This is a genomic window from Terriglobia bacterium (genome assembly GCA_020072645.1).
Classification (GTDB): Bacteria; Acidobacteriota; Terriglobia; order Terriglobales; family Acidobacteriaceae; genus Angelobacter.
On record JAIQGK010000016.1, the window covers coordinates 1 to 57,671 of the forward strand.

Below are 57,671 nucleotides of genomic sequence, written 5' to 3' on the forward strand. Positions count from 1 at the left end.
GCCGCGCTCCAAGAGGCGGCGCTATCTGGCCTTGCTGGCCAGCAAGCTCGAACAGTTACAGGGGAATTGATAGGTAATGAGCCGGGAACCATCTTATTTCGAACATAACGGAATGCCGCTGCATACGTCGCCCAATGCAGGACGCGTGCGGCAGATGCAGGAGCCATGGCTTGGCTTGTTCACGGCGCATCGGGCGCACCCGGCGGAACAGCGGCCCTCGGGCACGCCCGGCGTGGTGGTGATGCCAGAGCCCGGCAATGAAGTGACTGGCATGAATGACGAAGTTGAAGGCAGTGTGCAATTGCCAGCCAAGGAAATGCCGGCAGCACCCAGCCTGCTGCAGAGGGCCGCGACGGGTACTACGGGAGTTCCGTCCACGTCCGTAAGTCAATCGACGAATCAACAGCAGCCGCAGCTTACTTCTGCAGCGCAAACCAATCAACCAAATGCTGCAGTCAGCTCGCCCATGGGACAGCCGTCGATTCCGGTGAATGCGCGGTACGCGGAACCTGCGGATAGGAAAGAAATCAAATCGGCGGGCGGACCCGAACTTGAGGGCGCGAATCTGTCAACCGGCAGCGACAGCTTGCGAAGTGATTTTTCTGATGCAGTGCCATTGCCGCCGCGTGTGCTCGTGCAGAAGCACCTTACGATCCAAACGGAAATCTCATCCATGTCCACCGCATCAGGGACCGGGGGAACATCATTGCCGGGCGAGCCAATCATGCCGTTGGCGGTGTCCGTGGGATCGGCGATCTCGGCGGCTGTTGAGGCAGGCACGGAACCAGGTGGAACCTTGACATCGAGTGAAAGTTTCTCTGCGTCCGCGGTTATCCCGGCTGCCATGCCGATAGCGTTTGCGCGGACGCCAATGGGTGCGGGTGCGGGCAATATTCCGATCGGAAACATACAGTCGGCGATGCCGGAATCTCAGCCGCGAAGTGACAGGAGCCAGCGAGCGCTGCTGGAGCGGTTGAATGATCGTGCGTCACCACAACAACAGGCTGGCGTAGGCCGGCGCGTCCATATAGGAAACCTGCGTATTACGGTGCAAAGACCGGCGATGGCCACCACACAGACGCCGTCTTCCGCACCGTCGGCCCAGCCGCAACAAGCTCCGGCGGCTGCCGGGCAACCGCTGTTCAACCCATGGGAGCGCCATTACATGGCGTTTGATTAAGCGATGCTGAGCGATTTATTCCAAGAAGAGGCAGCGCGCAGGGCCAGCCAGGCGTCCGCTACCCAGCAGAAGAGGGCGGATCGAGACGCATTCATCGTAGTGCAATGGCCGCTGCTTGATGCCGCCTTCGCTGCTCTGGTGGATTCCAGCGTTGGAACAGAAGGGCATCTTTCAATCACACATACACCGGCTACAGATAATTTCACCAACCATACGTTTGCTTCACTGAACAAGACGATTACAACGGTGCAGTCAACGCTGAACGGCGCAGCCGAAAAGATAACGTTTACCCCTTTCCTGGAATCGATTGCACCTGACCAGTTCGGAGTGATCAGGATTACCACGGATGGACTGCCGTACAGCATCACGTCCGATCCGGGCGAACAGATATTTGCCGACATGCTGACACGAGGAATCCTGATGCGTGGCAAAACCACCAACAGCCTGGTGGCGCCGGACGGAAACAACTTTCTGACCCTGACTGGAGATCTGCTGGAAGGACTGTTGGCAGCACTGTTTATCAGGGATTGATTTAGAGATCGTGACAACCGGTTTTGCGAGGATATTGTGAAAATTTCGATCAACAAGATGAACGTTCTGGTACAGAGGCAGGAACAGCAGACGTCGGCGGCGCAGACGGTCAGCGTGTTCCAGAAAGAGCTGGAGCGGGCCGCGGGATCGGTGAGTTCCGTTCGTCCGGGTAGGCCCAAGACGGTTTGACTGAGTGGCCGGATCATCAACTTCAACGATGTGCCGATATCAGTTGAGTGGAGATCTACATGAACGATGATGCAAATGAGGATGAAATTGAGATCGACGAACTCACGGTTGAACTGCCGGAAGGCGATGATCCGCTGGCAGGGCAGGCGATGGCCCAGCAGGTAATCCGGCGACTGGCGGAGTTGCTGGGTGAATGAGTCAGCGAAGTGAATTCGGCAGCCTTTGTGGCTGCCCTGGAGAACCATAGCGATGGGAAGTTTCCCGATACGTCCGAAGCTGTTGCGGGGCGCGTTTGTTGAATATGGGCTGAGCCTGCCGCCGCTGTTGTTTGCGTTTCAATTTAATCCTGAAACGCTCACCCGCGGGCGCACAGCGACATATCAGTCGCCCGGAGCAGGCGGCACCGGCAGCGATGGCAGCGGATGCCGCGACGGCAGCGAGGCCATGGCGCGTTCATGCCTGTCGCAGGTCTCCGTGACTGAAGAAAACATCAGCCTCACGCTGCAGCTTGACGCCACGGAAGATCTTGACAGTGGCGATGGGCTGACGCAGAACTTCGGCATCGGGCCGCAGCTTTCCGTGCTGGAGCTGATGATTTATCCCAAGACGGACCAGTTGTTCGGACTGCCCATCGGCAACTTGCTGGGCACCACAGATCAGTTTGGGGCGGCGCAGGCCAAGGTGATTCCGATTCTGCTTTTTATCTGGGGACGCAAGCGGGTGCTGCCGGTGGTGATGACCAGCTTACAGATTACTGAGCAGGAATATTTTCCTGATCTCAATCCCAAACGCGCAAGCGTGGCGGTGCAGTTGAAAGTGCTGGAAGGGTTCAACCCGCCATATCTGTACACTCACGCCGCCCGCATGCTGCTGGCCCTGAGCAACCTGGAGCACATAGGAGATTTCTCAAGTGTTCTTTTCTGAGTCGAGATACCTGAAGGTAAAGGAATACACGGTGATAGACGCCCAGGGACGAAGCGTGAAAGTGAAGCGCACGCGCGCCACGCTCGACCTAACGGGCAGCTTTCAATACACGGTGAAAGCGGGCGACCGGCTCGACCTGCTGGCCCAGCAGTTCTACCGCAGCCCGAGAAAGTGGTGGCTGATCTGCGACGCGAATCCGGACCTGATGTATCCGGACGATCTGCTGAAGCCGGGACAGGTTTTGACTATTCCGCCGAACCAGGGATAAGCGGAATCGGAACAGCGGAGAAGAGAGACAAGTATTAAGGCAAAAGAAAGCAGAGGCAGCAAGTTCACAGGGAATGAGTAAATGCCATCTTCAGCAGACAGACTATTCGGCGTGTCAGTACGGTTCAACGGAGTTGAAGATCCGCAACTGTACAACTGCGCGGAGCAGTTTGTGATTACGGAGCAGATTGGGGAAGGTTCACACTTCAATCTGGTGGTGTCGCTCTGCCGTAATGATGACGGAAGCTGGCCGCATCTGGAAGAAGCGGAGAAGGGACTGTGGAACCGGGTAACGGTAACGGTGACTGTGGGCAAGCACAAAGATGTCCTGATCGATGGATATATCTCACATATCCATGTGGCCACCACGCCATCCGACGGCACGCTGAAAGCCACATTCACGGTGGTGGATGTGTCCTACGTGATGGGATTGAAGCAACGGTGCAAGACGTGGCCGCCGGGCAAAACTTATGAAGACATCGCTACGGAGATCATCACAGGAGCGCCATACAGTCTGACCGCGGTCATTGAACCTAACCCGCCCAGCGCGGGTGGTTCCACGCCACGCAGCGTGGTGCAAAGGCACAGCGATTTGCAGTTTTTGCGGGAGTTGGCGCGCCGGCGGGGATACGAGTTTTATGTGATGGGAGCAACAGCGTACTTCCGCACTCCCAATCTGCAAGGCGCACCGCAGAAGGCCATCGCTTCTAATTTCGGCGACAAGACAAACTGCGATGACCTGCAGATTTTTGTGAACGGCACAACACCGGTGCGGGCCGCTGGAAGCAGACTTGATCCGCACACGGGCGAAAGAGTCTCGCCGCCGCCAGCAACGCCGGATGACACAGGGGAGCCGCCCATGGGCAGCACCGATGCTACGGCTGGTCGCAGCGACTCAAGCCCGGTACCGCCAACAACGGTGGTGGCACGGCGCCCTCCTGTGGGCAGCGCCTCTGAGATGCAGGCATATCTCAACGGCGTGATGAGGCGATCAAGCTGCCTGTTGAGAGCTACGGGCACCATGAACGGGCTGCGCTACGGGGCGATTCTGCGCACCCACAAGACTGTGACAATTTTCGGCTTCGGCAGCATGTTTACGGGTGATTACTACGTGCGCAAAGTTGTCCACACGTTTACACCCAAGACCTATCGCGTTCAGTTTGAAGCGTGCCGCAATCGCATGGGAGAGCTGGCGCCGGGAGATGCCTCAGCGATTGAAGATCCAAGCAGCGCGGCGTTGCCGCTGGCCGTAACGGCGGACCCGCCCGATACCGATGTGGTAACGGTGCGGGAAAGCGGCAGCCAGGTAGCACCCGGCTAACAATGCCCGCCGGGAAAGTGCGGGAGTAGAAAGACAAAGATCAGCAAAAGCAGCGGCAAAGCAGGAGGGAACAGGGATGCAGGAAGCAGTGGCACAAATGGCGGCTCGCGCGGAACAACAGTACTTTGGAAAGTATCGGGGCATCGTGATTGACAACAAAGATCCGGACAAAATGGGACGCCTGAGGATCTCAGTGCCGAGCGTTATGGTGGATGACCCGCTGACCAGCGACGATGAGTCGGTGACTGATTGGGCGACTCCCTGCGTACCTTGTGGAGGCATGAGCGAGCAGGGTTTCTTTGTTATTCCAGACGTGGGCGCGAACGTCTGGGTGGAATTTGAAGAAGGGAACCTCGACCAGCCGATCTGGGTGGGGACATTCTGGACCAGTCCCGGAGACACAACCCAGGTTCCCACAGAAGCGCAGGACATGGCCGGAACGACGAACGACTTGGAGCCAATGCGGCGTGTGTTCAAGACGACCAGCGGACACGTGATGGAGTTCTGCGACATCAGTGGCAAAGAAAGCATCACGATCCAGCACAAAGATGGCGCCATGGTCAACCTGGATGAAAAAGGCAGCGTGACTGTGGTGAACAAGAAAGGATCCTATCTCTACCTGAATGCGGATGCGGGCGAAGCCAGTCTTGTCGATGAGAAAGGCAACAACGTTTCCATGACCAGCACGGGCGTTACCGTCACCAGCAAAGACGGCTCGATTGTCGATCTGGCGAAAGACGCGGTGCAGGTGATCGCCAAGAACGTTCATATACGCAGCCAGACGGTTTCCCTGGGCGAAGGCGCATTGGAACCGGCGATTCTGGGCAAGACATTTGCGGCCATGTTCGATGCGCACATGCATCCGACGACTGCGCCGGGTGCGCCGACGGGCCCGCCGATTCCCGTACCCATGCCGCTGTCGTCACCCATGAACCCGGCAATTTCACAATGCGTGAAGGTGAAGTAATGAGCCTTTGTCAACTGCCATCGCTGCCGCTGCCGCAACTGGTGATACCGATTCCCATACCACCACTGCCGTCGCTGCCATCGTTGCCACAACTGCCGTCGCTGCCGTCGTTGAATATTGCGCTGCCGTCGTTGCCGCTGCCGCAACTGGTGATACCGATTCCCATTCCGCCGCTGCCGTCGCTGCCATCGCTGCCGCAACTGCCGGCGCTTCCGTCATTGAGCATCTCACTGCCATCGCTGCCGTTGCCGCAACTGGTGATACCGATTCCCATTCCGCCGTTGCCGTCGCTGCCATCGTTGCCGCAATTGCCGGCGCTTCCGTCACTGCCGGGGTGTCCCTAAATGATGTCGCCGGGAAGCATTGACGGCAGCAGCCAGTGGATCGAGGCGTCGAGCCTGGCGCGCGCCATTGAAGATGCTATGGTGGCCGCCAAGGTGATCAACCTCGATAAGGAGGACAGCGCCACGACCAAAGATCGGCGGAACAGTTTTGTGGCGATTGCCACGGGTTTGATCAATTACATGAAGACCAACATGGAACTCGACATTGCGGCTTCGGCGCTGGGACCGGGCGCGGGTAATGTGCCGGCAACGGCCAAGACGCTGACGGGAGTAGTGAAATGAGCATCGACAGCACATATCTGGACTTTCCCTTTGGCCTTGCGCCTGATGGCTCGGTGGCGGCGGTCGATGAAGACCAGCACATCCGTGAGCGGCTTGAACAAATTCTGTTTACCTCTCCGGGCGAACGAGTGATGCTTCCCGATTTCGGCTGCGGAGCCCGTGACTTGGTATTTGCCGGAAACAATGCGGTGCTGGCGGCGGCCACGGAATTCAAAGTGGCGAAAGCCCTGCAGACATACATGGGCAACCAGGTGCTGATCAATGCGGTTGATGTCGTGAATGACGAAGAGAAGCTGATCGTCACCATTGTGTACACCAAGACAAAAGATACGCAGCAGCAGCGGGCGACGTTCGAACTGCTGCCATCGGAGGTGCTGGGTGGCGCCTAGTCTGATCTTTGATGGCAAGCCGCAGTGCGATCTCGTCGATTGCCGGCCTCCTGCTGCGCCTCCTCTCCAGGATGCGATTCCTCAGCAGGCGCTAAGCATCGACTACCTGGCAAAGGACTATGACAGTTTTCTTCGCGGCATGCTCGACATGCTGCCCACGCGGTTGCCGGGCTGGCAAACGCGCACTGAAGCCGACCTGGGTATGGCGCTGCTTGAGTTGTTCGCATTCCTTGGCGACCAGCTCAGTTATTACCAGGATCGCGTTGCTAACGAAGGCTATCTGCGCACTGCGGGACAGTATGAATCGGTGCGGCGCTTGCTCGCCTTGATTGACCACCAGCTATTTCCGGGGTTGGCGGCCAAAGCACTGATTAAGGTCAACACAACCGCCACGCGCGCCATCAGCCTGGGTTTCCCGGTGTCAACCAAAAGCACCGCAACACAGGCCGCGGTGGTTTTTGAAGTTATTGAAGAGCGTGTGATCTATCCGCAACTGAATGATGTTCTGCTGCATTCCAATGTGGCCTCAGGCAGCACGCAGGCGGAGCTGGAAGGGGAGTTTGATCTGTTCCTGACGCCTGGACTCTGGATCTGGCTGCAATCCGCCAGCGATGGTGAGTGGGCGCAATTGGTGGACCCGGTGAGCGTCAACCACATTACCCACGTCACGACGATCAATTTCAGTGCGCCGCTCAAGGGCCAGTATGACAAACCGTCCACGCACATCAATGGCAACGGGCTGATGACCAGCCATGGCGAGAGTCATGAGCAGAGCAGCACCGGCTCTGGCCAGCCCAACCAGCAGATTGAGTTCGACTTTGGCCCGCTGACCTACGTGGCTGATGCCAGTGGAACGCCGCAGACCACGCTGCAAGTCACAGTGTCAGGCAAAGTGTGGCAACTGGTGGAAGATTTTATCGGCAGCGGTCCCACTGATTTCCATTACACCAAGACCCAAGATAATCAGGGCTTTCTCACCATCCACTTTGGCGACGGCCTGAACGGGCGCCGTCCGGAAGCTGGTGCACCCATCGTCGCGCGCTATCGCAGCGGCATCGGTTCCGCGGGCATGGTGGCGCCAGGCGCGCTTACGGAATTCAACAAGCTTGATGTCGTGAATGACAAGAACGCCAACCCGCTGGCGAGTTTTGGTGCCGCCGAACCTGAAGATCTTGCGGAAGCCCGGCTCACTGGACCACGAACCCTGAACCAGCAGAACCGCGCCGTCACGCCGCAGGATTATGCTGACGCGTTGTTGCGCGGAGTTCCGTGGGGAGCGAGCATCGTGCAGCCACTTCACGCAAAAGCGCAGTTCGTCTGGACTGGAAGCTGGAACACCGTGGTCGTGAGCGTGGATTTTGCCGACCGCCATTCGCTAGCTGATGTCCCTACGCGCCGCCAGGCGTTGGAGGCTGCGCTCGAACAGAAACGGCTCACGGGCTACGACGTTCAGGTGGAAGACGCGCGTTATGCGCCCATCAACATTTCACTTGTGGTGCATGTGAAGCCGGAATATTTCGTGAGGCAGGTGCGCGCTGAAGTACAGCAGGCCACCGGGCCGCAGGGCTTCTTCGCGCCCGCGCGCTTTGATTTCGGGCAACCGGTGCGGTTGAGCGATCTCTACTCCACCGTACTGGCTGTGCAGGGCGTGCTTTACATCACTGTAGCTCGTTTCAAGAGGCTGGGCGACCGTTATCCCGACGAGAAGGCAACTGGAGTGATCGATGTGGGAACGCTGGAAATCGCGCGTTGTGACAATGATCCTGCGCATCCTGAAAACGGAGTTCTGTTTCTGCACATGTGCGGAGGGAAGGAAGGCTGATGCTCAATCTCCCCAGTATCGATAAGCATGATGCGGAGCCGGTGACCGCTCAGAATCCCGCCTACCAGAAATCTCTGCTCTACCGGGCCGATGACTACAGCAGCCTGCGTTTCAAGCTGTTGCAGCATCTGGAAGAAGCGTTTCCCAACTGGAACCGCATGCTCGCCGATAAGACGGGTCCGCAGGATTTTGGCGTCGCCTTCATTGAGATGTTCTCGTACATGGCCGACGTGCTGGGCTTCTACCAGAACTGCAAGGCCAACGAATCGTTTCTGCGCACCGCCACGCTGCAGGCCTCGCTCATTGAATTGTGCGAGCTCATTGACTACCGCATTCCGCCGGGCGCGAGCGCCAGCGCGCTGCAGGCATTTTTTCTAAAACCCGGCAAGTCAGGCACCATCCCCGCGGGCTTCAAAATCAAGAACAAACCGGCGCCTGGTGCTCAGGCCCTGACGTTTGAAACGTCTGAAGACCTCGACGCCAGTGCCGACCTGAATCAGCTTTTCTTGAAAGGCTATAACGTTTCAGACTTGGTACTGAGTGAATTCGGCGCACCCGCGGAATCGACTGTGCTGCTTGATCAGCCGTACTCAGGGTTGAAATCCGGTCAGTTTGTAGTGGTGACTTGTCCGGGCAGAAACTCTGAGGCCTTGCGGCTGCTGGCGGTGGAAGACGAAAGCGGCAAGCGGCGTATTCGCTGGAAACCAGGGGAACTGCCAGCCAACCGAAATCTGCCGCTGGCCCGTGTGGTAATCCTGGGCAAGCCTAAGCAACAAATGAAGCTGGCCGCCAGCGCGCGCGCCGATGAGATCTCTTCCGGACAGAATTCAGTTGCGGTCGAAACGCCACACGTTTTTCACCATCATCATCACCACCATCATCCGGCGGTCTTCATCAGCGAGGGGTTCAGGCAGGCTACTAACATTCTGCATTTGAATAACAATGTTGTTTTCTGGGCCCCTACGTTCAATCTGCAATTACGGCGCTCGCAAACCACCATCTATTCTGCCAGGGAACTGATGCTGCACTCGGGGCAGCTGCACCCAGGGGACACGGTTATAAATCACCACCCCTCAGGGTTGGCGGTGGGCGACTCCATCATCCTACGTGACAACGCCAACGCTTTTCTTACACAAGTGTCGAGCGTCAGCTGGTCTCAATTCACCATCACTGACCCGCTGCTGCAGGGCTTTCCCAATGGTGCGCAGGTGTTCCGCGTGATTCTGCCTGACGCGGAAACGGGAAGCCATGGGCAGCATTTCACGACTGTTTCGCCGGTGCGGCTTAAGCCAACCGTCCACACGCTGGTGCTCGACAAGACCTATGACGATCTGGCTGTGGGGCAGCAGGTAGTGATCAGCGATGGCGAGTTCACGATCGTGCGCAAACTGTCTGCAGTTGAGGTCGATGCTCAACAAAGGACCGTTCTCACCCTGGCCGCCAAGGTCAATCACCATTTCAATGTGGCGAACACCGTGGTTCACGGGCCGTTCGAATTGCAGATGCATGTTGATGGCTATAACAAATCCACGGCCAGCATGGCCGCGGGGGTTTCCAGCATTTCACTCGATGGCCAGGTGAAGGGGCTTGCTCCGGGACGGCGGCTGATTCTAGAGTACAGCGGGATCAGCGAAGGCGCGCGCATTTCCAATGTGCAACTGCATCCGCATTACACCCATGTCGATCTTGAAGAGCCGTTGCAGAACAGTTTTCCGCTTTCGGGTACCGCGGTGCTGGGCAACGTCGCCCTGGTAACACAGGGTGCAACGGTCATTGAAAGCCCACTGGGCAGCGGCGACCAGTCACAGCCCAACCAGACGTTCACACTGCACCAGAAACCAACAACATATGTGCATGACGCGCAGGGCGCGACCGGAGTGAGTGACACGCTGCAGGTGTTCGTGGGTGATGAGGAGTGGCTGGAAGTGCCGAGCCTGGCTGAAAGCGGTCCGGGCGACCATCACGTGATGGTGCAGATCGACGAAGACCAGAAGATGTCATTCATGGGCGGCGACGGCAAACACGGCGCGGCTTTTCCTACGGGCACGAATAACATCAGCGTTCGTTATCGCACGGGATTGGGCGCGGCGGGCAATCTGCCGGCCAACGCTCTCTCAGTCTTGGCGGCGCCCCTGCCATTTGTGCAATCGAGCCGTAATCCGGTTGCCGGCAATGGCGGCGCGGATGCGCAGACCATTGAGGTCACGCGGCAGATGGCTCCGGTAACGGTGCGCACACTCGACCGCGCTGTGACTGTGCAGGATTTCAAAGAACTCGCACTCGCTTACCCGGGCATTGATAAGGCAAACGCGCGGCATGTGCGCAAAGACGGAAGACCACTGATCGATCTGGTAGTGGCCACAACGGGGGGCCTGCCTCTGAATTTGGAGATGCGCGACTCATTGACAGCCTATCTGCAGGCGCGCAGCTCTCCTGACCAACTCGTGATAATTCGGGATTACACGCCGGTCGCGGTGAGGCTGGCGCTGGAAGCGCATATACGGCCGACCTTCCTCCGAGCGGAGACCGGCGTGAGCATTCAGAAGGCGCTGAGTACCGGGCTCGCCGAAGACGGGAGCATGGGCTATTTCAACTTCGATAAGCGCGGCCTGGGCGAAGACCTTTACTTGAGCGACGTGTACGCGCTGGTGGAATCGCTGGCTGGCGTGGATTTTCTGATCGTGACGGAGTTCCGGAAGCAAGGGAGCAGGGGCAGTGCAAATCTGGTGAACGACGTCCTCAGGATGCCGCCGGACGGAGTCGCGACCGGCGGTGACGCCACCGATATCAGCATCGGTACGCTGGCTATCACGTTGGTGGGAGGTTTGGCATGAGCAACCTGAGCCAGCTTGAATCGCACTACGAAGAGCTGATCTATCAACTATTGCCGCAGCTTTACCGCAGCCGAGACAGCCAGGGAGAGTTGAAGAAGTTCGTGGAAATGTTTGGCCATGAACTGGCGCGGCTCCGCGCCAACATCGATCAGTTGCAGCAGGATTTCTTCATCGACTCCTGTCAGGAATGGGTGATTCCATATATCGGCGACCTTGTGGGCACTACTGTGCTCTTCAATGAGGGCGCTCGCAACCGCGCTGACGTGAAGAACACTATCCGCTGGCGGCGTGAAAAGGGAACGCTGGCAGGGCTTGAAGACATTGCGGCGCAGATCGGCGACTGGGGCGCGCTGGCCGCGGAAATGTTCCAGGAACTGATCTGGAGCCAGAATCTGAATCATCTCCGCCCGCGCGCGCATTGGACGGTCAACCTGAGCGATGCATCGAGCGTGGCGAAAATCGGCACGCCCATGGATCCAAGCTGCCGCGTGGTTGATATCCGTCCGATCGATGGCGTGGTGGGAGCATATCAAATTTCCAACGTGGGTTTCTGGCTGTGGATGATGGCCTCACAGCCGGTGGCGGGAATTGACCCTTCGCGTGAAGACGCGCGCCGTTATTATTTCTCGCCCCTCAAGCGCAATCAGATTCTTTACGCCGGTGGAGACAAACCGGCCAGTTGCGCAGGCGGGATTGACCTCTCCAATCCGGCGGACATCTGCCTGGCCCACGCCAATGATCTGCCCATCCGTGGGCGTGACTTTCACGATCACCCTGAGCCTTACTGGGGTACGGACGCGGGCTTCGGAATTTATGAAGATGGCATCCTGTTGTGCGAGCCCGCGCCGGATGTGATCAACGCTTCAGTGGAACCAAGCAGCGATTTTGCAGAACTGGCGCAGGTGAGCGGCATAGTGGTGGCCGATCCCGGCTTGTTCGCGGCCAAGCCGTTCCGCATCAATGCCATCCGGCTGCGGCAGATGTCTGTCGACAGGATCGACGCGCAAGGGAACCATTTCCAGGATCCCATTCCCATCGTGCCCGCGGGACCATTCATCAACAACTACGTGCAGCCGCCCGCGCTGGGCGCATTTCCGGTGCAGGCAAGTATTGATACGCCGGGCATGGCGTATACCAAAGGCTTTCTGTATGACCCTTCGCTGCCGGAACTCGACCAGAGCACCATGCTGCTGCGCATCGAGCGAACCGGGGCAGACCCGAACTTCCCTGAATGTGAAGTGATTCTGCGCAACTCCACCGGAGAAGCGTTGCTGGTGTTCCTGCCGGCGGTGGCGGGAATCGGCGTGGGCCAGTCGATGCATCTCTACGTGGCGAACGATGGCAGTACATATTTTGCGCGCAACACGCATGATCCGGGCGACATTGATCTGAATCCCAATTCGGCTTTCTTCGGAGCCTATCTGCCGCGCCACCTCGCGCGCAAAGCGCTGGCGCAAGTGAGGCCGCGAGCAGGCGTTCGCCCGGTGGCTCATCGCAAGATTGTTGAGCGGCAGCTCTGCTGCTGGGACCATGCGCTGCAAAAACCTTTGGCACCCGGAGAAGTGGCGGTTGATCCAGAGCGCGGGCGCTTTGTTTTTCCAGCGGGCGAAGAGCCTACGGGTCGTGTCACCGTGAATTATCGCTATGCGCTCACGGGACAAGTGGGCGCCGGGCCATATTTCCGCGACCCGCTGCTCGCGCCTACGTTGCAGGTATCGCAGACCAATGATGCTCCGTTCCGCACCATTCAAGCTGCGCTCAACGCCGCTCCCGGCAATTCGCCGTCGCCGGTGGTGATTGAGATTCAGGATAGCCACACTTACAACGAATCGCTGGTGGTTAAAAACAATTTTCCCGGCGGTCTAGTGATCCAGGCACGCGCCCTGGAAACCCCGGTCGTGATTTCGCCGGGCGGCGACGTGCTGCAGATAGGGAATGCCATTAGCGGCGCCAGCTTCATCCTTGATGGCCTGACGCTGGCCGGCGGCAAGGTCACGGTGCGGGGCGATGTGCCGAAAGTGAAGCTGCGTTTCTGCTCGCTCGATCCCGCTTCGACCAGTATTGATTGCCAGCCGAAGAACCCGGGCGGCACGCTGGAAATCGATCAGGTCATCACCGGACCGGTGAAGACTTCCGCCAATGTGGCTTCATCTGCATTGACCGATACCGCGATCCAGAACACCATCGGCGCAACTGCGCTCGATATGGCGACGACCGCGCTTTCGGTGGAGCACGTAACGGTGGTGGGCGATACGCTGGCGCCGGCGCTGATGGCCTCGAACTCCATTCTGTTCGGGCAGGTCACGCTCGGCGACGCTGCCAATAGTTGTTTCCGCTATACGCGATATCCCCGGGAAGTCACCGGGGTGCGGTTGTTCCATTGCACCACCCTGCTGCCGATTTTCTCCTCGTTTCAGTTTGGGCATCCGGCTTATCTGGGCCTGAGCGTGAACACTCCGGCAGCCTTGCGGCGCGGCGGCGAAGAAGGCGGAGAGATGGGCGTATGGTACGCCGCGGGCATTCCATGGCGTGAACAGAACGTGATGTTGAAATTACGCGAATACCTGCCGGCGGGGCTCAAGCCCGTTCCGATGCGGGCCATGCCGCGAACTCGTTTCGTGGGAGTGAAAGGGATATGAAAACAGATATATCGAAACTACCGCTGAAGGAATGGAAGCACTCCCTGGGAGTGTTTCTGCAAATGGGCCGGGTGCAGCTCGATTCCGACTGGAATGAGCAGGCAGAGCTCTCGTTGCGCCTCTTGCAGAGACAAACCGAAGACGTGGTGCGCACCGGCAGTCCCAATCACGGGTTCCGCGTGGATGACCGTATTTTGCTTGACGCCATGGATGTCCGCGAGCGCTGGCTTGCGGAAAAGGCCAACGTAGGCGACCCCGATCCCGATGTTCACGTAAATTACTTCGACTTCAAGACTGGTACCGGAAGTTTGGCTTTGAGCGGGGCGTCCGCACTGGTGCACAAACTCAAGGCTCCGCGCGACCTTTCGCAATGGAAAGAAGTGATATTCGCCGCCAAGGGTTCATTCGCAGATAACGAATGCACGTTCTTTCTGGGGCAGGGCGCAACGCGCGGCCTGCTTACCATCACCCGCGATCCTGGCGATATCGACGGCTGGCGCATCTTCCGCGGTGATATGACTGGAGCCAATCCAACGGCTCCGGTAGTCGATCTTACCAAGATCGATTCCTACGGATTCATTACTGTCTCGGCCAAAAGCTATCAGATTGATTTCATCAAGATTGATAGTCCTATTCGTCAGGCACTAGTGCAGGTAGTTTCCACCGCGCCCTTCACGCCGACGGTGAATCCGGGCGATACAGCGCAGTTGACCATCAATGATAGCGATCGTCATTACCACAACGTAGTGCTGCAGGTGACCAAGGTTACGGCCATCAGCTATGAGTTGCCGGTGGTGAAAGATCTGAGTCACGCGCGCCAATTGATTGTGGCCGTGGGCAAACCGGCTGCGCCAGCGCCTTCGTTCAACGTCACACTCACTGACGCCAGTAATACAAAAGTAGTGCTGGCGGGCGGCGCGAACAATGATGTTGGCGCGTGGCGCACCACAACGTTCCCTATTTCGTCGGTGATTGGAATCGACAAGACAAAGGTAAAGTCAATCCAGTGGGGAGGGCTTACACCTGCGACCGAGTATCATATTGCGCCGGTCCTGCTGGAATCAGATCTTAAAGACAACCTGGTGATCATGGGCGGCGATGGAACCGCCGAAGGCGCAGGGCGCTTTTACGGCGACGGTCTGGCCGCGATCAAGGAAAGCAACGAAACCTATTTCACCCAGGTGGACCTGCCGGAAGCCACCCCCTTGCCAATGGCCCCTCCGGCCGCAGGCAAACAACGGGTCGATTTGGCCTATCTCGACCTTTGGGAACGCCCAATCACATATATAGAAGATGCGGACATACGGGAAATCGCCCTGGAAGGCCCGGATACATGCACCCGTACCCGGCTGATTGCCCAGGTCAGGATACTGAAAGGCGCCGAAGTGGCCGCAGGTCCCACCCCGGCCCAGGCGCCGTTAGCTGACTTTGACGCATTGCCGCAGTTCGGCAAGGGAGTACTAACCACCAAGGACAAAGCGGACGCGGTGGTTGATGCCTGCGCCGACCCTTGTGAGCCGGCCATAGCTGGTACGTTTCTGGGTGAAGAGAACCGGCTGTTCCGGATCGAGATACAGAAATTCGGCGGCATCGGGCCGGATAGCGATCCTAATACGGCGTTGTTTAAATGGTCGCGCGAAAACGGATCGGTGGCTACCGCACTGATTGCCAACGCGGCTGCCGGCGATTTTTCGGTGATCGTGGAAAAGCCGGAACTCTACAGCGTCGGCGATCTAATTGAGATTTCCAACGATCTCTCTGATCTTGCCACTGGGCCGTATGAAGATACGGCCACGCACAAGAAGCACGAGCGCGGCGAACTGCGCAAAATTTCTTCTATCAGCCTGCCCGACCGCAGAATCTCATGGCAGGATGCGGGCTCGCCCGAGCCGCAGTTCCATGCCGGACTGGCGAGAGCGCATCGTCTGGCGTATCACGCAAGCATCCGCCGCTGGAATGGTGTGTTGTCTGCCATTGCCGGCGATATCGTGCTGGCGGACGGAGTCGTGATTGAATTTGGCGGGCAGGACATGATGCCCGGCGACTATTGGGTATTTGCCACGCGCGTGGTCGACCGCAGCGTGGAAAGGCTGGTGGAACAGCCGCCACATGGCATTCTGCACCGCTATTTTCCGCTGGCGCAGATATCCCGCAACATGGGTGGCGCGAACCAGATTGTGGTAGTCAGTGACGTGCGTCCGCGTTTTGATACGCTCACCAAGCTCAAAGCCACTGACGTGGCGTATGATCCCGGTACATGCAACATCATGAGCGGGGCCACCAACGTGCAGCAGGCGCTGGATGCGATCTGCAACACCGATTTAGGCGGCATTGCCGATCACAATAAATATCTGCATGGCTCCGGCGTGGTGTGTGGCTTGCAGGTGCATTGCAATCCTGACCGTACCATGGTCACCGTGGAAAGCGGCTATGCGCTGGAATGCGAAGGGAATGTCATCCGCGTAACCAGCCCCATTTTTTACAATCTGATTGACGAAGCCAAAAAGATTGGCGCCATTGATAATGCCGGCAATGGCGAGGTATGGCTGAGCATGACGCGCGGCGCGGGGGAATCTGCGAACCTGCACCTTGAGATCGCCACCGCGCAGAGCTTCTGGCAAAAGGTGCTGCAAGGCACACTGCTGGAAGATTTCTTTAACGACTGCATCAAGAGCATCATCACGTTGTTCAAGACAAGTTTCTTGCCATTCGGATCCACGACCATCCCCGTGATCCAGCAGCAGAAGTTGCTTATCAGCTTTCTGAATCTGCTATGGCAGTTAGTCCAGCCGCTTACCGGGCAGTATGTTTTTCTATCGCCAACAGAAGACAAGCTGCTGCACGACTTTTACATTAAGCTGCATGACCTGCTGGCCAGCAAGACGATGTGCGCAGAGTTCGACAAACTCACCACGTTTCCGGCGTATCCGTACGTAGCGCCCGCACCGGGAATTGATACGGCCTTCGGGTTCTTTTATTTTCATCGGCGCATGCGGCTGCATCCGGCGGGCAAGCTGGTCTATACCTGCGGATACGGATCCAAGATCAACGTATACGACATCACGACGAAACAGCTTGTGGCTTCACTGGATTTCCCCGGCGGAACTAATACGGAAGTGAAGGATGTGGCGTTTTCCAACGACGGTCTCACGCTCTACGCGGTCGCCGTCATTAGCGGGCAGGATTCGATCTTTGCCAACGCCGCTATCAACCTGACTACCAACGCGCACACCTGGGGCACAACCAATGTGGTCTGCGATATGCAGTTCGTGACACTGGGCACCAGCACAGTGGCGGCGCATGCGGGCAAGCTGTATGCCATCGCTCTGGGGCACGGTCTCTGCATTCTCAATCCAGGCGCGATTCCCGCTGTGCCGCCGATCGACGTGGGCTTTTACGCTACAGGCATGATGGAGATTTCAAATGATAATGACGCGGCAATCGTGGCCGAAAACAGTGTGGCCGCCCTTCCCACGGTGACCTCGCTGTTCAATCGATGCAGGCTGATCAAGCTTTCAGCAGTAGGCACGCCACCCCTCATCACTTACACCTGCTCCGGCGATGACAGCGCAAACGATATCGCAGTGGTGGGCACAACGGTCAACATCACGGCAAACAACGGCGTGAACAAAGGGATGTTCCGGTTCGCAATCGCCAATGCCGCGCCCCTTTCGACTGTGGACCTGAAAACCAATTCGATCGTCAGGATCGCGCCGACCAACGACAAGCATTGGATGCTGCTCTCGGTGGCCAGCGACCACAAGGTGCAACGGATCGACATAACCCAGAATGCCCCGGTGATCGACGCGACGTTCCGCATTCCGGTGCAGATCATTCCTATTGATATTGTGGGCAATTCGGCGCGCAACGAGATGTATGTGCTCAACATTTTGAGTTCCACCGTGAGCACCATTGACCTGACCGCTGTATTTGCGGGGCCGCCGGCTTACACGGTAGAGCCGCCAATCACGCTCAGCCAGTACCGCACGCAGATGATCCATGCGTTTACCGACCTGACCAAGGTGTTCGGCCAGTACCTGAAGGACTGCTTCTGCGAGCACTTCCTGGTAGATTGCCCGGATTGCCACCGCGACGACAAACTTTACCTGGGCAGCATTGAAATCAGGATAGATCCCAAAACCGGCAATCCGGAAGTTTACAAGATCTGTAATTTCACCAAGCGGCGTTATGTGCAATCAGAACGGCTGATGGAATATTGGCTGTCGGCGATACCCATTATTCCCATCCTGAAACAAGTGGTTGCGGATTTCTGCTGCAAGGTTGTGATTCCTTAAGGAGAGAGTAACGTGCCAACACGTACATTCAGAGTCTTTGGATCGGTCTCCGATACGCAGACCAAGAAAGGCATCGCGGGCCTGCGCGTGGAGGTATGGAACTCTGCGGCGGCTGCTCATCTGATACTGGGCTCCGGCCTGACTGATGCCCAGGGGCAGTTCGATGTTGCCGCCGTGGCGGATGTGCCGCAGGGCCCGGTGACTGCCGTGGGTGCGCCTGCCGGTGGTTCTACCGGTGTGGTGCCGGCGACGCTTCGGGTTTTTCAGGGCCAGCAATCGCTGGCCATCAGTGGCCAGCCTGACATCCCTGACCTGTTCAAATACAAGGGACCCACGGCGCTGCAGGTGCATCCTGATCAGCCGCAGGCTGCGCTTACAGACCACCTCACGGTGGCGCAAGTCTTTCAGGGCATCGATTTTCTACACCAGTCGGATTTTCGCGGCGTGTTTCAGGAAGGACGCTCTCGCGTCAGTTCGGTAGGCTCTCTGCTGAAGGCCTCGCTGACGTCGGCGGCCAAGAATGCCGTGCTGAAGCCGCTGAAGCCTGCGCCGGTGCGAAACACCGACGTGGTAAATCAAGATTCGCAAACCGCGCAACGCCGGCTTGACCAGCAGCAGATTAGATCCACGGTGCAGCCTTATCAACCCGGGCTGGGAACATTGGGCAACGTGACTTCGCTCAGCCGGACGCTCAAGCCCGGAGATAACGTCGTTCTGTATCAGCAGGACGGCATTGTGAAGTCCTACCAGATACAGAGGGCTGCGGCGCCGGCGGCCGTGGATACCATTAAGTTGTCCGCGGATTTGACTTCTCTGCAAGGCGAGGTGCTCACTCTGGAAGGACGCACCAAGGATATTGATGCGCTCCAGGTTGCGCAGAAGCAGCAGACTGATACGCTCACGGCGCTACAGCAGAAAGCCGCGTTGGTCGATACGTTGCAGGCGCAGTTGGCAAAAGTCCAGAGCGACTCAGCAGCCAAAGATGCGACGATCACCAAGCTGCAGAATGACGTAGCCACCGTCACCAAGGCGCATTCAGACCTCGTTGCGCAGATTTCACCACAACGCCTTTCAGCACTGGAGGACGCGGTGAAGAAATTGCAGAGGCCGAATGGGTAGAGAAATCGGCAGCGCATTTAAAGACCGAATGATTGGGTGATCTGAAGATCGTGCCCATCGGGTGGACGATTCAGGCTTTCAATATGCGGCGATTTGGGTTGACTGTGTTTCAGCGCTGCGATGGCGGAGATGTGAAAGAACAGACTGATCTTTCACTGGTGAGAGAGAACCGACAATGAAAGACACCCAACAGGGTGCTCCAGAGAGAAGCGAGCCCGCACAGCGCGTGGCTCCGCAGCCGCAATCCGCCGTGCCTGCCTGGCAGAGTGCATTGTTGCGCCTGCAACGCTCGGTCGGAAATCAGAATACGCTGCGGTTACTTGCATCTTCGAAACCCCCGGGCACGCTGCGGCGCAAGTGCGCTTGTGAAGATGAGCAGACGCCGTGCGCAGAGTGCGCGAAGAAAAAACTGCAGCGCGCTGAAGCTTCGCCAGGGATTTCCGGCGCGGGCGAAGCTCCGCCTATCGTCCACAATGTTCTGCGATCAGCGGGAAATACGCTCGATGGAGAAACGCGCAATTTCATGGAGTCGCGATTCGGGCACGACTTCAGTGCGGTACGTATTCATACAGACAGCCGTGCGGCAGAATCGGCGCGGGCTGTGAACGCGCTGGCCTACACAGTCGGCAACAATGTGGTGTTCGGCGCAGGGCAGTATGGTCCCCGGCGAGAAGGTGGGCAGAGACTTCTGGCGCACGAACTGGCCCATGTGGTGCAGCAGAGCGCAGGAGGCACGGCTCTGCAAAGCAAAGTTGCGGTGGGTTCAACCGACGATGCGGCAGAGCACGAAGCCGACGCGGCTGCCGCAGCGGTAATGCAAGGTATGGCGGGATCCGGTCCGCTGATGCGCCTGACGCCGGGCGCTCCGGTGCTTCGTCGCGTTTACACAACGCCGCAGGGCATCCGCGAAGCTCGCCCGGCGACCGAGAGCCTGCCGGACGGAGGGAGCAGGACAATCACTCGGCGAATTGCGATCTGCCCATGCCGGCGCGTGGATGAGACGCGCGACGCGTTTTATTACAACCCTGATATTGATGAACTGGCCCTCGCGTACCGGCGATGCACCGGAAGCCGCACGTGGACTTTCTTTGGACGATACGATTCCAACGCAAGCCAGTCGCTGCAGATACCTGAGCTCCCGCAAGGCACAGGACGCGCCGGCGGTTCGCTGAGCATGCGTGGTGACCGGACTTCAGGCCGCGTTGATCTTTACGGACTGGGCGCGAACGACCAGCCGGGCGGGGCGGCCGGAGGCGGAGCAACAGTGACGATCGAGACCCGGGGCTGGGCCTTCACGGCGAGTGGCGAATACCGCCGGTTGCTTGATCCGGCACCGGGCACGGCGCGCGATCAGGCGCAGATGAGCGGCAGAATCTGTCCGCCGGGTTGGCCTTTCTGCATCGGAGCGCAAGGGACGATCGGCGATCCCCGGCTTGGCAATTCAGTCCAGGGCACGATCAGCAGTCGCGACGACGTTCCAACCATTCACCAGACATGCTCGCAGTGCGTCTGCCCCAGGCGGCTTACTTACGATTGCCAGGAAGATCATCCACACCGGGACCCGCGCACCCGGGAGCTTCGCTACTACTATGCTCTCGACCGGTCTGATCGTCCCACGGAAGAGCCTTATTTGCAGTCCGCGAACCAGAGGAATTTTGAAGAGATTGCCGCGCTGATCCGGAGGGGATATCGCATCACCTCCATCGAAGGCTATGCTTCGCCGGAAGCTGCAGTGCAGCACAACCAGCCGCTTTCGGAACATCGCGCGGGCGCCACCGCGCAGCTTCTGCGGACCTATCTTGACAGCCAGGGCCTGCAGAGCGCTGTGATTCCCGCGGAGACGCCAGGCAGGGGTGAATTGCTGGGCAGCCGGCCCAGACCCGTGCGCTCAAGCCAGCTTGACGAGATTGTCACGGATGCAGGAATCATGCCCGCGGAATTGGAAACGCTGCTGCTCTCCGGAGCAGAGATCAGAAATCCCGATCTCGAAAGGCAGTTCCGCGGGCTCTTCTCCGATCGGCGCATGACACCAGATCTCAGGATGGAGTTGTTCGGGCTCGATGCCAACGATCCAGCGCGTCCGGAAGTACAGGCGGCGGTCGATGATTTTCTTGCTCATCGCGCGGGGACCCGCGCCCGTCCGTGGGAGAGGATTTTCCGGCTGTTCCGCTATGGGGCGATCTTTTTGGAGGGCAGCGAGGTTACGGGAACCGATCATAGTACGCTGAGCGAGTCTGACTGCAACCGATTTGCGCGGGCCGCTGAGCATCGGAATGATTTTGGGCCTGTGGACCACGCGGCAATACAAAGCGAGACAAGGTCCATGGACAACACGGCGGAGTGCGATACCGAATCCGGAACGGCGCATGGCGACTGCCATTACGTGGCTGCGCCTTCAACGCTGTCGCCGGAAACGCCTGAGGGAACACCGAGGCAGATACCGTAACCATGGAGGTATGGTGCAAGGCAACAACCAAAAAGCCTTTTCCACCGCAGAGGACGCTAAGAAAGCAATTGATGTCAATGGAAAGAAAATTTGTTCCTGAAGTGCATTTCACCCGTTTCCAGAAGTCGGCGTGGATTTATTACACCCAGCGGGAAGAATGCGTTGGAGATGTTTTAGCGCTAGTGGTTGCAGTGGCTATGGTCCGGCGAGTACCTGCTGATTGTGAAACGTGAAGACTAAAGATCAAATCCGAACTGAAGAACCACGGCAGCCGCTGATTGAACCTGCGACGCGCTCGACCGCGGTGCCGCAAACCTCAGGTTGGCAAGAGGCGATGCTGCATCTTCAGCGCACGGCTGGCAACCAGGCGACGCAACGCGCGGTACAGCGCATGATCAGTGCTGGTCCCGCTTCGAAGCGGGCGCCGGCAGGGGCAAACCAAGAGAATGAAGTGTCCAGCCATGGCGCGGTTGTCGCAAAGCCGGCGACCATGGCAAAGCCACAAATTCCCACCCGAAATGCTCCCGCTGTCCATCCCGCAGGCTCGCAAAACGGAGCGCCTGCTTCCATCGAGTCCCCCGGCATGGGTGGCGTCGGTGAAGCTGGGGACAACGGGAGCGCTGCGCCGTCTCCAGGAAATAACAATGTGCATTCACAATTGCCGCCTTCATTGCGGCGCTTCTTTGACTCCCGGCAGGACCATGACCTGGGTGGAGCAAGAGTTTATCAGGATAAGCCCGCGGTGGGGCCCACTGCGAATTACGCACCGCTTGCGGTCAACAGGCCAGGGGACCGATTCGAGCGCGAAGCGGACGCGGTTGCGGAATACGTAATGCGGACGCCGGCTGCCGTTTTCAACGGATCTGGCAAGAGCGTGTCTTCAACCGACAACGAGAACAAGCTGCAATGTCAGCCATCGGAACGTGCGCTTCAGGTTTCCATGCAGCGCAAGTGTTCGCACTGCGAAGAAGAAGAACAGAAGACCCTGCAGCGTCAAAAATCCGAAACCGCGCCGGGGCTTTCCGGGCTTCAGCGCAAATGTGCGCAGTGCGAGGAAGAAGAGGAAGAACGTAGACGTAAACTGCAGAGGCTGGACACGGGCGCCGGGCCGGGAGCAGCGCCGCCGATTGTCCATCAAGTGCTGGGTGCGCTGGGTAGGCCGCTGGATGGCACGACGCGCAGCTTCATGGAGCCGCGATTCGGCCACGATTTCAGCAGTGTGCGCATTCATGCCGATGAGCGGGCCGCCGAGTCGGCCCGATCGGTGAATGCGCTGGCTTACACCGTGGGCCGCGATATTGTGTTTGGCGCGGGCCAGTATGTGCCCAATCTTCCGGCAGGGCAGAAGCTGTTGGCGCATGAGTTGACGCACGTGGTGCAGCAGGGTGCGGTTCCGCCAGCCATGAAGCAGGAGACTCCGCTGCCGCAGAGAAAGGAGAGTCCCGCAGAAAAGACAGAACAAAGCCCGATGATGCAGAACGAGGAAAATCCCCCTGCGCAGAAACAGAGAGCCCCGGTGTTACAGCGGCAGATCGAAGGTGGTGCGGTGGCGATCTCTGCGCTTCCACAACCTTTGCTACAGAGAGAGACTTCGACGACGGGAGCGTCCACCACATTGTTTACGCCCGGATCGATGCACAATCACCAGCCGAGCGGGAGATGGAGCGACGTTCAGCACCATCCGAACAGTGGGTGGAAGGAGAACTGGGCTTGCCGCACATCTTCGCCGCGCGAAGTAGTGGATGCCGCGATCCAGTGGAAATTCGGAGACAAGCCGACCGCTCTGCGGCATCTCCGTTGGTATCTGACCGGGCACGGGCAGGACTTTCCGGAGAACGACAACCTGCGCAGGTTTGTGCGGACGAGCGAGCATTTCCGCAGGAACTTCGCGGTGGCGCGCCACGGCATCAAGCGCGGCTTCCTGAGGGTCCCTCAGGAGTTTTACGGGCCCGAGGACGAAGATTTCCGGTTCTCGTTCGGGGCAATTGACCGCATGGATTTTGAACTCGATGAGATCGAGGGAACGATCCATCTCTGGTTTAAGGACAGATACGATTTCCATCCGGTCTATCCGTTTTATACGCATTTTGCCGACGATGTGGTACGAGACACCAACTGCGTACATGCCGCGCTGGTGGAACTTAAAGCGCACGGGGCGGCCGAGTTCTGGATGATCGGCGAGACGACAGTGCCGTGGCGGTTGTTTACGTTCTCGGATTCAGACATATTGCACGAAGAGGGGGCTGAGTCGGTGCGGGGTGCCGTGCACTTCCTCGATTTGATGCGCGAGAACTTGCGTCTCGACCGGATTCGGGCGCGCTTCGAAGTTTCCGCGGCGGGCGGCGGCATCGCGGATGGCAGCCGGCGCGCCCATCGAATTCTAAACCAGGCGGCCGTTCGGAGAGTGCTCCAGAATGGGCAGCGGCTCTATCAGGCCCAAAGCAATGTGCTGGAATGGGGCCATCCTTTGCGGGGGCGGCTCCGGGATACCTACTTCCATTTTCTGAGCGAAGTGAGGCAATCGTTCGACGAGGCGCTGGCGGTCAGCCGGAACGACCAGGCAGCGGAACACGAAGAGCAGGTCGCTTACGGCGAGAGCTTGGTGCTTTGGATGGAGGCGAGCCCGATGCGAGAAACCGTGATGACGGGCCAGCCGGCTTACACTGCCGCGTTGCAGAGCCAGGAGGCCGACCTGACAGCTGTGCTGACAAACGTGGTGCCGAGCCTGAATCTGGCGCAGCCGGGCATGCCGGCACGGGCGCGCGCGGCCATCAACAATGCTGTGGGGCGCAATCCGTCGTTTGTGACCGATCCGGCGCGCACATGGGCGACCGGCCCAGTGCCCGCGCTGGCCGATGCCGCGCTGGCCCAGATCGACCAGGCCGAGCAGACGATGACTCGCGGAGCTACGCAGCTGCGCGCCGCACTCGCCCGCATGGACGTGTGGCTTCAGGCGCCGGCTCAGCCGATCGACGTCGCGGACCGCGTGAATGAGCTGTTCCATACGCGCGACGCTGGATATGGGCAGCTTCTGCGCGGGCGAATGCAGCTGATGCTCGACAACATCGAAGGCCGCGGACAACTTTTTGCCCATATCCACAGTCCCGGCGATCATTCCATTTGTACCACCACAAGCACGCTGGGGCAGATGCCGCATCTTTATGAATTTGCGTTCTGCCGTTTTTCGCCGGACGTGGACAGCAATGCGGCGACAATGCTGCATGAGGTGGCGCATGCGGTGATTCCGGGGCTGGGAACACGGCATCCGGCCGGGGCAGGAGCTCCGATCGACCGCGCGTATTCCGGCGAGCGGCTGATGTTGCGTATGACCACCGAAGAGGCGCTCAACAACGCAGAGAGTTACGCGCAGCTCGTCGAGGCGCTGGCCGGGATCCCGAGAGCAAGTATTCCGAGCGACACAGTGACGGGATGCGCGGACAGCGCTCCGTGGCTCGATGCCATGGCGCTCGCGCAATCGGCGCACAGACGCGCGTGGAGTTATCTGGAGGACGCACAGAATTCGCTCGATGCAGGACAGGCGATCGATCCGTGGCTGCGGACGCTCATCGATACACATCTCGGCCCACCTTCGGATGCGGACTTGCGGACGATGCTGACGGATTTCGGAAACCTCCAATCGGAAGGCACCCTATGGTATATCGGGCATACGTTCACGTGTCCGGCGGCGCGACTGTGTCCTGCCAATGCGCTGGCGTTTGACAACCAGCGCATTTACCGCAGCGGCTCGGTGACGGCGCGGAGACTGGGGGGATCGAGCAATCCGCGCATCTGCCCGGCTTTCTTCAGCATCGCGTCCGGGGACGATCGAGCGAAGGCGGCCCACGTGATCGTCACTCTATCGTTCGGCGCTTCAATTCTGCGTCACCCGGAAAAAGCGTGGGGGTATGCGGAACTGGCCCTGGCGATCTACCGGCGCGACATTGGAGCAGCGCCGGCGGCGAGCCTGGCGGAGCATACGGCGGCAGACGCTGCTCCTTAGACACACCGCTGAGATGAAATCTTTGAAGCAACGTGACCAATCGACGAAGAAAGACAGCCAGCCGCATGGGCAGATGCTGCCGCCCAGACCCGCGCCCAAAGAGCAAGGATTTGTTCCGCATCTTCAGCGGGCTTTAGGCAACCAGGCCATGATGCGCCTGCTCGATCAGAAAGCCCCGTCGCACAACGCGGAACCACTCGCCATCAATGAACCCGGCGACCGTTTTGAGCGCGAGGCTGACAGCGTTGCCGACCAGGTAATGCGCGCTCCGGAAACTCCGGTCAGCAAAAGCTTTTCCACGGGCACGCGGCTTCAACGCAAATGTGCGGCGTGTGAAGAGGAGGAAAATCAGAAAAAGCTTCAGCGCCACGTGTCTCAAGACGGTTCGCTTGCGGTACAGCGCAAGTGTTCGCAATGTGAAGAAGAGGAAGAGCAGAAGAAAGTGCAGAGAAGCGAAACCGGCGCCGGTCCGGTGACCGCGCCAGATAGCGTGCATGAAGTTCTGCGCTCACCGGGACGGCCAATGGATTCTTCCGCGCGCAGCTTCATGGAGCCGCGCTTTGGGCACGACTTCAGTGGTGTGCGCATCCATACGGGTGCTGCGGCTGACCGGGCGGTGCGCGATGTTTCGGCGGCGGCATTTACAGTTGGTTCTGATATCGCATTTGCCTCAGGACGCTATGCGCCGGAAACCGAAGCGGGACGCCATCTGCTCGCGCACGAACTCACGCATACCGTGCAGCAAGGGAACGCGGCGGAAACAAACGCGAAGGCACTTGAAGTAGGGCGTGCCGATGACCCCGCAGAGCGCGAAGCGGGCGCCGCAGCCAATTATGCAATCTCTCCGGGAGCGCGAACCATGGGCGGCTTTTCTCATGGCGGGCCTGCGTTGAGGCGTGGGTTTCCTGCCCCTCCGAAGCTGCGCGCCACCGGGCTGACCGAAGCCGAGTGGGTGAAGATCAAGGCGACACGCAAGTTCTTCAATCTTCCTGAACGGCCCACGACCGGAAAGCCGAGCATCGTCGGCATTCTGATCGACGAAAAAACGGGCAAGGAATACCCACTCAAAAGCGGTGAAGAGGGGGGACCGTACGGAGGAACACAGCGTGGGAATGTGCCTCGGGGTCCAGGCGAGGCTTTCACACAGGGTGGGCCGCATCAGGGCAATATCGCGATGCATGTGGAAGGCCACGCCGCTGCCGTGATGCACGAACAGAACATTACCGATGCAACGCTGCTGATTGAAGAGATGCCATGCGAAGGCGCATGCGATGCCACGCGCGCCTGGGACCCGATCAAGGGCGACTGGAGCGGACTGGGTAAGGCGCGTCCGGCGACGCCCAATATCAGCACGGCGCTGCCGCCGGGGTCGAAGCTGACAGTGGTTGATCCGGAAGCGGCAGGCACATACCGTAGTTCGCAGATTCCTTCCACCATCGGACGTCCGCCGACCGGACCTGCGGATGTGGGTAAGCCTCCCGGTTCGCCGCCCGAGACTCTGAAATCTTCCGGAGTCCCGAAGCCGCTGGCGACGGATATCGAAAGTTTCGGTGATCTGGGCAAATCCAAGGGCACGGGCTCGATCAACACGCCGCCGCCGCCCGCGCCGAAGTTACCGGAAGGCACGGGTGCAAATCCTCTGCTGGAAGGACTTGGGGAAGGCAAGCTGACGCCGAAAGTGGAGTTGCCCGAAGGCAAGCTATCACCCAAATCGAGTGTTGGTCTGGCTGCTGCCGAAGAAGGCGCAGTCAGCTCGCGCGTGCTTGCCGGCCTGGGCAACATCGCCGTGGATATAGCTATGCTGGTGTCGGTGGTGGTTTGGGAATTGGTCGTCGTGCCCAAGCTCAATAAATTACAGGCCCAGCTCAATCAGATGATTCTTGATCTGGAAAACTCGCGCCGCAAGCGCATGGAAGAACAGATCAGGAAAAAGTTCGATGCTTACAAAGCCAAGCAGATCGGGCGCATCGTGAAATCCTGCTGGCTGGGCAAGCTGCGCCAGATGGAAAAGGCAGGCAAGACTGCCTATGTGAATGTCAGTATCAACGTCACCTTTGAAGACACATCGGGGCGCTTCCAGCTTTTTACGGAGACTCCGCCGGAATCGCTCTTTGATCTGGAATTCTATGACGTTGATCTGGCGAGCGTCTCGGTTAGTGACAAGCCGCAGAAGGATTCGGTGGGTGCGCTCACCCGTTGTGAATCATGCGGCGCCGGTGGACGAGACAAATCTTTTATCGGCAACAATCCTTTATGGCAGCAACTGGTGTCATTTTCATTCGAGGCGCCCCGGGCGTCGGAAATCGCCAAAGAGTATGAAAAGGAACCCGACCTGGGAGCATGCTTAAGCGACTCGGCGTGTTTCATCGCCACGGCCTGTTACGGAACATCGCGCGCCCCGGAACTCGATGTCCTTCGCAAATTCCGCGATCAGGTGCTGATGAAGAGCGGCGCAGGACGCTGGTTCGTGCGGAGTTATTACACAGTCTCCCCGGCGATTGCGATATGGCTCTGGGGGCACCAGCGCGGGCGGACCATAGTGCGGGAAGGATTGATTGCTCCTTTGGTCAGGATGTTGAAGGGGTGGAAGTTTTGAGATCAGCAGATCATGTGATTTGGAAGATTGAGAATCATAAGAAGTCCCCGTGATTATGAAACGTGAAGATTAAAGATCAAACCCGTACCGAAGAACCGCAGGTTGCGCCGGTTGTTGCACCGCAGGCCGCGCCACAGCCGCCGTTGTTGCGCATGCAGCGCGCTGCCGGCAATCAGGCTGTGTTGCGTTACCTTCAACGCAAATGTTCCTGCGGGGGGACCTGTGATGCCTGCAAGAGCCGATCCCTGCCCATCGGCCAAACCCATGACCCTCACGAACGCGAGGCTGATCAAGCGGCAGAACGGTTAATGTCAGGAGCAGTGCTGCAACGCAAATGCGCACAGTGCAAAGAAGAAGATGAAGAAGAGCGGGTACGCAACCTGCAAAGGCAGGAAGCCGGCGCTGGACCGGCAACTGCGCCGCCTGTTGTCCATGAAGTGTTGAATTCTCCCGGACGTCCTCTGGATCATGCGACCCGTGGTTTCATGGAGCCGCGTTTAGGAAGCGACTTTAGCGGTGTGCGCATCCATACCGATTCCCGCGCTGCGGAGTCGGCGCGCTCCGTGAGTGCGCTGGCCTACACCGTGGGCCGCGATATTGTTTTCGCTTCAGGACAGTACTCGCCCGAAAGTGCAGCCGGCAAACAGCTGCTGGCCCACGAACTGACGCACGTAGTGCAGCAACAACAGTGGGGCGGCCCGGGCACGCTTGCCGCGAGTTCTTCTGCTCCCGTGATTGCCAGCGAGCATTCAGCGGCGGAGCGGGAAGCCGATGCGCTGGCCCATCGTGTGATGGCTGGGCAATGGGTAGCGGGACGCAGACTGGCTGCTCCGGCCGGGCATATGCACCGGAGTGTGAGCATTAGTCCCACAGATCCGGCGGCGGCGTTGCTTCTGAATGCGTTGACGCGGCTGACGGGACGCCCCGCAACGGCCACAGGCGGAACTCTGGCGCTCGGAAATCCTACTCCGGGAACCGCGGCTTCATCCGCCACGGTGACCGATTATGTGCAGCGCGCCATCTCGGCGACGCGCACTTACACGCTGCAATCCGGTGCGACTACTCCTGGCGGAACCGTAGTGCGGGGCGTTCGCGTGGAAACCGCCGCATCCGGCGGCGGTGTCACCATCACGATCAATACCGGCGATATCGGATCATTTACATGGACGGCCGATGAACTGGTTTCAGAAGGCATCGTGAATGCCGTATCAGCGAACGACAGAACGACTGCGACCTTTCCCGCAGCCGTGGCGCCGGTCACTCCGGGAGCGCCCACTGCGCCCGCGCCTACCAACCTCGATGATCTGCTGGCTACACCGCTGCCATTTGCCAATGACGTGCTGCGACGCAGAGCGATGGATCTGATCAAGCAGCGTGTGCCTCGGGTGGCGGCTGATCCTTTTCTTGAAGTAGATGTTGATGTCGCGCTACAGAGCGGTTCAGGCGTTACGCTCGCGGAAATGCTGCGCGGGCTGGAGACGAACACGCCGTTCCGCATCAACCAGACGATCACCGGAAACCGAGTGGATGCCACCTACTTTGATCCGCGCATGACGCCGGGCGCTTCTGAGCAGCAAAGAATCCCGCGCCGGGAAGTAACATTTCCGGTAGGGCCAGGAACTGCGACCCCCGGCGGCGGTCCGGTGCCTGCTGCCGGCACTCCGTGTTCGGCATCGGCCATCGCAGAAATTACGGCGCATCTGACGAACGTGCGAAGGCTGGTTGGTAACGCCATCATGCTGCTGGGTTCCAATGCGAACCTGGATCCTCCCTTGATCGCCAATTTCGGCCCGGCAGGACCGGCAAACCGGGCACGGATCGCGGCCAACTATCGCCTGATTCTGAGCGAGCTCACACTGGAGCGTCATGGATGGATATGTACACCGCGCGGCGGTCCGGGATGCCCTCCAAATATTACCGGGACGAGTTCGCCAGGGCAGACACTGGTGAATTTGTGTATCGAGGGCAGTGCGCCGCTGGTCCCCAACGAGAAGACTGTATTGCACGAAGTTGTACACTGCACGGGCATTGGTTCACTACGCGTTGGATCAGAGAAGTATTGGTGGCAGCCGGGCTATCCGGGAAGCGATCCTTTGCACAATGCAGATTCGTATGCGCAATTTCCCATGGCTGCTGCGACATTTATCCAGCTCAACCCACCCGCCGCGCCATCCCCGACCGGAGCGCCCTCGACTAAAGGCGTGCCACAGGGCGTGCCAAATCCCAGTTCAAGTTCCACGGTAACTCCAACCGTGCCGCCAGTGCTGCAGAAGACGCCCTTGCACGGCACCGAGGAAATGCATCACGAGATTGCCGAGTCATACCGCAGCAGGCGCGGCCTGCCCGCTGGGGGCCGGGATCAATTTGATCGGCAAGCCGGACCGACGGACGCGGAGATTGTTTATGGTGGTCTGGCGTTTCCAGTATCTCTCTCGCAGTTGGCGACCATGACGCCGTGGAATCTCGCTCATGAGGATCCATTGCGGCTCGTGGCTCCTGCTGGTTCCACGCCGCCAGCAACCGATCCCACTTACGACGATTACGCGCGCGCCCGCCAGGTAATTCGCTTCCTGCACAACTTAAAAAACCTGACCTACGATTATGAGACTGATCACAGGCCTGCAGGCAGAGACGCAACCGCGGCTGAATTGCAGATTCTTGATAGAAACCTGAGCCAGTTGCTTTCAACATTCAATGTCCGCTCGCTGGTGACCGGAACTGCCGCTGGCGGGCGCGGATTGCCAACCGCACCCGGCGGTACCACCGCCACACTGGCCGGTCGCGCGCGCATTGTTGACTCTATTGGAGACTTTGCCGGAAAGCGTTATCAGCTGGAACGCTGGGCGGGTGCGGACCGCTTTCTGAATACCCCGCCGGCCCGGCTCAATACCGATGTGCGGGCAATCTGGGCAGATCCTGCAGTGGGGATAACGGCAGCGCCAGGAGCGCGCGTGACCAACGCAGAAATGGTCGCTGCCGTATGGTTTCAGGGGGCAATGCTCTCAACGCTGGAACCGGCGTTCTATTTTCCGGATGAAGACAAATTCTATCTTTCGTCCCATGTGGACCTTACCACGCCTGAAGGCCAGGATACGGCGCGCCATGAAACCGTGCACCTGCTGGCCGGAAGAGAGACAACGCGACAGGCCTTCATCACACAATTCGGCACGGACTGGATGCAGTACTGGAAACCGTTCGAAGAAGGCATGGCGGAGTTCGTCAACATCTCCAGCCGCACCCCAGCCCAGATTCCGCCTTCAGCGGCCGGGTCCGGCGGCATCATGTCAGGCTACGCGCAATACTACCGGAAGGTGCAGAGATTGATGGCGCTGCCAGGCGTGGGCCGTGACGCAGTAATGCAGGCTTATTTCACTGGACGCATCTCGCAAACCATGTTCCAGCAGTGGAAAAATGTAGTGGACACGCCGCCTTAGAACTCGAAATGTGAGTTTCGGGAATCTATGGGAAACATAAAAGAAGATAATCTCGAAGTAAGGACGCATGGAATTTGCGTCCATTGGAGGTCAGGTGGAGGATCAACAAGGCGGCGGAACTCCGGGGGCGCAGGAGATTTTTGGACTTCCGCAGGGCAGCCGGACGGTGCTGCAGAGGACCATGTCGGATTATCATTTTCAGGTTGTGGCGTCGAAGCGGCCGGAAGTTGCCGCCGCGTTGGAGAGTATCAATGGACAAACCGCGATGCTCATAACGGCCAATGACGACCTAGTGGAGCTGCGGCTTGATCATTCGATAACATTGGGCTCCGCGGGTGAGTATGAGAATGTGGGCGTGCTGCTAGAGCGCAGGGCCGATCAACTGTTTAACTTTTCCGTTTCAGGCAGTGCCAAAGCTGAAGGTATGCCGCCTCTGGCATATTCGGTGTCAGGGCTGGGCGTGGAAAGGGAAGGATCGCGCTTTGTGCTCACCAGTGGGGAGCCCCGGTTGCGATTTGCTCCGAGCACCGGCAGGGTTGAGGTTGAAGTGTTTACCGCGCCATTTCTTGTCGGAGTACCGGCAATATTGAGAGCGTTTGCGCCGCAGCTAGTGGGGCTGGTAAGCGTTACAGTACAAGAGTGAATTTGGCCAGATAAGCAAATATCATCACGTATGACACAATTCCTCCGTCCTGAACGAGAGAAGCTGGATCTGGACTTCTTGTTAACTCAATAGGGACCAGTAGATACGGATTCCGGAAAACCGGAATTATTCAGAAATGTTTATATTTATTTAGTCCTAAAAGAGATAATCTTGCCCGATATAAGGTTCCCGCGGTATGGGGGCAGCGATTTTTGCGCCAAAAGAGCAATTCTCGTTGCAGCTTGCTGGCTCAAGCGAGGGGATAGGGAGCTTTTCCAGGGGACTAAACCTTTTCTCTCAAAACGGATTGTTCAAGAAATAGCACGGAGGCGGAAGTGCCTACAGTCGTCTCATTTCAGCCAAGTCCTCAACAGTATCTGGTTGTCAGTCCTGACGGAAATAAGATTGAGATTCCCAAGGAGTTGTTCATTCTCTTGTGGGATTTCAGTAAAGGGGACAAGCAGACCGGTTCCGTGATCATGCAGTTTCGGAATGGGGGAGTTGCTGGACTGGAAGCGGTGATCAAGAAAACATATAAGTGATCAATCAAAAAAAGGAGCATTGCATACTCTTTTACTGCTTTTACTAGGAAGTTAATGCGCCAAAGAAGTGGACGAGCCCCGATTTTTGTTTCCCGGATTTTCCGGAGCAGACGAGAAATTTGGCTCAGAGATAAAACCTCTCTGAGCCTTTGTTTTTTGCGACGCTTTTTCGGAGAACTGAAAAGGGTTTTATCCAAACCAATCATTCCGCACAGGGCATAAAGCCCAGGAGTAAACGAAAATGAGACGGAACCCCCTTGCCGCCTGCATTTTGCAACTACCACGTATGTTGACACGCCGCCCGCCTGGAGTAATCTCGCAAAGAAAGCCGCACGCCTTTGCCTTGGATCTTCCATGTTGTCGCCGCCAATCTCATCGCCATGCACTCCGCTGTTACTGAGCACCCGCCCTTTGCGCGGAGGATTCGGTTGCTTCGTTTCGGTGAAACCAGAGGTTCAGACAGACTTCGAGAACGAGGAGTGCAGGTTTATATGTCCGATTCCAGAATCTACTTTGCAGGCAGTGCTGCCCGATTCTCCACAAACGGTGACTCCGCGCACAATGAAAATTCTCTGGATACTACAAGACGATTGAAGGAGGAAGAGGAGCAGGAACCTGGTCCCGAGCCGGCCTACCTTGCGACGTCACCCAGCGGAACAACATTACATATACCCCAGGAATTGTTCGTCGCGCTGTCTGATTTCATGCAGACGCGAAAATGTCCTGGTTCAATCACTATCCAGTTTCGCAAAGGCGAAATTGTCTGCGTTGAGGCGGTAGCAAAGAAGACATACCGCCGTCCGTAAACCTGCTTGGCGGTTCGGCGCTATCGAACTGCTTAAGGCCCTGATTTTCGTTTGCCGAAGATCGTTCTTCGGCATCGACGGAAGATTCGGCCCAGAGATGGAAATATTCTCTGGGTCGTTTTGTTTTTATGGAAGCCTGGTGAAATGGCGCTGAAATCGCCTTTTCACCGGTATCGAAACCATGGATTGCTTATTCAACAGTATCTATTTGATCGAGGAGAAAGAAAATGGCGATGTCAAGACCTGCGTCAATCAACGTGTTCTCTGTGGCCTTAGTTTCCGGCGCGCTCCACGGAGGCGCGGCAATGCTGTTTGTTCCAATCTTTTCATTCCTGTTGCTGTGCTGGAGCAATGCCCCGGCGCAGATCATACCTTCCACAAGCGTCGATAAGGGTATGGTTCTTGCGGTTATCGCGCCAGTTCTTTGCGCCGCCTTCGGCTTCGTTGTCGGGGCGCTTGGGGCGCTTGCGCACAATGCGTTGGCGCAGAACCAGCGCCAGGATACCATTGAGGTCAGTGAGCCCGATCAGGTGCGCACGGCCTCGCTCAGCAACGTGGCATAAACGGCGATCTGGCCACAAGCCAAGGTTCAGCTATTCTCGGGCGAGCGCTTGCGTGCTCGCCGTTTGTTTTATGCCACGTGTGCGCGCACGTTTGCTGGAAGCAGCCAAAGTATTTCCGCGGATCGTGGGCACCGTAAAGCCCGTGGGAATACTGGTATCGCCTGTTCCCTGGCCTGCGTCCTTGGTGACTGAGAACTGCCAGACCGTATCCCGGGTCGTGCAATCATGCGCAAGACCGCAGACTCCTGCTTTCAACCGAGCAGTATAACTTTCGCCGGCTTTCAGCATTACTGAGTTGGGGAAAAGCCCCCAGGCTCCATCGCCAATCTGGTCAACCCACGCTGGCACTTGCATTCCGTGAGAATCGGTAAGAATGAAGCTGCGGTTGTCCACGCCCCGAACTGGCTGGGAGAAGAAAACTTTGACCACGGTATCTTGATAGGCATTGCGCTCGCCCGAATTAGGATAAGTAGCCACACGCAATGCCTCATCGGCCGGCGCGCCGTCCACTGAGATTACCCAGTTGCGCACCACCATAGGAACTGGGGGCGCACCTTCAACCACGGGAGGCTCGGTGGCAGGCTTGCGTCCATCACACAGGGCGCCAAGCACACAGGGCTCCAGCACAAAATTGCCATTGCTGTCCGCCAGATTACCCAGGAAGTGCAGGGCAACTACCGCTTCTACCGATTGGTAGTAGACGGTCGCGCTCACGGCAACAGGGCCCTTGGTACCGGGCGGGATCACGACTGCGTAACGATCAATCTTCTTCTCGAATTCAGGACGCCCTCTGGGCTTGAAGCGCGTATCGCGCAGGAAGGAATCGTCGAACAGGTCGCCATTGCCATCGACATCCTTGAATTGCGGCAGAGCTCGTGAATTGTTCTGGTCAATGACGTGGCCGTCCTGGTCAATGGGCAGGCCTTTATTGTTGGTTACCAGGTTCAGCGGTGTCGCGTATGGCAAATCCAGCGTGGGGCAGCCGTCGCCCAGCGAAGCTACTGCCTTGAACTGCATGGAATAGGGATCAGCGGAGCCGGCGGGTATCTTCCAATTGCAGCCGGGAAAGTTGGGATCGATAATCTCCTCGGTTGTGAGGTTCCCAACACCGATAGAGACGCGCTTCCACACATTATCCTGAATTGGCAGTTCTTTGCCGCTGGCCAGATCATAAGCATGGAGTGCCAGCCAGGCCGTGCGCCCTTCAGGAAATCCGGTAGGAAAGTCATGGCCGCTTCCAGTATTGGCAACAGTGATTGAAAGTGGTACAGAAGTGTTGGCCGGGGCTGATGCGGGCCCGCGCAAATCCATACTGAGCACGTGCCGCAAACGGTCCCAGGCAAGCCGGGCCTGCTGTGAGTACGCGCCCTTGCGCTCCACGTGTGTCCAAAAGCCGCGCGAATAGGGGCTTTTCTCGTCTGCAGAAGAGAAGCTGAACGCAGATAGCTCTGGATAGGGAGCGACGTTTCCGCTCTGGTCCACGTCTTTTCCAATCAATCCCGGAACGTAAGCGTTGCCGCCCACAAAATGATGTGTAAAGAAAGGATGCGGCGTGCCGCCTTCATTCACCACGCGGTCCACTGGCGGAGGCAGCGGCGATCCGTCTTTATATAAGGTCTGCGCCGTACCGGGCTGGCCATAGTCCTGCTGCATGTGGCAGCTCTGGCAATCGCGCTTGAATTTGGGATCGAAATTGGCATTGCCGGGACGGTCAGCATAAGCGCTGTTGGCCCACTCAGTATAGGTGCGCTCAATGGGGAATCCTCCTACCCATTTGCCGATGGGATTCTTGATGGGCAGGGCGTTGGTAACGTCATGGCATGCGGCGCACATCTCGGCGCGCACAAACATTGCCTGGTGGTATCCCTTGTGCTTTGCGGGATTGCTGGCCATTTTCTGGTAAGCAATGTCTCGGCCAAAGATCTCGCTGGTGTAGGTGTCTTTTTCCGTGGGCGGCTGAGTGGCGGCGAGAGGCCCAAAGCGTTCAGCCGTACCGATGGCATGGGGCGAGAGCCGGTAAGAGCCCGCGCCGATGCTGTATCCAAGGTTCTGCTTCGCGGGATCGGGAACGTTGAAGGTATCCTGCTGCGCGCCGGCCAGCAGTTCGTTTCGCGGCTTCACGCCTGTGGCGGGGGAATAGGCGCTCGCGCTTTGAACATAATTATGGAAAGGCGTATCGCGCGTCTCGGCGTTGGAATGGCAGACCGCACAGATGATCCCGCTTTTGCCGGAATCGGTGTTGCGATACTGAGCTGCCAGCATGGCAAAAGCTATGCCAGTACCATTGTCAGAAGTGGGATTGAAATTGGGATCGACGGGAGCGCTCTCCAGGTGTGTGAGCGGGTCCAGGGCCACGGTCCTCAGCGGAACGTTATCGACATAGTCGGTGGGCATGTGGCAGCGTGAGCAGAAAGCATCCAGCAGCGAGCCTGAACGCGAGACCGTGTACTTGCCCGTTCCAATATCAAAGGTAGAGGAGCACTCGCCCTTGTTGGCAAAAGGATTGTGAGCGGCCTTGGCCGTGCCATCCGGCGGTTCCGGCGTATCGCATTCGCCATGCGCTGAGGTGGCTTTGGCAAGTGCAAAAAAGGCGGCGCGCCAGACTGGATCGCGCCAGGAGTTCGACATCATGGAGCCGTTCCATTCATCGAAGATTTTTTGATGACAAGTCTGGCATTGCCCCGGGCTGTCTTCCTGCTCCCAGTGATCGTGGTAGGGTGGCGGAAACGCCTGCGCCTCAGCAAGCACGTAAGGCGCCGCTTCAGGAAGACGGTTGGGAATATCGTTCAGCTTGCGCTGGTCCGGTTGGTAGTAGATCAGCGCGCTCGTGGCCACTGTGGTGGCAAAGAGCGCTGCTAGTTTCAGCGACTTCCCGTTTCCGTTCATCATTGCTCGACTCCACGAAGTTTGCGCTGCTCCGGTTTCTGATGGATCGTGCCATGCAACCGCTCAAACGCCAGAATCGGGTCGTTCAACGGCACGAACGATGCTTGGTTGAGGGTCCGCACAAATACAAGAAAGAGAAGCGCGATGCATCCCCCAGCGATGGCAATCTCAGTGAACCCGATTCTTGGGGATTGCCAGACCGATGGCATGACTAGCAAATAAAGATCCAGCCAGTGACCGCACAGAAGCAGTACAGCGATTGGCTTAAGCACTTTGCCGGTGCACTTTGCCCGAACTGAAATCAATGCAAGAAAAGGAATAACCCAATTCACCAGCAGGTTGAGCGCAAACAGGTATAGCCAGGGACCGGACGTGCGCGTGATGTAGTGGCTCACTTCTTCCGGAATGTTTCCGTACCAGATCAAAAGGTATTGGCACACCCATATATAGGCCCAGAAGGTGCTGAAGGCGAAAAGCATTTTGCCGAGATCATGAAGCTGATGATCGCTTACTGAGTTCTTCATGAAACCGTGTTCTTTTAAAAGAACAACTGCCAGCGTAATGGCGGCGATTCCCTGGACAAATGTCCCCGCAAAGATATAGACGGCATACATGGTGCTGAACCATCTCGGGTCCATGGAGATGAGCCAGTCATAAGCGGCCAGTGTAAGAGTCAAAGCGAATACAGGGACGAATGCCACCGCGTAGCGCGTCATCTTCTCATGCAAAACCAGTCCAAGTTCAGGGTGCGCGTCCTGGTGAAGCGATGCGCGGCGAAAGAGCCGGGCAAAGACCATCCAGGTAACAACAACGACTACCATGCGCGTGAAGACCCATGACGGCTGCAGGTAGCGCAGCTTGCCCGCGATTGCCGGCTCAGCGGCCATTGCTCCCGGGTTACTCCATGAATAGAGAACATGACGGCCAAAGAACAGTGCCAACATCAGCGCGGCACCGAGCGGCAGGATGCGCAGAAATGCCTCGGGAACCCTGCGCAGGCTGGCCGACCAGCGCGCGCCCGTGGCCCGTTGCGTGGCCAGAAAAAACATGGCTGATACACCAGCAGACGTAATGTAGAACCCGCAGAGCAGGAGATTGGGCCATGTGCGTTGCGGCGCGATGATCACACCGTAGATCGCAGTGACTACTCCAACCGCGAGCAGTGAGAGAGCCAAATTGCGGATGCGCGTGGGAACTTGAATCGATGCTGTCTCTGTCATCGGCCTCCTCCATTGCTCATGGCCTGTGGCTGGCCTCCATGCCCCTGCAGCACCACGTGCACATAAGTGACGACCTTCCAGCGCTCATCCGCACTGAGTTGGGATGCATACGTAGGCATCTTTCCTGTCCCAAGAGTGATCACGTGAAAAATCCGACCTGGAGGAAACTGCATCAGACGATCAGAAAGATACGAAGGCGGAGGCGGGATCTTACCAGAGATCGGTCCATCGCCCTTGCCCTGCTCACCGTGACAGACGAGGCAGTAGGTCTGAAACAACTCTTTGCCCTCCTGCAATGTCTGCGGCGTTGCGCGATATGGGTTTTCCAATTCGCGTCCGGCGCGGGCCGCTTCCTCTTCCCCGGGACCGTAGTGGAAAGGATGGAATCCGCGCGGGATGGTTCCAGCAACCGGTCGCTGGAGCGTGAGTCCATCCCGCGTTATGGAGTTTGGAGCGTAAGCCTTGTAGGCCGGGCCGCGCGCCATGTCCGGCATATACTCAAAAGCGCGGCGATCTGATTTAGCGCCACAACCAGCAAGCCCGAAAGCGACGGTCAGCACAGCCGTGATATGAAATGAAAGCTTCACGATTGCACCTCTTTTTCCCGGATGCGATCGGCGCCGCTTTCCTCCAGAACCTGCCATGCGCGACGGACGTCGAATCCATCTCCACGATGGCGCAGCACGAGCGCGAATGTATCGTTGGTCACGCCTTCGGCGAAAAGCAGCTCCTTTTTGCCGGGATAAAGCTGGGCGCGCAGAAAGAGCGCGGCGACGGTCGCCAATCCGGAAAGCAGCACGGTGATCTCAAAGCAGATCGGCACGAAGGCCAGGGTGGAGTTGTCCGGCTTGCCGCCCACGTTCAGCGGCCAATCAAGCACGGTGGTGTAAAACTGGAACGTGAGCGCCAGCGCGAGAGCACAACATCCCACAACAAATGTGACCCACGGTATCCGTGAGCGTCGCACTCCCATGGCGTGATCGAGATCGTGAATGGGATACGGAGCAAAGACATCGTAGATGCGAAAGTTCTCAGCGGTTGCCGCGCGGACCGCGCCGAGAAGAGTGTCAGCGTCAGAGAAAGTCGCTATCAGGAACCCGCTAGACATTGACCGCCACCTCCTCCTGGTCATCGCTGCTAAGGGCTATTTTGTGCGCTCCGTGGCCGACAACGCCTTTGATCTCCCACATGGCGATCATCGGGAGCAGCCGGATAAACAGAAGAAAGCAGGTGAAGAACAGACCGAAACTGCCCACGAGAATACCAATGTCGAAGATGGTGGGATAAAACATGCCCCAGGCTGAAGGCAGGAATGCGCGATGGAGCGAGACCACGATGATCACGAAGCGCTCAAACCACATGCCCACGTTGACCATGATCGATACGACAAAAAGGAAGGCCACGCTCGTTCGCGCTTTCTTGATCCACAGCAACTGCGGAGTAATCACGTTGCAGAGGACCATCATGTAGAAGCACCAGGCATAAGGGCCGGTCGCACGATTGATGAAGTGATATCGCTCATACAGATTTCCGCCGTACCATGCGGCGAAAAATTCCGTGAGGTACGCATAGCTCACGATCATTCCCGTCAGCATGGTTACCTTGGCCATCTTGTCGAGGTGGCGGAGAGTGATATAACGCTGAAGGTTCATGGTAGAGCGCGTGATGATCAACAGGGTCAGAACCATGCCGAACCCGGAATAGATTGCGCCCGCTACGAAGTACGGGGGGAAAATTGTCGTGTGCCAGCCCGGCAGGACAGAAGTGGCGAAGTCCATGCTGACGATGGAATGGACGGACAGCACCAGCGGCGTGGCCAGGCCAGCCAGCACCAGGCTCACAATTTCGTATCGCGACCAGGTGCGGTGCGAGCCGTTCCAGCCGAGGCTCAACAGCCGGAAAATAAATTTCTTGATTCCTCCCGTTGCGCGATCACGCAGGGTAGCAAGGTCCGGAATCATTCCCAAATACCAGAAAACCAGGGAGATTGTGAAGTAGGTGCTGATCGCTACCACGTCCCAGACAAGCGGAGACCGGAAATTCACCCAAAGCGGTCCTCGCTGGTTAGGGAAATAGGGAAAAATGAAGTACACCAGCCAGGGACGGCCGACATGGATGCCAGGAAATATGCCGGCGCACATCACGGCGAAGATCGTCATTGCTTCGGCTGACCTGCTGATGGAGGTTCGCCATTGCTGCCGGAAGAGGAGCAGGATGGCCGAGATCAGCGTGCCGGCGTGTCCAATGCCGATCCAAAAAACAAAATTGGTAATGGCAAAACCCCATCCGACGCTGTTGTTCAGCCCCCAGATGCCGATGCCTTTAGCAATCAGATAGGCGATCATGCCGCCAAGGTTGAGCACCGCGGCAAAGGCAATTCCAAAGCAAATCCACCAACCCTTGCCTGGGCGCGCCTCCATTGCTCCTGCGATGTCATCCGTTATCTGCCGTAAAGGCGGATTACCATCCACCCAGACGGGAGGCGCAAGCACCTGGGCGGTCGGCTCGGCCGCGGTCGCCTTTCCGTTAGCTGTAATTATGCTTGTGCTCATCGGGACTCCTTACGTGGTCTCCAGGGGGTTACGGACTTTTTTCAAGTACCCTACATTTGGCCGCGCTCCCACATCGTCAAGCACGCGGTAACTGCGCGGGCTTCGTTGCAGTTGAGAGACCCGGCTGTTGGGGTCTTTGAGGTCGCCAAACACGATTGCCTGCGTCGGGCAGGCCTGTTGGCACGCGGTCTGGATCTCGCCATCGACCAGTTCGCGTTTTCCCTGCAGCGCGACGTTTTTGGCCAACTGGATCCGCTGCACGCACATGCTGCATTTTTCCATGACGCCGCGCGAGCGCACCGCGACGTCAGGGTTCAGAACCATACGCCCGAGCGGGCTCTCCATGTTGAAGTCGAATTGCGGATTTTCCGTGTAGTTGTACCAATTGAAGCGGCGCACTTTGTATGGGCAATTGTTTGCGCAATAGCGCGTGCCGATGCAGCGGTTATAAACCTGCTGGTTGAGTCCCTCAGAGCTGGTGCTGGTGGCCAGCACCGGACAGACCGTTTCACACGGAGCGTTCTGGCAATGCTGGCACATCATCGGCTGATGAACGCTTACGGGATCGTCTTCCGTCCCGCTGTAATAGCGGTCAATACGGATCCAGTGCATGATGCGTATGCGCTCGATCTGGTCTTTGCCCACCACGGGAACGTTGTTTTCCGCCTGGCACGCAACCACGCACGCCGAACAGCCTGTGCATGAATTCATGTCAATGGCCATGCCCCAGGAATGCTCTCCCTGGAGACGTTCCGCCCAGAGCGTGGGTTGCGCCTGCGCCTCGCCGGCGGCTTCGGTGTCTTTGTGCAGCTCCTCCAGCGATGTCTCCAGCACGATGGGGCGGCCTTCCATGGAAAAGTGCGTCTGTGTGCTGGCTAGTTTTTCCGTGCGTCCAGTTTTTTCTATCTGAACATTTATTGCGCTATAGAGGCGGTGGCCGTTCTGGGCGCTGACCATGTGATAGGCATTCACGCCAACGTCCTGTCCTGCTCGTCCAACCTGCCACCGCCCGTAGCCCATTGCCACGGAAATTGTGCGTGGCTCCTGGCCCGGCTGGATGAATACCGGAAGTTCTATTTGTCCAGTTTCAGTCTTCAACCGCACAACGTCACCATCTTTTAGATTGAGCTTCGTTGCCATTGCGGGCGCAACAGCAGCATAGTTGCCCCATGTTGTTTTGGTGATGGGATCGGGAAGTTCCTGGAGCCAGGGATTATTGGCATGGCGGCCATCGCGCAAGGCCACACTTTCATACAAGTGAAGTTCGTAGCGGTCGTCAGGAATCGCCGCCTGGGTTCGCTTTGCCAGAATCGATTCAAGCGCAGCCTTCGTATCGCCGTGGAACTTGAGCGCCACAGCGGGGGGCGTGGCGGGAATAGCTACAACACCATCCTGAAGTGAGCGCTCCCAGAAACTTTGGAAGTCCTGTAAGTTTCTTTGCCGGGGGAAGATGCTTTTTTGCCAGAACTCGCGAAGATATGCGTAATAATCGGGTTGTTCATGCCCAAGCCACTTCAGCAAACTTTCCTGTGCTGCGCGCGTTCCAAAGAGCGGCGCAATCAGCGGCTGGGCCAGACTGATATGCGACTCCACTGGCTCGGCATCTCCCCAGGCCTCAAGGAAATGGTGGTCCGGACACACAGCGTGCGCATGTGAACTGGTTTCGTCACGGCGATCAGAGAAGGAAACTGAGAGAGCAACTTTTTCCAGGCCGCTGAGGAAGCGTTCAGGCTGGTGATAGTCATAGGCCGGATTCACGCCGAGCATGAACAAAGCGTGAACGTCCCCGCGATTCATCTTCTCGACTAACGCCGCCATTGCCGCGTCGTCCCCCTGGCGCTGCAAAGAGGGGCGCGACAGATCAATGGTCTTACCAACATTGCCCAGGGCGCTATTGAGCGCATTCACTGCAAATTGCGCCGCCAGGTCGTTCGTACCGGAGACCACCAGAGATTCACCGCGATGCTTCCAGAGCTCTTCGGCAACAGCGTCCAGTTTTCTGGAATCGATGGGATCTCGTTCCTGTTTAAGCTCGGGGAGCGCGGCCTTGCGCGCAATGCGCCGCAGCAGCGAGACGGCTACGGCGCCGACTTGCGAAGGCGCAACGGCGACCCGCAGATCGGCATTGCTGCCGGTCACTGACATACCGGATTCAAACTGAATATGAAGAGACGGTGCGCCTTCAGGCTTGCGATTCGCGGCATACTGACGAGCAAACTCAACTGGAGAGAGCCACGTGCCCAGAAAATCGGCCTCCAGACCAATGATGACACGGGCTTTGTCGAATGCGTAATGCGGCACAACCGCCCGGCCGAACGATTGCTCGTTGGCGGCGCGCATTGCGCTTAAGGAGATGGCGTCGTACTCAACGTGACGGAAGTTGGGATAACGCGCTCGCCACTCGTCGATGATCGCGCGCGTTGAGGGGCTTGTGATGGTCCCTGAGAGCAGCACGATTTCGCGCTTTGCGGCTTCCGCGTCTCGTAAGGATTCCGTGACGCGTGAGTCGATTTCTTCCCATTTGGCCGGCGCGCCGTGCCACAGCGGTCCACGTAAGCGCTCATCATCATAGAGGGAGAGCACCGTGGCTTGACCGGTAGCGCAAGTTCCTCCGCCAAAGATCTGCGACTCAGCATTGCCCTCAATCTTGATCGGGCGTCCGTCGCGCTGCTTCACCAGCAAGCTACATGAAGAAGCGCAGCCGCGGCATGTTGTGGCATACCAGTTGGAAACGCCAGGAACAATCTGGTCCGACCCTACGAGCAGCGGAATGGCATTTTGCACTGGAGCGCGGCATCCAGAGAGTCCTGCCGCGGCAAGCGTGAAACCCATTAGCGCAAGGAAATCACGCCGCGTAGTTCCCGGCGGCTGGCCAGAGGCGGACGGCAATCCGCCGGGAAACTCGCCGGTAAGGCGCGGACCCTGGTGAAGCTCTTCCACGCTCTTCCAGTAATCGGTGAGCCTGGGCTCGCCGATCTGCACAAGTCCAGCTTTCGGGCCCTTGCAGGGGGGGCGGTCTCCGTTCGTTTGTTCTGAGTGACTCATGAATTCTCCCGGCTTCCCTTGCTCTAGTAGTGACAGCTTGCGCAGTCCAACCCTGCCACCGGCTTCTGCCTTTTTGTAAGACTGAGTGCAGCGCGTGCAAAATCCCCGGTGGGCATCTTGGCGTGTTCGCGATGGCACTGGAGACACCATCCCATGGTCAGCGGCTTAACCTGTTCGATCCGCTGCATTGTTTCCACCGGCCCGTGACAGCTCTGGCACGCCACCCCGGAAACGACATGCTGGCTGTGATTGAAATAGACAAAGTCGGGTAGGTTGTGGACCTTTACCCATCGAATGGGCCGTTGCTGCTGCACCGCTTCTTTCAGCTTTTCAATCTCGACGGTCTGCTTCTCCAGGATCGTGTGGCAATTCATGCACACACTTGCTGGTGGAATACCCGCATGACGGCTCGTCCGTGCGGCGGAGTGGCAATAGAGACAGGGGATCTTGTTGTCACCGGCATGCACTTTGTGGGGAAAAGCGATCGGCTGCTCCGGCGAGTACCCCTGATGAATGCCGATGCGCGAGAGCTGATATGCTCCGGCGCCGCCCGCAACGACCATAGCCACGATCCCCATCAGCACCAATTGCAATCGCATGGATCTCTAATCCTCCTCCGGCCACAGCCAGGGCGCGGGATTGTGCCTGCGCAGCCAGCGCTCTGCGGAATGACCTGCGGCGGAAACAGGACGGGTCAGAAGCGCCAGGACAGAGTGCAGAGCAAAAACGAAGAATGCTGCCAGGCGAGTGAGCGGTAGGACCGCAAGCATGGCGAACGCGGAGAACACATGCAACCGCACAAAAAATGGCATCTGCGTTGCCAGTCCCGGCGCCGGTCTGCCCCGCAAAATGGAAGCTATATACGGCGTAAGAACGAGTGCGCCCCACGACGATCCCCAGCGATACAGGACCGCCATGAGCACACCGGAAGCGATTGCAACAAACAACAGGGCAAGAAAGACCGTGTCTGACAATTCAGTGATAACGGATCGATTGCCGTGGGAAACTTGTCTCCAGGTCACTTTAGCCCACCCGGCCAGCGCCGCCAACCCGGCGCCGAAAGCGATAGCTTCGAACAGGTAAAGCCGCGCGGGATTGTTGTTCCACGCAAGTACAGAATGCGGAAGCAGCAGAACGGCCGCGTGCACCACGAGCAGCAAAGCCACGCCGGCGCGCCAGATATTTGCACCACCAAACAGGCTCCAGCCCTCGGCCATCTCAGTTTTGACAGCGTCCATGCGCTTCCGCTCCAATAGGTAGCGGACCGCCAGTCCCACCGCAAGCAGCGAAAGAGCGATATAAGGCCATCCAGCAAAAAGAAAATTCAATCTCACGGGGCTTTTCCTTTCTGCGTATCGCCCAACCCGGCTTGAACGCTATGGTCCGAGCTTCCATCCGCCTTTGCGGAGCGAGAGCGTTCTTCTCTCTTGTCCGTCTCGGATCTCTGCTGCAATGCCACTTGCCGCAGGAAAACCTTCAGCGAGAAAGATTCTTTCGCTGTCAGGTAATGTGTACCCGGCGTTCCAGCGCTCCACTGAAAACACGGATGGCGGAGGAACTCAGTGAGCGCGCGGTCCTGATACTTGAAGTATGTTTTACCCAGGTCAGGTCCCAGGCTTCCGCCCCAGACCGCGCCCTGAACGGAGTGACACACCGCGCAGGCCTGTGCGCCGTATTTCAAACCTTTGCGGCCGGAAAATAAGTCGTGGCCGTTTTCAGCATCTGCCGTGGTGCCAAGTTCTGCGCTGCGCTCATCGGCCGGCTTGATGTCGGGGCCGCCAATGGCAACGTAATCGAGAATGTCATTGATTTGCTTTTCTGAAAGGTCGGTCCAATCCGGCATGCGCTGCTGTTTGAACTGCGCGAATAGATCCGTGGCCGTGCGATCTCCCGATTTGATCACCACGGATGAGGCGTGGATGAATTTGACCAGCCAGTCGCGCTTGCGCCGCTCCGTCACGCCCTTCAGGTCGGGCCCAACCTTGATTCCCTTGCCATAGGTGTGGCACGCAGTGCAACGCTTGTTAAAAGTCGCGGCAGCTTCGGGAGAGAATTTCGACGCGGTGTTTTCCGGATTATCCTCAGCCCAGGACGCCTGTACTCCGAGTGCTATGAGAAGGGCAAGAACAAGAAACCGACGCAGATTCTCAATAGAACGACAAGCTACCAATCCCATGATCACTGCGCCTCCTTATTCTCAAGTCTTGCTTGCCGCTTCTCGATCTCTGCAATGCTCGAGGCTGCGTTGTCACTTTCAAAAGAAAAAGGCCTGAAGAGATGAAACTCTTCAGGCCAAATATCCTGCCCGCTCCGGGTTTTCCGGGAGACAAAAATCGGGGCCTGCGCTTTTTATCTAGCCGTTCTAATCCATCCATCAGGCCAGCTTTTAAAATTCTAAAAAGCGCCTTCAAGGAAGTGGTATCGAACTCGCTGCCGCAACCGCTTTACACCTACAAATGAAAATGGCTCAGAGACGAAAACGCCTCTGAGCCAAATCTTTGGTCGACCGATAAATCCTCGGAACGAAAAATCAGGGCTCCACTAAAACGAACAAAAAGTTTATATCTAAAAATCCGAGGTATGTCAATTACTCGTTATTTTAAAGCGCGAGAGCACTTCGTACGCCAAGGAATCAATCCCTCGTCACATTTGGAATATAGGCCTATATCCGAAAATGATAAGGGATAATGCATGCCTAAAACTATGGAAATCTACTAGGTTTCTTTATCAACTATTAACAAAGCCCAGAATGGAACAACCGGATTGTGAAAGATAAGGCCGCAGGGGCAACTTTAGCGCAATTTAAGGTTACAATAAATTTCATTTACGGAGGCCATCATATGGCGCTTTCCCCCAGCCAGCGCGCTAAGCGCATTGTCCAGTCGGAAATTCGTGTAATGTCCGTGGAGTGCGAGAGGATTAAAGGCATTAACCTGGCCCAGGGCATCTGTGATACGCCGGTGCCGGAGGTTGTGCGGGAAGGCGCGTGCAGAGCCATGGAGCGCGGTATCAACAGCTATACCCGGGCCGAAGGGCTGGCGGATCTCCGTCGGGCTGTGGCTGAAAAGATGCGCCGATTCAACGGATTGGATTGTGATCCGGAGACTGAAGTCATCATCCATTCTGGATCCACGGGCGCATTCTATGCCAGCTGCCTTGCCTTGTTGAATCCAGGCGATGAAGTCATTCTGTTCGAACCTTTTTATGGCTACCACCTGAACACATTGACCGCTGTAGAAGTGAAGCCGGTCTTTGTCACGCTACAGGCCCCGGATTGGAATTTTCGTCCTCAGGACCTTGAGGCGGTAGTCACTCCGCGCACCCGCGCCATCATGATCAACTCGCCGGCAAACCCTTCAGGAAAGGTCTTTACCCGCCAGGAATTGGAATGGCTGGCTGACTTTGCGCGGCGGCATGATCTATTCGTCTTTACTGACGAAATTTACGAGTATTTTATCTATGAGGGCAGCCACATCAGCCCGGCTACCCTCCCCGGAATGCGCGAGCGCACCATCACTATCTCCGGCTATTCAAAGACCTTCAGCATCACCGGCTGGCGCATCGGCTATATCATCTGCGACCGCAAATGGGCCCAGTCCATTGCCTATTTTCATGACCTGATTTACGTGTGCGCCCCAGCGCCGCTCCAGATCGGCGTGGCGGAAGGAATCGTAAAGCTGCCAGACAGTTTTTACCAGGGAATCACGGAGGAATACCTGCGCAAGCGTGACCTGTTGTGTAACACCTTGAGCGAGATTGGCCTCACGCCCTCAGTCCCGGCAGGCGCGTACTATGTGCTTGCCGATGCCAGTATCCTCGCCGGCAAGACGAGCAAGGAAAAGTCCATGACTTTGCTGCGCGAAACCGGCGTGGCCACTGTCGCGGGTAGCGCCTTCTACCAGGCTGGAGGCGGTGAGCGACTGATCCGGTTCTGCTTCGCCAAATCTGACGAAGAGTTGCGGGAAGCATGCCGCAGGCTTCAGATGCTACCGGAAAAACTGGGGAAGGTCGCGATGTCGCATCGCGGGTAATAAGCTGAAGGTGGTCTTGTCTTGCCAAACACTACTTAGGGTTTTAGCTTGTAGATCGCGCTACTAAGGTCCCGTGTATTCCCATTATGAAACATTAGTTCCAATTTGGAACTTGCTTCTAAACTTAGCTCTTAGACTAATTTTGATGTTCTAATTTTTCCCAACTAAAATGTCACAGAATATGCATTCAAAATCGTTCCATTAGTATGATGTAATGAATGCTCCTTGCAGCCAGCCGCAGGGTTTCTTCGCATTGCGATTCATCAATCAAGCAATAAATATCGAGTCAAAAAAGAGAGCTTATGGCGGACCGCGAAATTGTTGACATTTTGGGAATAGGTATCGGCCCTTCGAATCTCAGCATGGCCGCCCTGCTTTATCCCATCAAAGATGTAACTTGCCGCTTTTTGGAAAAAAGAGTGCGTTTTGAATGGCATCCTGGCCTCATGTTTCCTGAAGCCAACATCCAGGTTTCTTTTTTAAAGGACCTGGTGACGCTCGCGGACCCTACCAGCGCATTTTCTTTTGTCTCGTTCCTGCACGCACAAAAAAGACTATATCGCTTTATCACTGCCAATTTTCCCCGGATCAGCAGGCTGGAATATAACCAGTACTTGCAGTGGATTTGCGCCTCCCTGCCTAATCTCCATTTCGGATGCGATGTAGAAGAAGTTACGCATGATGGCGATTCGTTTGTGGTCTATGGGAGCCAGGGACCGCACTATGCCAGGAATCTGGTGCTCGGAACCGGACTAGCTCCGTCTGTCCCGAGCTGCGCCAAGAAGCACCTTGGCCATCCCAGCGTGTTTTTCGCTTTGGAATTCCTCGACCACGAAATTGATGCCACTGGTATGCGGGTGGCGATTGTCGGCGGCGGACAGACCGGCGCGGAGATCGTTTCGCGCCTTCTGCTGGAAACGGATAAGTTGCCGAAGGAAATCCTCTGGGTGTCGCGGCGTCATAATTTTCTGCCGCTCGATGAGTCTCCCTTCGCCAATGAGCTCTTTACGCCGGCGTACAGCGAATATTTCTACAAGCTCACTCCGGCGGAGAAAGCAAGATTGCTGCTGGAGCAGAAACTTGCCAGCGACGGCATCGCCACCGACTTGCTGGAGAGGATTTATCGCCGTCTCTATAACCTTGAATTTCTGCATCACCGTGGACGCATCTGCTCGTTGCGGCCCGGCAGCCGGATTGAGGAGATCGAAAGGGTCGATGGGGAGTGGCTGCTTACCGTCACCAGTTCGGTCGGGAACAGGACTGAATCGCTTCCCGCCGACATTATCATCTTGTGCACAGGCTTTGAGTACCGGATGCCGGCTTTTCTTTCTGGCTTAAAGCACCGCATTCACTGGACCGAGGATGGCTACAATGTAGGCCGTGATTTCTCCGTCGAATGGGATGGCCCCGCGGACCAAAAGATCTACGTGCAGAATGCAGCCCAGAAGCAGCGGGGCGTGGCCGATCCCAACCTGAGTCTCATAGCATGGCGGAGCGCCACCATCATCAACAGTCTCATGAAGAGAAAAGTTTATGATGCGGACCAGACAAGTTCATTGTTCGACTGGGAGCAGGAACAGAAAACCAGGCAGGCAGTTGGAGGGGTGCTGTGAAGGCGGAGAGCGATCTGTTGTTGGCTTATATGGAGCCGGAGTGCAGTGAGTCCGGCATGAAGCTGCAGGAATTGGACGTCTCCCGTCATCAGTTTCCCTTCAAATCCTCGAGATTCACCGTGGAACCGGGCGGCAACTCTCCTCTGGACAAGCACAGCGTGGCTGAAATGTGGATCATCGTGGAAGGAACCGGCGAGCTCCTCTATAACGAAAAATCCCACCAGGTAAAAGCGGGCGATGCGGTGTATTTTGAGCCCTTTCAAACCCACCTCATCCGCAACCATTCCTCTCAGGCGCTGAAAGTGCTTTCCTTCTGGTGGCAGCAGCCATGTTCGACCTAACTATCGTAGGAGGCGGCATAATTGGCGCAACCGCCTTCTATCTGGCCCGCCGCCAGAGGCCGGATTGGCGCATACTTCTGTTGGACCGATCGCTAGTTGGAAAGGGCGCCAGCGCGTACTCTGCCGGTCTCGATTTTCCTTACGGACGCACCCCGTGGCAGAAGCAGCTATCGGATGCAAGCGTAAGAATGTATGCGGACTTCAAACAAGATCTTCCGCATCTGGCGCTCAGGTCTCTGCCATTTGTAGGCGTTGTAAAAAAACAAAACCTGGAGCAGGTGCTTGAACGCTTTACCTGCAAAGCGGTGCACTGCGCGGACAAGACAGAGCGGGACCTGCTGTTCTCTATTTTCCCCGATCTCAAGGTCGGCGATGACCAGGAAATCCTCGTCGGGGCCCAGGGCGCAGTTGGTTTTGTTGACCAGATTGTCTCCTTGCTGATAAATGAAGCCGCTAATCCTCCCGGCGGACACTGCTGGGAGGGAGTTGCAGTATCGCAGGTGCGCGCCAAGGACAGCGGCCATGAACTGGATTGCGGAGACGGCCGTCGCATTCAGAGTTGTCGTGTTCTGGTTGCGACTGGGCCCTGGGCGTTAAATGGTCCGGAAAGCTCCCAGGCACACGCAGCCGGCGTGAGAATCAAGAAAGTGGCTGCGCTGCATGTGCTTCGTGAGCCAACTCCCAATGCGCCGGTGGTGTACTTCTTTGATGAGGATGCCTTCCTGCTGCCGGTGTTGGAAGGTAAAAAGTGGATATTGAGCTTTACCTCACGTGAATGGGATTGTTCTCCGGACCAGGGCAATTTATTGATCAGGCCGGAGGAGAGGGCCGAAGCATTGTCGATTCTGGCGCGCTATTGTCCCTCATGGGTGGAGGAGTGTTGCGGCGGCCGCGTATTCTGCGATGCTTACACTCCGGATTGGGCGCCTTTTGTGCGCTCGACAGGAAAGAATATCGTTCTTGCCGGTGCTTGTTCTGGCGCCGGTTTTCGCATTGCCCCAGCCGTCGCTCAAACGGCGCTTCAGCTTTTTTCCGGCTACATCAATGCCGGCGAGGTTTAATCCATGTCTCAACATTCAGCACAGCAGTTTCCTGAGCGCGTTTTAGTTACAGCCACTCCCCCCACTCCCAATGGAGATTTGCACGTGGGCCATTTGTCGGGGCCATACCTTGGAGCGGACATCTATCGCCGCTATCTGAAACTCAGGGGCGTCGAATGCCGGTACATCTCCGGGGCCGACGACCACCAGAGTTATACCGCGTTCAAGGGGGAGCAACTGGGCTGGACGGCGGCCCGGGTGGCTGACCACTTTGGCGAAGCCATGTTCAAAACGCTTGAAGCCGCGGAAATCTACCCCGACGTGTATGCACGTCCCCGGGTCTCTGAGTTTCATATCCCATATGTACAGGAGTTCTTTCGCAGGTTGCACGCGAGCGGCAAGCTGGTAGTCAAAAAGGCGCCTTCGCTTTTTTGCAGAAAATGCGACCGCTACGTTTTTGAGGCCTTTGTTTCCGGCAAGTGTCCGCACTGCCTTGCCGGCAGCGGCGGCAACGCGTGTGAAGATTGCGGCCAGCCCAATGATTGCGTTGACCTGGTTGACCCAATTTGCAAAACCTGCGGCGGGCGTCCGGAGATTGTTTCCATGGATCGGGTCTATTTTCCACTTGCGCCGTATGCGGAGCAGTTGAAGAACTATTACCAGTCGGCCAACATGAATCCCCATCTTCGCTCCTTGTGCGAGCAGATGCTTCGCCAGGGGCTTCCGGAGATTGCCTTGACGCACCACACCGATTGGGGAATTCCCGTGCCGCTGGCCGGTTTTGAAGATCAGCGCATCTATGTGTGGTTTGAAATGGCGCCGGGATTTCTAGCTGCTACACAGGAATTGGCGCGAAAATCGGGAGATGTCGGCGGCTGGGCCGATTACTGGAAGCAGGAGGGATCCAGCATTGTGCATTTCTTCGGCTTTGATAATGGATACTTTTTCGCGCTACTGTTTCCCGCCTTGTTTCTCGCTTACGATGCTGGGATAAAGCTCCCAGATACTTTTGTGACCAATGAGTTTTACCGTCTAGACGGGCTGAAGTTTTCCACCAGCCGCAATCACGCAATCTGGGGCAGGGAGTTGCTGAAAGAATCTACGCCGGATGCTGTACGGTTTTATCTAGCCTATACCAATCCTGAGCGCGAGCAAAGCAACTTCACCCGGGAAGACTTTTACAGCACGGTGCAGCGGGAACCGGCCGGGGCATGGCAGAAATGGCTGCAGGAGCTGGGACAGAAAATAAAACAGGAGTGCCAGAACCGCGTACCATCCCTGATCCTGCTGGAAGACGAGCAGCGGCAATTTCGGGAGGCACTGCGGACGCTCGTTGCTGAAACTGAGGCGTCCTATTCTGCGGAGACTTTTTCCCCGCAACTTGCCACACGCGCCTGCTGCGAACTTGTGCGGCAGGCCCGGCGATTTGGAAAATCGGAAGATCATTGGCGCAACGTTCCAGGCCGAGAAGAACGAAGGGCCAGTAGTGTTGCACTGGAACTGCTCGCCGTGAAGGTGCTGGCGTTAATCGCCTGCCCGGTAGTGCCGGGATTTGCCGCACGGCTTTGGAAATCTCTGGGATATGCTTCTCCTGTTTCCACCGCGCGTTGGGAAAACATCCTCGAACCCCTGCCGGCAGGGACCGAGCTATCTGGGCTGGATGTCATTACCTTCGAAATACCAACGGATCTGGCGCAGAGGCATTATTCCGTCAGTTCCAAAAGTGCCTGAAGCCGCGGATCGAACAAGCTCAAGCGCTCAGCTACACCGCTTACTTTGCAGGAACAAGCGTCAGCCAATGTATGGTGTTCTGCTCGATCGCAGCCCGCGTGTAAAGCATCGGCGCATATTCTTTTTTTTGCCACAAATCAATATGGTCGCGGTAATGGGGGCTGTAGGGATCGCCGGATTGGCCCGGAATATTGAGGAAAACGGAACGGTCCCAATCGGAGAGATCGATGATTTGCCGGTGTGAAGGCCCAGTCTGGCAGAGATAGCCCGGGCCACGCATGGAATTTACCGTGTCATCGTCGCCTCCACAATCAAAGCTTCCGGTATTCAGAAGCTCTTTTTGCTCTTCGGTTTTCGCCAGCGGATGTTGAAAATGGACTTTATGCAGCGTACCCCAGCGCCATAACCGGATGTCAGCCCCAAAACGCGCGGTGGCTTCAGCAACCGCGCTTTCAAGGGCATTGCACAGCAACTCGCTGAGCGCCTGAGGCTGCATGGAATGCAGTAGGTCCAGCAGGACCGGCAATTCCAGGTATTTGCCGGCAACCGCCGCTGCTTTTTTGTCCATCTGTGTTTTCAAAAAATGGGAGCGAAGATGCGCAGCCCATATCTTGAACAGCAAAGCCGGGCCTGAATCCGCGGCCAGAACACAATTCCATTTTCCCAGCATCTGGCGGGCTTGCTCCACCGCCGGCTGGGGCACAGCGGGGGAGCGCATGAGCAGATCGATAAGATCGCGCGCCGGGATCAAGTGCTCATCGTGCTGCAGCCGCTTGAAGTCTTCCAGCGTGGCTTTTTCAAGCTCTCTCAGGACTTCACTTATCCGCTGGACACGATATGGCGGTTTCCAATCATAGGCCAGGTGATGAGGGAACTGCGGCGGAAGAATGTTGTTGTTCGCCGTTGCGACAAAGTGACTGGAAGGGTTGTGCTGCTGAGGAAGCTCATCGATTGGGAGAAAACCGTTCCATTCAAAGCGGTCGCTATGGCCTGAGACGGGAAGCAATCCGTCCCATCCGCGCCGCAGAGGCAACATTCCGGCCGCGACCCACCCGATGTTGTTGTGTACATCGGCGTAAACAATATTTTCGGCGGGCATGCGCCAATATCGAAGCGCCTGGCGGAAGCTCTCCCAGTCCTGCGCCTGGTCGAGCTCCAGGCAGCCAAGATACGCCGCTGTGCCCGGCTCGGAGCCGGTCCACCGAATTGCAATGGCACGGCTGGTGGCCGCATCCTCCCAGACAACGGGGCCATGGCGGGTGAACTTTAGCGTAACTTCCACCGGTTCAGCTTTGCCCTTAACTTTGATCCAGTCCCGCTCGATCTCCATCTTCCGCCAGCCCTCTCCATGGCGGTATTGGCTCCGGTCGTGAGGTGACAGCGTTTCTACATAAAGGTCTGCCTGGTCGAATGGAGCAACGGTAAATCCAAAGGCAATCTGCTCATTATGGCCCAGGGCCACGCCGGGAAGGTGGGGCTCGCCGGAGCCGATGAGGTTCCAGCCTGGCGCAACCAGATGGCATAGATACCGCAGAGACGGCACGAGCATGGACCGGTGCGGATCGCTTGCCAGCAGAGGCTTGCCGGTTGCGCTGCGCGTTCCGTCAACGGCCCAGCAGTTGCTTCCATCGGGCGCCGGAGATGGGTGGACCGGCAAAGAGACAAGCTCGGGCAGTGAACTGGAGGAGATTCCGGACAAATCAACCTCGGGATCCAGAAAAGGAATTCGGTGCGGTTCTGTGGGAAAAAATTTGAGCGTCGCTTCGAGCCCGATTTCCGAAATCATTTCCGCGCGCGCAATCTCATACGTGGTGTTGTAGGTGATCCGGGGTGAAAACTGCCGTAGCAAGCAATCTTCCGGCTTCCACGGCCGCGGGCGGAAATCGAGCATCTGAAATTCCGGCGGAAGATCATCTCCACATGCTTCGATATATGCGTTGATCCCGCTGGTGAACGATTCCAGAATGAGCCCGGCCTTTTTTCCGTAGCTGCTCCATTCGGTGTCCATGTTGCCGCGGTAGCGCATCAATCGCGCCATCCGGTCCCGCTCCAGGTATTCAATGCCCAGAATGGCGGATAGCTCTCCGCTTGCAGTCCGCCGCCACATCTCCATCTGGTACAGACGGTCCTGCGCGGCCGCAAAGCCCTGGCCAAAAAAAAGATCGGCCACGGAATTCGCGTAAATATGCGGGACACCCCATCTGTCGCGTAGGATTTCGATCTGGGCTTCTATTCCCATAACTGTCAATGTGCCGTCGAGTTGAGGTTTGCCGGAATGGGCCATATGGATTACCGGCCGCGACGCTCGAATGCCATGCGGACGATTCTCTTGATGAACGCCTCGTATCCTATCGAGGCAAAGTCGGTGGAGTGCGCGAACCTGGATAATTGGGAGTTCGGATTGGCTTCAATAAAAATTACTTTGTCGCCGTTAACTCGAAACTCGACTTTTGCATAGGCCTCGATTTCCAGGGCCTGATACGCTTTTTTGGCGAAGTCGATTACTTTAGCCGTTAACCAATCGGGCAGCCTTGTTGGTGTTCTATAGAAGATGCCCGAACGCGCCCGGTAACGCTGGTCGAATTTCGCCAGCTCGGTGGCAAACTTGATCTGCGATTTCCGGGGAAATACGAGTTCACAGATGGAATCGATGAATATCTTTTTTACACCGGAGACCGTCACGATGATCTCCCGGCCTGGAATATACTCCTCGCAGAGGATCGGCTGAGATGATCTCTGCATTAACTGCCGCAGACGCCGATCAAGGACGGCTGGACCTTTAACGTAGGATTTTGCGTTGATTCCTTCCGACCCATCGCCATGAAGCGGCTTGACGATTAATGGAAATTTCAGGCTGGTGAGAGGGTATTTCATCCCCCTGCTAATGACGACGCCTTCCGGCACAGGCACACCGGCGCCGGCCACAACCAACTTGGCCAGGTGTTTGTTTCTGGAAAGCATCAAGGCATCTGCCGATGCGCCAGTATAGGGAATACCCATCAACTCCATGATTCGGACGAGCAGACTGTCATATTTTCTGCGCCCTTCGATTTCCTCCACCAGGTTAAAGACAAAGTCAGGGCGGGCCGCCTTGATCAGCTCAATTGTCTTGGCCACATCGAGAGTGGCGGGAATGCCCACCACGTTGTGTCCCAGATGCCGCAGCGCATGGCTGACGGAGAATTCCGCCTCCCAGGGCTTTTTGGGCTGTTTCGTAAAATTCGGATCTTCGGGGACAAATAAACTTTCGTCAACTAACAGAACGGCGCGCAATGCGAGGCTCTCCCGGATGAATTTTCCCGACGACACTACTGCCGGCCTCTAAGCCGTCCTTTGTCATAAAAACAAATGTGTTGGGCGTTAGCTTATCAGAAGAACCGTTTGCCTTCATTCTCAGAACACCAGACCGCCGGATTGATGCCGGCCTGCCTTATCACACCTTGTCCTGATGAGTTGAAGGCTGATACCGGGCGGAAAGGGCGCATCAGGTTGCCGCCAGAACTTCGCGTAATATTGACGCCCTCTCTGCTTCATGATCTGCAAGCCAGGAATGAATTTTATGGTCTGAGTCTTCAAGCCATATTGTTTTTTTCGATTTTGCCAGTGGCGCGCTCGCTGCATACAGTCCGATTACGTCTTTTGGAATGATCATGTCTTTTCCGGCAGCCACAATCAGCAGCTTGCCGCGATAGGAGCTTAAGGCCTGGAACGCCGGAGAATTTATGTAGGCACCCGGCTTTCGAATCGCGGACGTGAAGCTTTCGCCGAAGGTAAGTTCCATTGCCTCCGCGGAATATGCGGCGGGACAAAACAGAATCAAGCTGCGTGGCTGTATTGCAGGCGCGAGAAGGGAGGCTATGAAGCCGCCCATGCTGGTTCCTATCAAAACCGGAGGAGCCTGGGGATGGATGAAGTCAAAAACGGCTTGGGCTTCTCTCTTTCTAATTGCCAGGGTAGCCTGCTCCATCTTGCCTGTGCTTTCACCATGTCCGGAGAAGTCGAAGCAAAGCGATGACAGACCATGGCCGGCTAGATAGTCAAGAACGTACCGGACTTTTTCGCGATTAGCTGTGACTCCGGTTCCGTGGAACGCAATAACGTCGGGCGACCGATCCGAAGCCGCAAAGACCTTCGTGGCCGCAAGGCTCTCATTCCCGATTTGGAATACACACTCTTCCGTATGAATGCTTGCTCTCCTCTGACAATAAAAGCGGGCAGTCAGCCGCCAGCGAACGCAAGCTGATGCAGGCGTTCCATAATGGAACTGCCGGGGCAATATTCGTCATTGTATGATAGAACTTTAAACAGTAAGTGCGATTAGCCTGACTATTGCACTGGGATTACTTGCCGTGCATGCAAAGTTTTCCATGGGTACCCATCCTGCAACTCACAAGCTAACTATCGCTCGATTTGGGTCTTTATTGCTTACCTTTTCAGGTGAGCTACCGCTTCATAACCGGAGAATTGACAATGGATGTAATCAACCTTTCTATTGCGCCTAATGAAGACAAGGTTCACGCAATCCATTTTTTCAGGGACGGCGTCATCCAGAAGATGTCGCTGGCTGAGCTGGATCGCCAGTCGGTCTCGGTTGCATTGCATTTGAAGGAACTCGGCGTGCGACCGGGAGACCGCGTCGGCATTGCGGGAAAGAATTGCTTGGAGTGGGTCTTGCTGGACCGCGCGGTCCTTAAGCTAGGCGGCATTACCTGCGGTTTTGACGTAGGGCGTTTTATTTCCAGCACAGCCATTGAGCGCTACGACTTGAAGCTGATGTTTGTCGAGGAGGTGGTGGAAAACGACCCCCGCATTATCGGCTTTGACGTTGCGAGGCAGTGGGCCAGCAAAATGCGAATCAGTCCTGTTCCGCTCCATGAAGGCTACAAGCCGGACGATATATGCGCGATTAAATTCACTTCTGGCAGCACTGGACCGGCAAAAGGGATGGAGGCCTTCGTTGGCGGCATCAATGATTCACTCACGGATGTGCAGGAGATGTTTGAGCACGGGAAAGATGACAACATTCTCGTCTTTTTGCGGCTGGCCCAGCTCCAGCAGCGCTACTGGATCTATTCCGCA

At 57.2% G+C, this 57,671-nt stretch carries 42 protein-coding genes (1 of these 42 running past the window's edge); 30 read left to right on the forward strand and 12 right to left on the reverse strand.

What is annotated here, in order from left to right:
- The first annotated feature begins 76 nt into the window (after positions 1-76).
- The 24 genes from LAO76_21775 to LAO76_21890 all read left to right on the forward strand — a co-directional run bounded on the left by LAO76_21775 (position 77) and on the right by LAO76_21890 (position 34,133).
- Complete coding sequence (locus LAO76_21775; protein ID MBZ5493555.1) at positions 77-1,180, forward strand: hypothetical protein; 1,104 nt, start codon at positions 77-79, stop codon at positions 1,178-1,180.
- 3 nt (positions 1,181-1,183) lie between these two features.
- Positions 1,184-1,711, forward strand: coding sequence for a hypothetical protein (locus LAO76_21780; protein MBZ5493556.1), 528 nt, complete (start codon positions 1,184-1,186; stop codon positions 1,709-1,711).
- Between the two features lie 36 nt (positions 1,712-1,747).
- Complete coding sequence (locus LAO76_21785) at positions 1,748-1,900, forward strand: hypothetical protein (GenBank protein ID MBZ5493557.1); 153 nt, start codon at positions 1,748-1,750, stop codon at positions 1,898-1,900.
- 59 nt (positions 1,901-1,959) lie between these two features.
- Positions 1,960-2,097, forward strand: a complete 138-nt coding sequence (locus LAO76_21790) for a hypothetical protein (GenBank protein ID MBZ5493558.1) — start codon at positions 1,960-1,962, stop codon at positions 2,095-2,097.
- Between the two features lie 52 nt (positions 2,098-2,149).
- On the forward strand, positions 2,150-2,824 hold the full coding sequence (locus LAO76_21795) for a hypothetical protein (protein MBZ5493559.1): 675 nt from the start codon (positions 2,150-2,152) through the stop codon (positions 2,822-2,824).
- Positions 2,811-3,092: a LysM peptidoglycan-binding domain-containing protein gene (locus tag LAO76_21800; protein MBZ5493560.1), complete on the forward strand. Its 282-nt coding sequence runs from the start codon at positions 2,811-2,813 to the stop codon at positions 3,090-3,092. Before LAO76_21795 ends, LAO76_21800 begins: the two co-directional genes overlap by 14 nt.
- A gap of 81 nt (positions 3,093-3,173) precedes the next feature.
- On the forward strand, positions 3,174-4,412 hold the full coding sequence (locus tag LAO76_21805; GenBank protein MBZ5493561.1) for a hypothetical protein: 1,239 nt from the start codon (positions 3,174-3,176) through the stop codon (positions 4,410-4,412).
- 76 nt (positions 4,413-4,488) lie between these two features.
- Entirely contained in the window at positions 4,489-5,379 is an 891-nt protein-coding gene (locus LAO76_21810) for a phage baseplate assembly protein V (protein MBZ5493562.1), read from the forward strand.
- A complete protein-coding gene (locus LAO76_21815; GenBank protein ID MBZ5493563.1) occupies positions 5,379-5,723 on the forward strand; it encodes a hypothetical protein in 345 nt (114 codons plus the stop codon). Before LAO76_21810 ends, LAO76_21815 begins: the two co-directional genes overlap by 1 nt.
- A complete protein-coding gene (locus LAO76_21820) occupies positions 5,724-6,005 on the forward strand; it encodes a hypothetical protein (GenBank protein ID MBZ5493564.1) in 282 nt (93 codons plus the stop codon).
- Complete coding sequence (locus LAO76_21825) at positions 6,002-6,394, forward strand: GPW/gp25 family protein (protein ID MBZ5493565.1); 393 nt, start codon at positions 6,002-6,004, stop codon at positions 6,392-6,394. The genes LAO76_21820 and LAO76_21825 overlap by 4 nt, the downstream gene beginning before the upstream one ends.
- Complete coding sequence (locus LAO76_21830; GenBank protein MBZ5493566.1) at positions 6,384-8,216, forward strand: hypothetical protein; 1,833 nt, start codon at positions 6,384-6,386, stop codon at positions 8,214-8,216. Before LAO76_21825 ends, LAO76_21830 begins: the two co-directional genes overlap by 11 nt.
- Entirely contained in the window at positions 8,216-11,050 is a 2,835-nt protein-coding gene (locus tag LAO76_21835) for a putative baseplate assembly protein (GenBank protein MBZ5493567.1), read from the forward strand. The genes LAO76_21830 and LAO76_21835 overlap by 1 nt, the downstream gene beginning before the upstream one ends.
- Positions 11,047-13,689 carry a YmfQ family protein gene (locus LAO76_21840; protein ID MBZ5493568.1) on the forward strand — a complete coding sequence of 881 codons (2,643 nt, stop codon included), beginning with the start codon at positions 11,047-11,049 and terminating at the stop codon, positions 13,687-13,689. Before LAO76_21835 ends, LAO76_21840 begins: the two co-directional genes overlap by 4 nt.
- On the forward strand, positions 13,686-17,984 hold the full coding sequence (locus tag LAO76_21845) for a DUF6519 domain-containing protein (protein MBZ5493569.1): 4,299 nt from the start codon (positions 13,686-13,688) through the stop codon (positions 17,982-17,984). The genes LAO76_21840 and LAO76_21845 overlap by 4 nt, the downstream gene beginning before the upstream one ends.
- A gap of 12 nt (positions 17,985-17,996) precedes the next feature.
- Positions 17,997-19,103 (forward strand): hypothetical protein, encoded by a 1,107-nt coding sequence (locus tag LAO76_21850; GenBank protein MBZ5493570.1) that lies wholly within the window; start codon positions 17,997-17,999, stop codon positions 19,101-19,103.
- Positions 19,104-19,278: 175 nt separating this feature from the next.
- Positions 19,279-21,549 carry a DUF4157 domain-containing protein gene (locus LAO76_21855; GenBank protein MBZ5493571.1) on the forward strand — a complete coding sequence of 757 codons (2,271 nt, stop codon included), beginning with the start codon at positions 19,279-19,281 and terminating at the stop codon, positions 21,547-21,549.
- A gap of 940 nt (positions 21,550-22,489) precedes the next feature.
- Complete coding sequence (locus LAO76_21860; GenBank protein ID MBZ5493572.1) at positions 22,490-25,549, forward strand: DUF4157 domain-containing protein; 3,060 nt, start codon at positions 22,490-22,492, stop codon at positions 25,547-25,549.
- 22 nt (positions 25,550-25,571) lie between these two features.
- Positions 25,572-28,145 carry a DUF4157 domain-containing protein gene (locus LAO76_21865; GenBank protein ID MBZ5493573.1) on the forward strand — a complete coding sequence of 858 codons (2,574 nt, stop codon included), beginning with the start codon at positions 25,572-25,574 and terminating at the stop codon, positions 28,143-28,145.
- A gap of 308 nt (positions 28,146-28,453) precedes the next feature.
- Positions 28,454-31,579: a DUF4157 domain-containing protein gene (locus tag LAO76_21870; GenBank protein MBZ5493574.1), complete on the forward strand. Its 3,126-nt coding sequence runs from the start codon at positions 28,454-28,456 to the stop codon at positions 31,577-31,579.
- 94 nt (positions 31,580-31,673) lie between these two features.
- Positions 31,674-32,222, forward strand: coding sequence for a hypothetical protein (locus LAO76_21875; protein ID MBZ5493575.1), 549 nt, complete (start codon positions 31,674-31,676; stop codon positions 32,220-32,222).
- 335 nt (positions 32,223-32,557) lie between these two features.
- Positions 32,558-32,764, forward strand: coding sequence for a hypothetical protein (locus LAO76_21880; protein ID MBZ5493576.1), 207 nt, complete (start codon positions 32,558-32,560; stop codon positions 32,762-32,764).
- A gap of 491 nt (positions 32,765-33,255) precedes the next feature.
- Positions 33,256-33,570 carry a hypothetical protein gene (locus tag LAO76_21885; GenBank protein MBZ5493577.1) on the forward strand — a complete coding sequence of 105 codons (315 nt, stop codon included), beginning with the start codon at positions 33,256-33,258 and terminating at the stop codon, positions 33,568-33,570.
- 227 nt (positions 33,571-33,797) lie between these two features.
- Positions 33,798-34,133: a hypothetical protein gene (locus tag LAO76_21890; protein ID MBZ5493578.1), complete on the forward strand. Its 336-nt coding sequence runs from the start codon at positions 33,798-33,800 to the stop codon at positions 34,131-34,133.
- Between the two features lie 30 nt (positions 34,134-34,163).
- On the opposite strand, the gene LAO76_21895 is transcribed toward LAO76_21890, so the two are convergent.
- Genes LAO76_21895 through LAO76_21935 form a run of 9 tightly spaced genes read right to left on the reverse strand, consistent with a single transcriptional unit; the run spans position 34,164 to position 46,012 of the window.
- Positions 34,164-37,022, reverse strand: coding sequence for an Ig-like domain-containing protein (locus LAO76_21895; GenBank protein ID MBZ5493579.1), 2,859 nt, complete (start codon positions 37,020-37,022; stop codon positions 34,164-34,166).
- Positions 37,019-38,239, reverse strand: a complete 1,221-nt coding sequence (locus LAO76_21900) for a hypothetical protein (GenBank protein ID MBZ5493580.1) — start codon at positions 38,237-38,239, stop codon at positions 37,019-37,021. The genes LAO76_21895 and LAO76_21900 overlap by 4 nt, the downstream gene beginning before the upstream one ends.
- Complete coding sequence (locus LAO76_21905; protein MBZ5493581.1) at positions 38,236-38,826, reverse strand: cytochrome c; 591 nt, start codon at positions 38,824-38,826, stop codon at positions 38,236-38,238. Before LAO76_21905 ends, LAO76_21900 begins: the two co-directional genes overlap by 4 nt.
- The gene (locus LAO76_21910) at positions 38,823-39,347 is read right to left on the reverse strand and encodes a DUF3341 domain-containing protein (GenBank protein MBZ5493582.1); all 525 of its coding nucleotides are present in this window, start codon (positions 39,345-39,347) and stop codon (positions 38,823-38,825) included. Before LAO76_21910 ends, LAO76_21905 begins: the two co-directional genes overlap by 4 nt.
- The gene (gene nrfD / locus LAO76_21915) at positions 39,340-40,791 is read right to left on the reverse strand and encodes a polysulfide reductase NrfD (GenBank protein MBZ5493583.1); all 1,452 of its coding nucleotides are present in this window, start codon (positions 40,789-40,791) and stop codon (positions 39,340-39,342) included. Before nrfD ends, LAO76_21910 begins: the two co-directional genes overlap by 8 nt.
- A gap of 9 nt (positions 40,792-40,800) precedes the next feature.
- Complete coding sequence (locus LAO76_21920; protein ID MBZ5493584.1) at positions 40,801-43,836, reverse strand: TAT-variant-translocated molybdopterin oxidoreductase; 3,036 nt, start codon at positions 43,834-43,836, stop codon at positions 40,801-40,803.
- A gap of 23 nt (positions 43,837-43,859) precedes the next feature.
- A complete protein-coding gene (locus LAO76_21925; GenBank protein MBZ5493585.1) occupies positions 43,860-44,435 on the reverse strand; it encodes a cytochrome c family protein in 576 nt (191 codons plus the stop codon).
- A 6-nt stretch (positions 44,436-44,441) separates the two neighbouring features.
- Positions 44,442-45,170: a respiratory nitrate reductase subunit gamma gene (locus LAO76_21930; GenBank protein ID MBZ5493586.1), complete on the reverse strand. Its 729-nt coding sequence runs from the start codon at positions 45,168-45,170 to the stop codon at positions 44,442-44,444.
- Positions 45,167-46,012, reverse strand: coding sequence for a cytochrome c (locus LAO76_21935; GenBank protein MBZ5493587.1), 846 nt, complete (start codon positions 46,010-46,012; stop codon positions 45,167-45,169). Before LAO76_21935 ends, LAO76_21930 begins: the two co-directional genes overlap by 4 nt.
- Before the next feature lie 664 nt (positions 46,013-46,676).
- Here LAO76_21935 and LAO76_21940 point away from each other — a divergent pair.
- The 5 genes from LAO76_21940 (at position 46,677) to LAO76_21960 (ending at position 52,592) form a co-directional block, all read left to right on the forward strand.
- Positions 46,677-47,867: a pyridoxal phosphate-dependent aminotransferase gene (locus LAO76_21940; GenBank protein ID MBZ5493588.1), complete on the forward strand. Its 1,191-nt coding sequence runs from the start codon at positions 46,677-46,679 to the stop codon at positions 47,865-47,867.
- Positions 47,868-48,169: 302 nt separating this feature from the next.
- Positions 48,170-49,480, forward strand: a complete 1,311-nt coding sequence (locus tag LAO76_21945; GenBank protein ID MBZ5493589.1) for a SidA/IucD/PvdA family monooxygenase — start codon at positions 48,170-48,172, stop codon at positions 49,478-49,480.
- A 56-nt stretch (positions 49,481-49,536) separates the two neighbouring features.
- Complete coding sequence (locus tag LAO76_21950) at positions 49,537-49,821, forward strand: cupin domain-containing protein (GenBank protein ID MBZ5493590.1); 285 nt, start codon at positions 49,537-49,539, stop codon at positions 49,819-49,821.
- Positions 49,809-50,882, forward strand: a complete 1,074-nt coding sequence (locus LAO76_21955; protein ID MBZ5493591.1) for an FAD-binding oxidoreductase — start codon at positions 49,809-49,811, stop codon at positions 50,880-50,882. Before LAO76_21950 ends, LAO76_21955 begins: the two co-directional genes overlap by 13 nt.
- Positions 50,883-50,885: 3 nt before the next feature.
- Positions 50,886-52,592, forward strand: coding sequence for a class I tRNA ligase family protein (locus LAO76_21960; protein MBZ5493592.1), 1,707 nt, complete (start codon positions 50,886-50,888; stop codon positions 52,590-52,592).
- Between the two features lie 40 nt (positions 52,593-52,632).
- On the opposite strand, the gene LAO76_21965 is transcribed toward LAO76_21960, so the two are convergent.
- The 3 genes from LAO76_21965 to LAO76_21975 form a co-directional block, all read right to left on the reverse strand.
- On the reverse strand, positions 52,633-54,876 hold the full coding sequence (locus tag LAO76_21965) for a penicillin acylase family protein (protein ID MBZ5493593.1): 2,244 nt from the start codon (positions 54,874-54,876) through the stop codon (positions 52,633-52,635).
- A gap of 5 nt (positions 54,877-54,881) precedes the next feature.
- Positions 54,882-55,865 carry an ATP-grasp domain-containing protein gene (locus LAO76_21970; protein MBZ5493594.1) on the reverse strand — a complete coding sequence of 328 codons (984 nt, stop codon included), beginning with the start codon at positions 55,863-55,865 and terminating at the stop codon, positions 54,882-54,884.
- Between the two features lie 211 nt (positions 55,866-56,076).
- Positions 56,077-56,559, reverse strand: a complete 483-nt coding sequence (locus tag LAO76_21975; GenBank protein ID MBZ5493595.1) for a lysophospholipase — start codon at positions 56,557-56,559, stop codon at positions 56,077-56,079.
- Between the two features lie 503 nt (positions 56,560-57,062).
- On the opposite strand from LAO76_21975, the gene LAO76_21980 reads away from it, so the two are divergent.
- Positions 57,063-57,671: the beginning of an AMP-binding protein gene (locus LAO76_21980; protein ID MBZ5493596.1), read on the forward strand. The gene runs 933 nt beyond the window's last position; the window shows 609 of its 1,542 coding nt (coding positions 1-609); the start codon lies at positions 57,063-57,065; its stop codon lies off the right edge, out of view.

Coding starts and splice junctions, on each gene's coding strand:
- LAO76_21900 (MBZ5493580.1), bottom strand. CDS start 38,239: ATGACAGAGACAGCATCGATTCAAGTTCCCACGCGCATCCGCAATTTG.
- LAO76_21860 (MBZ5493572.1), top strand. CDS start 22,490: ATGCAGCGCAAGTGTTCGCACTGCGAAGAAGAAGAACAGAAGACCCTG.
- LAO76_21790 (MBZ5493558.1), top strand. CDS start 1,960: ATGAACGATGATGCAAATGAGGATGAAATTGAGATCGACGAACTCACG.
- LAO76_21950 (MBZ5493590.1), top strand. CDS start 49,537: ATGAAGCTGCAGGAATTGGACGTCTCCCGTCATCAGTTTCCCTTCAAA.
- LAO76_21940 (MBZ5493588.1), top strand. CDS start 46,677: ATGGCGCTTTCCCCCAGCCAGCGCGCTAAGCGCATTGTCCAGTCGGAA.
- LAO76_21775 (MBZ5493555.1), top strand. CDS start 77: ATGAGCCGGGAACCATCTTATTTCGAACATAACGGAATGCCGCTGCAT.
- LAO76_21945 (MBZ5493589.1), top strand. CDS start 48,170: ATGGCGGACCGCGAAATTGTTGACATTTTGGGAATAGGTATCGGCCCT.
- LAO76_21975 (MBZ5493595.1), bottom strand. CDS start 56,559: ATGGAGCAGGCTACCCTGGCAATTAGAAAGAGAGAAGCCCAAGCCGTT.
- LAO76_21820 (MBZ5493564.1), top strand. CDS start 5,724: ATGATGTCGCCGGGAAGCATTGACGGCAGCAGCCAGTGGATCGAGGCG.
- LAO76_21845 (MBZ5493569.1), top strand. CDS start 13,686: ATGAAAACAGATATATCGAAACTACCGCTGAAGGAATGGAAGCACTCC.
- LAO76_21925 (MBZ5493585.1), bottom strand. CDS start 44,435: ATGCGATTGCAATTGGTGCTGATGGGGATCGTGGCTATGGTCGTTGCG.
- LAO76_21885 (MBZ5493577.1), top strand. CDS start 33,256: ATGTCCGATTCCAGAATCTACTTTGCAGGCAGTGCTGCCCGATTCTCC.
- LAO76_21810 (MBZ5493562.1), top strand. CDS start 4,489: ATGCAGGAAGCAGTGGCACAAATGGCGGCTCGCGCGGAACAACAGTAC.
- LAO76_21805 (MBZ5493561.1), top strand. CDS start 3,174: ATGCCATCTTCAGCAGACAGACTATTCGGCGTGTCAGTACGGTTCAAC.
- LAO76_21890 (MBZ5493578.1), top strand. CDS start 33,798: ATGGCGATGTCAAGACCTGCGTCAATCAACGTGTTCTCTGTGGCCTTA.
- nrfD (MBZ5493583.1), bottom strand. CDS start 40,791: ATGAGCACAAGCATAATTACAGCTAACGGAAAGGCGACCGCGGCCGAG.
- LAO76_21825 (MBZ5493565.1), top strand. CDS start 6,002: ATGAGCATCGACAGCACATATCTGGACTTTCCCTTTGGCCTTGCGCCT.
- LAO76_21960 (MBZ5493592.1), top strand. CDS start 50,886: ATGTCTCAACATTCAGCACAGCAGTTTCCTGAGCGCGTTTTAGTTACA.
- LAO76_21815 (MBZ5493563.1), top strand. CDS start 5,379: ATGAGCCTTTGTCAACTGCCATCGCTGCCGCTGCCGCAACTGGTGATA.
- LAO76_21855 (MBZ5493571.1), top strand. CDS start 19,279: ATGAAAGACACCCAACAGGGTGCTCCAGAGAGAAGCGAGCCCGCACAG.
- LAO76_21910 (MBZ5493582.1), bottom strand. CDS start 39,347: ATGTCTAGCGGGTTCCTGATAGCGACTTTCTCTGACGCTGACACTCTT.
- LAO76_21920 (MBZ5493584.1), bottom strand. CDS start 43,836: ATGAGTCACTCAGAACAAACGAACGGAGACCGCCCCCCCTGCAAGGGC.
- LAO76_21835 (MBZ5493567.1), top strand. CDS start 8,216: ATGCTCAATCTCCCCAGTATCGATAAGCATGATGCGGAGCCGGTGACC.
- LAO76_21870 (MBZ5493574.1), top strand. CDS start 28,454: ATGTCAGGAGCAGTGCTGCAACGCAAATGCGCACAGTGCAAAGAAGAA.
- LAO76_21935 (MBZ5493587.1), bottom strand. CDS start 46,012: ATGGGATTGGTAGCTTGTCGTTCTATTGAGAATCTGCGTCGGTTTCTT.
- LAO76_21780 (MBZ5493556.1), top strand. CDS start 1,184: ATGCTGAGCGATTTATTCCAAGAAGAGGCAGCGCGCAGGGCCAGCCAG.
- LAO76_21795 (MBZ5493559.1), top strand. CDS start 2,150: ATGGGAAGTTTCCCGATACGTCCGAAGCTGTTGCGGGGCGCGTTTGTT.
- LAO76_21895 (MBZ5493579.1), bottom strand. CDS start 37,022: ATGATGAACGGAAACGGGAAGTCGCTGAAACTAGCAGCGCTCTTTGCC.
- LAO76_21840 (MBZ5493568.1), top strand. CDS start 11,047: ATGAGCAACCTGAGCCAGCTTGAATCGCACTACGAAGAGCTGATCTAT.
- LAO76_21965 (MBZ5493593.1), bottom strand. CDS start 54,876: ATGGCCCATTCCGGCAAACCTCAACTCGACGGCACATTGACAGTTATG.
- LAO76_21955 (MBZ5493591.1), top strand. CDS start 49,809: ATGTTCGACCTAACTATCGTAGGAGGCGGCATAATTGGCGCAACCGCC.